General features: G+C 61.5%; 44 protein-coding genes and 1 tRNA gene (2 of these 45 only partly in view). 27 read left to right on the top strand and 18 right to left on the bottom strand.

Annotated elements, in window-relative coordinates:
• Window positions 1-437, bottom strand: the 5' end (the start) of a protein-coding gene (gene zwf, locus FJ543_RS20805) for a glucose-6-phosphate dehydrogenase (protein ID WP_015316300.1). 1,036 nt of this gene lie to the left of the window's left edge; only the first 437 of its 1,473 coding nucleotides appear in the window; the start codon lies at window positions 435-437; its stop codon lies off the left edge, out of view.
• A 317-nt stretch (window positions 438-754) separates the two neighbouring features.
• Between zwf and FJ543_RS20800 the strand changes: the two genes are divergently transcribed.
• Window positions 755-1,501 carry an SDR family oxidoreductase gene (locus tag FJ543_RS20800; RefSeq protein ID WP_041163342.1) on the top strand — a complete coding sequence of 249 codons (747 nt, stop codon included), beginning with the start codon at window positions 755-757 and terminating at the stop codon, window positions 1,499-1,501.
• Window positions 1,502-1,520: 19 nt separating this feature from the next.
• On the opposite strand, the gene FJ543_RS20795 is transcribed toward FJ543_RS20800, so the two are convergent.
• The 3 genes from FJ543_RS20795 to FJ543_RS20785 all read right to left on the bottom strand — a co-directional run bounded on the left by FJ543_RS20795 (window position 1,521) and on the right by FJ543_RS20785 (window position 5,601).
• Window positions 1,521-2,402 (bottom strand): SH3 domain-containing protein, encoded by an 882-nt coding sequence (locus FJ543_RS20795; RefSeq protein WP_015316302.1) that lies wholly within the window; start codon window positions 2,400-2,402, stop codon window positions 1,521-1,523.
• A gap of 371 nt (window positions 2,403-2,773) precedes the next feature.
• Complete coding sequence (locus tag FJ543_RS20790) at window positions 2,774-4,060, bottom strand: FAD-binding oxidoreductase (RefSeq protein WP_140876760.1); 1,287 nt, start codon at window positions 4,058-4,060, stop codon at window positions 2,774-2,776.
• A gap of 104 nt (window positions 4,061-4,164) precedes the next feature.
• Complete coding sequence (locus FJ543_RS20785; RefSeq protein WP_015316305.1) at window positions 4,165-5,601, bottom strand: glutamine synthetase family protein; 1,437 nt, start codon at window positions 5,599-5,601, stop codon at window positions 4,165-4,167.
• A gap of 148 nt (window positions 5,602-5,749) precedes the next feature.
• Between FJ543_RS20785 and FJ543_RS20780 the strand changes: the two genes are divergently transcribed.
• A complete protein-coding gene (locus FJ543_RS20780; RefSeq protein ID WP_140614657.1) occupies window positions 5,750-6,466 on the top strand; it encodes an HAD family hydrolase in 717 nt (238 codons plus the stop codon).
• Window positions 6,467-6,537: 71 nt separating this feature from the next.
• Here the strand turns inward: FJ543_RS20780 and FJ543_RS20775 are convergent, their stop codons facing one another.
• From FJ543_RS20775 to aceA, 3 genes are all read right to left on the bottom strand, one after another.
• Entirely contained in the window at window positions 6,538-6,981 is a 444-nt protein-coding gene (locus tag FJ543_RS20775; RefSeq protein WP_181171010.1) for a response regulator, read from the bottom strand.
• A 239-nt stretch (window positions 6,982-7,220) separates the two neighbouring features.
• On the bottom strand, window positions 7,221-7,463 hold the full coding sequence (locus FJ543_RS20770; RefSeq protein ID WP_006202762.1) for a hypothetical protein: 243 nt from the start codon (window positions 7,461-7,463) through the stop codon (window positions 7,221-7,223).
• A 55-nt stretch (window positions 7,464-7,518) separates the two neighbouring features.
• Complete coding sequence (aceA, locus tag FJ543_RS20765; protein WP_140614655.1) at window positions 7,519-8,808, bottom strand: isocitrate lyase; 1,290 nt, start codon at window positions 8,806-8,808, stop codon at window positions 7,519-7,521.
• A gap of 225 nt (window positions 8,809-9,033) precedes the next feature.
• On the opposite strand from aceA, the gene FJ543_RS20760 reads away from it, so the two are divergent.
• From FJ543_RS20760 to FJ543_RS20730, 7 genes are all read left to right on the top strand, one after another.
• On the top strand, window positions 9,034-10,482 hold the full coding sequence (locus FJ543_RS20760) for a helix-turn-helix domain-containing protein (RefSeq protein WP_140614654.1): 1,449 nt from the start codon (window positions 9,034-9,036) through the stop codon (window positions 10,480-10,482).
• A gap of 147 nt (window positions 10,483-10,629) precedes the next feature.
• Entirely contained in the window at window positions 10,630-11,529 is a 900-nt protein-coding gene (locus tag FJ543_RS20755) for a DUF2167 domain-containing protein (protein WP_140876758.1), read from the top strand.
• Window positions 11,530-11,705: 176 nt separating this feature from the next.
• Window positions 11,706-12,659, top strand: a complete 954-nt coding sequence (locus FJ543_RS20750; protein ID WP_140614652.1) for a DMT family transporter — start codon at window positions 11,706-11,708, stop codon at window positions 12,657-12,659.
• Window positions 12,660-12,987: 328 nt separating this feature from the next.
• The gene (locus tag FJ543_RS20745; RefSeq protein WP_140614651.1) at window positions 12,988-14,085 is read left to right on the top strand and encodes a polyamine ABC transporter substrate-binding protein; all 1,098 of its coding nucleotides are present in this window, start codon (window positions 12,988-12,990) and stop codon (window positions 14,083-14,085) included.
• A 76-nt stretch (window positions 14,086-14,161) separates the two neighbouring features.
• Window positions 14,162-15,304: an ABC transporter ATP-binding protein gene (locus FJ543_RS20740; protein ID WP_140876756.1), complete on the top strand. Its 1,143-nt coding sequence runs from the start codon at window positions 14,162-14,164 to the stop codon at window positions 15,302-15,304.
• Window positions 15,305-15,313: 9 nt separating this feature from the next.
• Complete coding sequence (locus FJ543_RS20735; protein WP_140614649.1) at window positions 15,314-16,282, top strand: ABC transporter permease subunit; 969 nt, start codon at window positions 15,314-15,316, stop codon at window positions 16,280-16,282.
• Window positions 16,279-17,097 carry an ABC transporter permease subunit gene (locus FJ543_RS20730; protein ID WP_015316315.1) on the top strand — a complete coding sequence of 273 codons (819 nt, stop codon included), beginning with the start codon at window positions 16,279-16,281 and terminating at the stop codon, window positions 17,095-17,097. Before FJ543_RS20735 ends, FJ543_RS20730 begins: the two co-directional genes overlap by 4 nt.
• A 26-nt stretch (window positions 17,098-17,123) precedes the next feature.
• On the opposite strand, the gene FJ543_RS20725 is transcribed toward FJ543_RS20730, so the two are convergent.
• On the bottom strand, window positions 17,124-18,977 hold the full coding sequence (locus tag FJ543_RS20725; protein WP_140614648.1) for an AsmA family protein: 1,854 nt from the start codon (window positions 18,975-18,977) through the stop codon (window positions 17,124-17,126).
• Between the two features lie 204 nt (window positions 18,978-19,181).
• On the opposite strand from FJ543_RS20725, the gene FJ543_RS20720 reads away from it, so the two are divergent.
• Entirely contained in the window at window positions 19,182-21,140 is a 1,959-nt protein-coding gene (locus FJ543_RS20720) for an acetoacetate--CoA ligase (RefSeq protein WP_140614647.1), read from the top strand.
• A gap of 246 nt (window positions 21,141-21,386) precedes the next feature.
• Here the strand turns inward: FJ543_RS20720 and FJ543_RS20715 are convergent, their stop codons facing one another.
• Window positions 21,387-25,283 (bottom strand): PAS domain S-box protein, encoded by a 3,897-nt coding sequence (locus FJ543_RS20715; RefSeq protein ID WP_140876754.1) that lies wholly within the window; start codon window positions 25,281-25,283, stop codon window positions 21,387-21,389.
• A gap of 248 nt (window positions 25,284-25,531) precedes the next feature.
• Between FJ543_RS20715 and FJ543_RS20710 the strand changes: the two genes are divergently transcribed.
• The gene (locus tag FJ543_RS20710) at window positions 25,532-25,990 is read left to right on the top strand and encodes a phasin (protein ID WP_015316319.1); all 459 of its coding nucleotides are present in this window, start codon (window positions 25,532-25,534) and stop codon (window positions 25,988-25,990) included.
• 351 nt (window positions 25,991-26,341) lie between these two features.
• Window positions 26,342-26,418 (top strand) — tRNA-His (locus FJ543_RS20705).
• 217 nt (window positions 26,419-26,635) lie between these two features.
• Here FJ543_RS20705 and FJ543_RS20700 read toward each other — a convergent pair.
• The 3 genes from FJ543_RS20700 to FJ543_RS20690 all read right to left on the bottom strand — a co-directional run bounded on the left by FJ543_RS20700 (window position 26,636) and on the right by FJ543_RS20690 (window position 30,899).
• The gene (locus FJ543_RS20700; protein ID WP_140876752.1) at window positions 26,636-27,655 is read right to left on the bottom strand and encodes an NAD-dependent epimerase; all 1,020 of its coding nucleotides are present in this window, start codon (window positions 27,653-27,655) and stop codon (window positions 26,636-26,638) included.
• A 105-nt stretch (window positions 27,656-27,760) separates the two neighbouring features.
• Window positions 27,761-29,152, bottom strand: coding sequence for an HlyD family type I secretion periplasmic adaptor subunit (locus tag FJ543_RS20695; RefSeq protein WP_015316380.1), 1,392 nt, complete (start codon window positions 29,150-29,152; stop codon window positions 27,761-27,763).
• The gene (locus tag FJ543_RS20690; RefSeq protein ID WP_140876750.1) at window positions 29,145-30,899 is read right to left on the bottom strand and encodes a type I secretion system permease/ATPase; all 1,755 of its coding nucleotides are present in this window, start codon (window positions 30,897-30,899) and stop codon (window positions 29,145-29,147) included. Before FJ543_RS20690 ends, FJ543_RS20695 begins: the two co-directional genes overlap by 8 nt.
• A 405-nt stretch (window positions 30,900-31,304) precedes the next feature.
• Between FJ543_RS20690 and FJ543_RS20685 the strand changes: the two genes are divergently transcribed.
• From FJ543_RS20685 to FJ543_RS20655, 7 genes are all read left to right on the top strand, one after another.
• Complete coding sequence (locus FJ543_RS20685) at window positions 31,305-33,014, top strand: calcium-binding protein (RefSeq protein ID WP_140876748.1); 1,710 nt, start codon at window positions 31,305-31,307, stop codon at window positions 33,012-33,014.
• Window positions 33,015-33,657: 643 nt separating this feature from the next.
• Window positions 33,658-34,908 carry a glycosyltransferase gene (locus tag FJ543_RS20680; RefSeq protein ID WP_015316383.1) on the top strand — a complete coding sequence of 417 codons (1,251 nt, stop codon included), beginning with the start codon at window positions 33,658-33,660 and terminating at the stop codon, window positions 34,906-34,908.
• The gene (locus tag FJ543_RS20675; protein WP_140876746.1) at window positions 34,905-36,167 is read left to right on the top strand and encodes an O-antigen ligase family protein; all 1,263 of its coding nucleotides are present in this window, start codon (window positions 34,905-34,907) and stop codon (window positions 36,165-36,167) included. Before FJ543_RS20680 ends, FJ543_RS20675 begins: the two co-directional genes overlap by 4 nt.
• Window positions 36,167-38,158 carry an asparagine synthase (glutamine-hydrolyzing) gene (gene asnB, locus FJ543_RS20670; RefSeq protein ID WP_140876745.1) on the top strand — a complete coding sequence of 664 codons (1,992 nt, stop codon included), beginning with the start codon at window positions 36,167-36,169 and terminating at the stop codon, window positions 38,156-38,158. Before FJ543_RS20675 ends, asnB (FJ543_RS20670) begins: the two co-directional genes overlap by 1 nt.
• Before the next feature lies 1 nt (window position 38,159).
• Complete coding sequence (locus FJ543_RS20665; protein WP_140876743.1) at window positions 38,160-40,394, top strand: exopolysaccharide transport family protein; 2,235 nt, start codon at window positions 38,160-38,162, stop codon at window positions 40,392-40,394.
• Window positions 40,395-40,491: 97 nt separating this feature from the next.
• Window positions 40,492-41,736 (top strand): lipopolysaccharide biosynthesis protein, encoded by a 1,245-nt coding sequence (locus FJ543_RS20660; protein WP_246678842.1) that lies wholly within the window; start codon window positions 40,492-40,494, stop codon window positions 41,734-41,736.
• Window position 41,737: 1 nt separating this feature from the next.
• Window positions 41,738-42,799, top strand: a complete 1,062-nt coding sequence (locus tag FJ543_RS20655) for a glycosyltransferase family 2 protein (protein WP_015316388.1) — start codon at window positions 41,738-41,740, stop codon at window positions 42,797-42,799.
• A 132-nt stretch (window positions 42,800-42,931) separates the two neighbouring features.
• Here FJ543_RS20655 and FJ543_RS20650 read toward each other — a convergent pair whose 3' ends face one another.
• A complete protein-coding gene (locus FJ543_RS20650) occupies window positions 42,932-43,633 on the bottom strand; it encodes a helix-turn-helix transcriptional regulator (RefSeq protein ID WP_224586269.1) in 702 nt (233 codons plus the stop codon).
• A gap of 184 nt (window positions 43,634-43,817) precedes the next feature.
• Between FJ543_RS20650 and FJ543_RS20645 the strand changes: the two genes are divergently transcribed.
• On the top strand, window positions 43,818-45,557 hold the full coding sequence (locus tag FJ543_RS20645; protein ID WP_140660807.1) for a PAS domain S-box protein: 1,740 nt from the start codon (window positions 43,818-43,820) through the stop codon (window positions 45,555-45,557).
• Window position 45,558: 1 nt separating this feature from the next.
• Here FJ543_RS20645 and FJ543_RS20640 read toward each other — a convergent pair whose 3' ends face one another.
• Window positions 45,559-46,230, bottom strand: coding sequence for a response regulator transcription factor (locus tag FJ543_RS20640; RefSeq protein ID WP_015316391.1), 672 nt, complete (start codon window positions 46,228-46,230; stop codon window positions 45,559-45,561).
• Between the two features lie 421 nt (window positions 46,231-46,651).
• Here FJ543_RS20640 and FJ543_RS20635 point away from each other — a divergent pair, with 421 nt between their 5' ends.
• The 7 genes from FJ543_RS20635 (at window position 46,652) to FJ543_RS20605 (ending at window position 53,542) form a co-directional block, all read left to right on the top strand.
• Entirely contained in the window at window positions 46,652-47,374 is a 723-nt protein-coding gene (locus FJ543_RS20635; RefSeq protein ID WP_015316392.1) for an NDP-sugar synthase, read from the top strand.
• Window positions 47,375-47,407: 33 nt separating this feature from the next.
• Entirely contained in the window at window positions 47,408-48,544 is a 1,137-nt protein-coding gene (locus FJ543_RS20630) for a DegT/DnrJ/EryC1/StrS aminotransferase family protein (protein WP_015316393.1), read from the top strand.
• Window positions 48,541-49,215, top strand: coding sequence for a sugar transferase (locus FJ543_RS20625; RefSeq protein ID WP_140614635.1), 675 nt, complete (start codon window positions 48,541-48,543; stop codon window positions 49,213-49,215). The genes FJ543_RS20630 and FJ543_RS20625 overlap by 4 nt, the downstream gene beginning before the upstream one ends.
• Before the next feature lie 64 nt (window positions 49,216-49,279).
• Window positions 49,280-50,284, top strand: coding sequence for an SDR family NAD(P)-dependent oxidoreductase (locus tag FJ543_RS20620; protein WP_140614634.1), 1,005 nt, complete (start codon window positions 49,280-49,282; stop codon window positions 50,282-50,284).
• Entirely contained in the window at window positions 50,281-51,543 is a 1,263-nt protein-coding gene (locus FJ543_RS20615; protein WP_140876739.1) for a hypothetical protein, read from the top strand. Before FJ543_RS20620 ends, FJ543_RS20615 begins: the two co-directional genes overlap by 4 nt.
• A complete protein-coding gene (locus tag FJ543_RS20610) occupies window positions 51,530-52,789 on the top strand; it encodes a polysaccharide biosynthesis/export family protein (RefSeq protein ID WP_140876737.1) in 1,260 nt (419 codons plus the stop codon). Before FJ543_RS20615 ends, FJ543_RS20610 begins: the two co-directional genes overlap by 14 nt.
• A gap of 60 nt (window positions 52,790-52,849) precedes the next feature.
• Entirely contained in the window at window positions 52,850-53,542 is a 693-nt protein-coding gene (locus tag FJ543_RS20605) for a class I SAM-dependent methyltransferase (protein ID WP_140876735.1), read from the top strand.
• Between the two features lie 54 nt (window positions 53,543-53,596).
• On the opposite strand, the gene FJ543_RS20600 is transcribed toward FJ543_RS20605, so the two are convergent.
• The 4 genes from FJ543_RS20600 to nadE form a co-directional block, all read right to left on the bottom strand.
• Complete coding sequence (locus FJ543_RS20600) at window positions 53,597-53,863, bottom strand: acyl carrier protein (RefSeq protein WP_023771446.1); 267 nt, start codon at window positions 53,861-53,863, stop codon at window positions 53,597-53,599.
• A gap of 61 nt (window positions 53,864-53,924) precedes the next feature.
• Window positions 53,925-55,478: an AMP-binding protein gene (locus FJ543_RS20595; protein WP_015316400.1), complete on the bottom strand. Its 1,554-nt coding sequence runs from the start codon at window positions 55,476-55,478 to the stop codon at window positions 53,925-53,927.
• Window positions 55,475-57,496 (bottom strand): asparagine synthase (glutamine-hydrolyzing), encoded by a 2,022-nt coding sequence (asnB, locus tag FJ543_RS20590; protein ID WP_140876733.1) that lies wholly within the window; start codon window positions 57,494-57,496, stop codon window positions 55,475-55,477. Before asnB (FJ543_RS20590) ends, FJ543_RS20595 begins: the two co-directional genes overlap by 4 nt.
• A gap of 3 nt (window positions 57,497-57,499) precedes the next feature.
• A protein-coding gene (gene nadE, locus FJ543_RS20585) for an NAD(+) synthase (RefSeq protein WP_140614629.1) crosses the window boundary here: on the bottom strand, window positions 57,500-57,671 show its end. It continues 812 nt past the right edge of the window; only the last 172 of its 984 coding nucleotides appear in the window; its start codon lies beyond the right edge, outside the window; the stop codon is at window positions 57,500-57,502.

The raw sequence follows: 57,671 nt of genomic DNA, 5'->3' as shown, positions 1-57,671 counted from the left end.
ACGATGCGCGAATTCGGCGTGATCAGATTGTGCTCTTTGAGCTTGTGCGAGATGTCACCGAACAGCGCCGGCGCCACGGCCAGGTAAAAGGCGCGGATGTGGTCACTTTCGCCGATCGCCTTTTTCAGCTTGTCGAAGCCGGCGCCGCTCGTTGCATCGGCCGGGACGTAGGAAAGCCGGGCGAGGAAGGTCTTCAACTCCTTGGCATCGATATCGGCCGGCTTGACATGGTCCGAAATCGCCTGCTTGGCGAAAGCCTGGAACTCCTCGTCGCTCATTTTCGAGCGCGACGTGCCGATGATGCGCGTCGGCTCGGAGAATTGATGGTCGCGCTGGCGATAGTAGAGCGACGGCAGCAGCTTGCGTTCCGACAGGTCGCCGGTACCACCGAAAATGATGAAGTCGAAAGGGTCGACGGGGATGATCTGGCTGGTCATGGTCTGTCCGCTTTGACGCCGGTCGCAAGTACGCGGCTGATATATTCTAATCGATTTAAATTTTCCAGTGCCATGGTGTCACATCAAGGACCAACCGCTGGATTTTGCGTCGGTCCACGTGTGCGCTTGACACTGGCGCCGCCGGGAGGCTTGTCGGTGAACGAAGACTCCGGAGGCTTTCGCAGTTGCAGCATAGAACGTGAATGTGACGAAAGCTAAGGGAGAAATCGGCGCGCCTTGCGGCATCGATTGCATCGGTCGCCAGCCCTTGTGCAAGCTGTGCAGTGATATCGAGGAAGTCCATGAGCGGGAAAAGCATGCGTCTGGAAAACAAGGTCGCCATCATCACCGGTGCGGCATCGGGCTTCGGCGAAGGCATGGCCAAGCGCTTCGCGGAAGAGGGCGCCAGGGTCGTTGTCGCCGATCTCAACGCCAAGGGTGCCAAACGCGTCGCCGATGAGATCGGCGAGGCGGCAATCTGGACGCAGACCGACGTTTCGTTGCGCTCCGAGTTCGACGAGATGGTCTATGCCGCCAAAAGCGCCTTCGGCCGTGTCGACATCATGGTCAACAATGCCGGGTTCACCCATCGCAATGGCGACATGCTCAAAGTCGACGAGGAAACCTTCGACCTGATCACATCAGTCAACATGAAGGCGATCTATCACGCCGCCCTTGCGGTTGTGCCGATCATGGAGCGGCAAGGCGGCGGTGTCATCTTGACCACGGCGTCTACCGCAGGATTGCGGCCGCGGCCCGGCCTCACCTGGTACAATGCCTCGAAGGGTTGGGCGATCACCGCCACCAAGTCGATGGCGGTGGAACTCGCGCCCAGGAACATTCGCGTCAACTGCCTTTGCCCGGTCGCCGGCGAGACCGGGATGCTTGAAAAATTCATGGGCGCCGACACGCCCGAGATCCGCGAGGCATTCCGCGCTTCGATCCCGCTCGGGAGGCTGTCGACCCCGCTCGATATCGCCAACGCGGCTCTATGGCTGGCCTCGGACGAGGCCGCTTTCATCACCGGGGTCGCGCTGGAGGTCGATGGCGGGCGCTGCATCTGAACGCGGCGATCGTCGGATATTACGTGCCGGGCTTGACGTAGCTCTTGTACACCCAGCCGTGCTTGCCGTTGTAGACGATCTCGCACCACTGCTTGCAGCCCATCAGTTGCACCGAGGTCCGGGCAGGGATCGTACCGATGGGGGTGGCCCCCTTCTTCGGAGCACTGCGCATGGTCACAGCCCTGAGAATACGGCCGTTGCCTGTCGCCGCCACCTTGCGCGGCTTCGCTTTGGCTGCGTTGTCCTCGCCTTGTGCATTCGCGGGTTTTTGGTCCGGTGCTTGCGGCTGCGTCTCCGGAATGGCGGCGGTCTGCGCGCCATCGGGATTGCTGCTATTGGCAGGCGGGCTCGGCGCGGCGACCTTGGCAAGCTCGTCGGTGGCATCGGTATCGGTAGACGATTGCGCGAACGCCGCCGCTGTTTTGTCAGGCGCCGGCTCGGGCTGCTTGGCTACCTGGCTGGGAGCCGCCGTTTGATCGGGATCAGTTGCCGCGGCAGCCTTCGGCTGCGCCCCTGTCCAGCGGGGATCATTGGCGGCAAGCGCTGGTATGTCCACCGCCGCCGCTGCCTTGGTCGGTGACACCTGGCTGGACTTGCGCTCCGCCTGCGGCGTCACGGCCGCCACCGTCACCGTCGTCCCCGAGGAGGGAACTTTCGTCGTCTTCACCGGAATGGTCGGAATGCTCTGCTCGGGACTGGCGGCTGCTTGCCTCTCGCCGGTCGGCAACGCCAGCCAGAGCGCCACTGCGGCAACGCCAAGCAGTGCCGCGGTGCCTATTGCCGCGATAACCAGGTGCGAGTTCGAACGGACTCCCTGCCAGAATGACGGGCGCATGTCATAGCCGAACTGCATGGCGAAGCGCCGACGTTCCGGAGCACCGAAACTGAAGGGCTCTCTCACTCTTGCCACCTCCATAAGCGGGCCGGTGTTCTTTCGATCAAATATCGCAAGTCACGCGTTCGATCAGCATCGGTCCCAAAACGCGGGCGGGCCCGCAACAATCCCCGAACAATCGCCCAGATGCGGACCTTTCGCCCGCGATTGTGGCGTCAGTACGCCATTACCAAGGATTCTGCGCTTTTGCCCGCAATTCCGCAATGTGTCGCCCGGGCAACAAATATTACATGGATATCAATATTACATGAGTTCGTGATCGCAGGGATAGCGGCGATCCGATCGCAGCCTAAGCACGTCGTGTCGAAAAGTCTCCACAACGCACTTGGATCTTGTTGTGCATGTCGTTCCTCCCAAAGGTCACTTTGCGCGACGCATTAGATCCTGTCCCGCAGCGCAAACCAGTTGAGCGCAAGGAAAAGCAGCGGCGCCCGCAACCGGCGGCCGCCAGGAAATGGCGGGATTTTCAGCTCCTCGATCAGCTTCAGCCGATCGCGGTTGCCGGTGATGGTTTCGGCATAGAGTTTGCCGAAGAAGTTCGACAGCATGACGCCGTGACCGGAATAGCCGCCGGCTGAGATCACATTCGGCATCACTTCGCGCACGAACGGCTTCCTCGGCACGGTGATGCCGACATAGCCGCCCCAGCCATGGGTGATCTCGACATCGCTGAGCGCCGGATAGAGCTCCGCGATCTGGCGGCGAATGTGGATGTGGATATCTTTGGGATCGTTGACGCCATAAACCTCGCGTCCGCCGAACAGCAGCCGTCCATCCCTGGATTTGCGGAAATAGCGCACGACGAAGCGGGAATCGTCGACCGATTCGCCCCCCGGCAACACGTTCGAATCCGACCCCAGCGGCACGGTCGCGCCGATGAAGGATCCGATCGGCATGATGTGCGCGGCACTCACCGGCTCGAGCGTGCCGCCATAGGCGTTGACCGCGATCAGGCATTTTTGCGCCGAGATCGTCCCTCTCGGCGTGGAGACCCTGACCTTGCCGCCTGCCGAGACGATGCCGGTCGATGGCGTCCCTTCGAACAAGTGGGCGCCAGCTTGTGCCGCCGCCCGCGCCGTGCCCATCACCAGCTTCATCGGATGGATATGGCCGGTGCCGATATCGCGCGTGCCGCCGAAATAAGCGCTCGAGCCCAGCCGATCCGCCGTCTCCTTCGCATCCATGAAGGAGATGTGCGGGTATGAGAAGCGGCCGGCCATGATTTCGGCATGCGCCTTGTAGTCGTCCACATAGCGCGGCTTGTGCGCGACCGAGAGCTGGCCCGGCATGTAGTCGATATCGATCTGGTTGAGGGCCGCGAAGTCGAGCAGATGCGCTTTCGCCTCTTCGGCGAGATCGAACAGGGCCCTGGCGCGGGACAGACCGTATTCGGCCTCCAGGTCCTCGGCCCAGGCACGCTGCCCGGTGCCGAGCTGGCCGCCATTGCGCCCGGAAGCGCCGTCGCCAAAACGATATGCTTCGATCAGGACAACGCTGGTACCGGCCTTGGCCAAATGCGTCGCTGCCGACAGGCCGGTAAACCCGCCGCCGATAATAACGACGTCGCAGGTCCGGTCACCGTCGAGCGTTGGATATTCGGGCCGCGGCCCAGCCGTGTCCTCATACCAGGACCGGCCGGGGGAAATGGGGGATTGGTAGTTCATGATGAGCGAAGACTCGAGGGAGTTCGGGTAGTGAGTAGTGAGTAGTGAGTAGTGAGTAGTGAGTAGTGAGTAGTCGCTACCAACTACTCACTACTCACCCACCATCACACATTCAGCAGCAGATATTCCCGCTCCCACGGACTGATCACTTCCATGAACGTTTCGAATTCCGCCCGCTTGATCGCCGCATAGGTGGCGGCGAAGGACTTGCCCAGCAATGCGCAGAGTTCCTCGTCGCCTTCGAACAGGTCGACGGCTTCGAGCAGGCTGCGCGGCAGGTCGATCTCGTGCGCGTTGGCGGTGGTCAGTACGGGAGGCTCGGCCTTGATCTTCCTGGTGATGCCGATCAGCCCGCAGGCAAGCGAAGCCGCCAGCGCCAGATAGGGATTGGCATCGGAGGACGGGATGCGGTTTTCAACGCGCCGCGCCGCTGGATCGGAACGCGGCACGCGGAAAGCCGTGGTGCGGTTGTCGTAGCCCCATTTGTTGTTGACCGGGGCAGAGGCCGCCTGCGTCAGCCGCCGGTAGGAATTGACGTAGGGCGCGAACATAACCAGCGCATTCGGCACGTGCTTCTGCATGCCGCCGATGAAATGGAAGAAATCCTCGGTCTCCGAACCATCCTCGGCCGAAAAGATGTTCCTGCCCGTCTTCTTGTCGACGATCGACTGATGGATATGCATGGCGGAGCCCGGCTGGCCCTGAATCGGCTTGGCCATGAAGGTCGCGTAGATCTCATGCTTGAGCGCGGCTTCACGAATGGTGCGCTTGAACATGAACACCTGGTCGGCGAGCTCGATCGGGTCGCCGTGGCGCAGATTGATCTCGAGCTGACCGGCGCCCTCTTCGTGGATGAGCGTGTCGATCTCCAGGCCCTGGCTTTCGGAGAAATGGTAGATGTCGTCGATCAGTTCGTCGAACTCGTTGACGCCGGCGATCGAATAGCCGGCGCCGCCGCCGATCGCGCGCCCCGAGCGGCCGACAGGCGGGGTCAGGGGATAGTCCGGGTCCGGATTCTTGCGCACGAGGTAGAACTCGATTTCGGGTGCCACGACCGGCTTCAGCCCAAGCTTGTCATAGGCCGCCAGCACGCGCTTCAGCACATTGCGCGGCGTGAACTCGACCGAGCGGCCGTCCTGGTGGACGAGGTCGCAGATGACGGCGGCCGTCGGGTCTTCCTCCCAGGGCACCACGGTCAATGTCGACAGGTCCGGCATCAGCTTGAGGTCGCCGTCGTCTTCCGGATAGTGAAAGCCGTTGCCGTCCTCCGGATAGCCGCCGGAAATCGTCGTCATGAAGACCGCCGAAGGCAGCGCCAGTGAGGTGTTGGAAGTGAATTTCTTCGACGGCATCATCTTGCCGCGCGCCACGCCGGCCTGATCAGGCGTGATGCATTCGATATCCTCGATGCCGCGCCATTCCAGCCAATCGCTGACTTCCTTCCAGTTCTTCACACCTCGCAGGTTTTTCACGAAGGCAGGCGTGCGCGCCCGTCCTCCGCGGCTCGACGGACGGACTTCCTTTTTTGCAGGCGGCATCATTCACCAGATTGGGTTGCGGATTTTCAAGTATAGCCGTGCCGTGCGACCGAAGGGAAGGGGAGCCGCCCCGGGCATTTGCCGTTGCGGGTTGAAAACCGGTTGCCGGTCGGCATAGGTTTGGCGTCTTCCCGCACTCGAGAAGCCGGCGATGAGATCCAGCAACGAACTGACCACGATCGGCTTCGACGCCGACGACACGCTTTGGCAGAACGAACGGTTCTTCCGCATGACGGAAAAGCGCTTTGCCGCCATGCTGGCCGATCATGGCGAGGGGGAGCAGATCTCGGCTCGACTGTTGGAAGCCGAGAGGCGCAATCTCGCGATCTACGGTTTCGGCATCAAGGGATTTACGCTCTCGATGATCGAGACGGCGATAGAGGTCACCGACGGGCGCGTGCCGGCTTCCGTCATATCGGAGATTCTCGACGCCGGCCGCGAGATGCTGGGCCATCCGATCGAGCCCTTGCCGCATGCACGCGAGACGGTCGAGAAGCTCGCCGGCACCTTCCGCCTCGTGCTGATCACCAAGGGCGATCTGTTCGATCAGGAGCGCAAGCTGGCCGGCTCCGGGCTGGGCGAGTTGTTCGACGCCGTCGAGATCGTCAGCGACAAGACCGCCGCGACCTATGCGCGCCTATTCGACCGCCATGGCGATGGCCCGGCAAGGAGCATGATGGTCGGCAATTCGTTGAAGTCGGACGTGGTGCCCGCCATCGAGGCCGGCGGCTGGGGTGTCCATGTGCCGCACGAATTGACTTGGGTGCTCGAACATGTCGAGGCGCCGGTCGCCGAGCCGCGGTTCCGCCAGATATCGGATCTCAGCCAATTGCCCGCGCTTGTCGAAAGCATCAGGAACAGAGTTTGATCGTAGACCTCCGGCTGCTTTTTTCGCGCAATTCTGGATGGAAAAAAACGGTTTCGCCTTTTGGAATCGTTTTAGCGGCCGGTCAGGCGATCGATGACCGGTTGCAGCCGTTCGGGCGTGATCGGCTTGGCCACCACCGCGTCGACAACATGCGCCAGGCCCAGGCTCTCCGGCGTGCCATTCTTGGTTGAAAGCAGGATCACGGGAGGAAGTGCCTTGCCCGCGGCTCGCCGCAACGTGTCGATACTGGACATCAGCGTGTCGCAGTCTTTGTTGTCGGGGCCACCATCGAGGACAACCGCCCCGGGGATAAGCGAACGTAAGGTCTTCACCGCCATTTCAGGCGATTCCGAGATTGGTTTGAGCCCGGAACGCTCGACGATTTTAGACACCACGACGCGATTGATCGGCGACTTCCCGACAACAAGCACCCGCGAAGGATCTCGGATCGTCTCAATGTTTGAACCCCGGGTCACCCGATTCAGATTTTTTGTACTCTCCCCCTCGTCACTCACTAGGCACCCAAGTCGGCCAAGAATCTTGCCCCTATTTCAATGCAGAGTTGAATCTGCGGACAATTGGCGTGAGATCGCACCCTATGTCAAGTTGAAATAAAAGACTTCTGAAACCGTCTCCCACACAGTGGATTCAAGCAACAGTACTGTACTGCCCTGTCCATAGCTTGGTTGCGTGAAAATAAAATTCACCTACGCATACGCGGCGCGGGCAAATGGCCGGTTGTAGCGCTTCCGGGTCAGCCATGGCTTTGTTGTGTAACGATCACCGGGATCAGCAGGTCGCCCCAATTGCCGTCGCCGCCATGGTGCCTCGCGGAGCGCACGAGCTCCACCGAGACGCCCGCCTCGACCGCCTTCATCACCGATTGGTTGAGCCTGTGCAGGTCGTTGGCCAGCATGCGGATTGTCGCCTGCTGGTCGACGCTCATCGTGGTCGATTGCTCTTCGGCCCGTTCCTTGACGCGGCTTATCGATGCCATTGGTCTTCTCCTGTGTCTGAGGCCCTGTTGGGCGTTTCCTCGGTATTTCTGGTCGCTATTCCGCGGCCGGCTTGAACTGCGCGTGCTCGGTCGATTCATGCATGGCCGTGGTCGACGACCGGCCGCCGGTGATCGCCATAGAGACCGCGTCGAAATAGCCGGTGCCGACCTCGCGCTGGTGCTTGGTCGCGGTATAGCCATTGGCTTCCGCCGCGAATTCCGCTTCCTGCAACTCGGAATAGGCCGCCATCTGCCGCGCCTTGTAGCCGCGGGCGAGTTCGAACATGCCGTAGTTGAGCTGGTGGAAGCCGGCCAGCGTGATGAATTGGAACTTGTAGCCCATGGCGCCCAGTTCCCTCTGGAACTTGGCGATCGTCGCGTCGTCGAGATTCTTCTTCCAGTTGAACGACGGCGAGCAATTGTAGGCGAGCAGCTTGCCTGGATGGTGCCTGCGCACCCCCTCGGCGAATTTCTTGGCCTGCGCCAGGTCGGGCTTCGAGGTCTCGCACCAGATCAGGTCGGCGTGCGGCGCATAGGCAACGGCCCGCGCGATGCAAGGCTCGATGCCGTTCCGGACCTGGTAGAAGCCTTCCACCGTGCGGCCGGCATCATAGTCGACGAAGGGCTGGTCGCGTTCATCGATATCGGAGGTCAGCAGCTTTGCAGCTTCCGCGTCCGTGCGTGCCACGACCAAGGTGGGCGTGGCCATCACGTCGGCCGCGAGCCGCGCCGCGTTGAGGTTGCGGATATGCGCCGCGGTCGGGATCAGCACCTTGCCGCCGAGATGGCCGCACTTCTTCTCCGACGCCAACTGGTCCTCGTAATGGACGCCAGCGGCACCGGCCTCGATGAACGCCTTCATGATCTCGAAGGCGTTGAGCGGACCGCCGAAGCCGGCTTCCGCGTCGGCAACGATCGGTGCGAACCAGGTCTCGACAGAAAGCCCCTTGCCTTCGGAGGTTTCGATCTGGTCGGCGCGCTGCAGCGTGCGGTTGATGCGCCTGACCAGTTCGGGCGCCGCATTGGCCGGATAGAGCGATTGGTCCGGATACATCGCCGAGGCGGTGTTTGCGTCGGCGGCGACCTGCCAGCCCGACAGGTAGATCGCCTTCAGCCCGGCGCGCACCTGCTGCATCGCCTGGTTGCCGGACATGGCGCCGAGCGCGTTGACGAAGTCCTCCTCGTGGATGAGCTTCCACAGCCGGTTGGCGCCTATTTCGGCAAGGCTCTGACGAATCTGCACCGAACCGCGCAGCCGCTTCACGTCCTCCGGCGAATAAGGACGTTCAATGCCGTCGAAGCGACCTTCAGGCGCCGAGGGGACGAGGTTGTAAAAATCAGTCATTGGTCACTCCGAAGATTTCTGCACAGCCAATTCTCGGGGCCGCTTCTATGTGACTGAATTTACATCTTGGCGCCGCATGAGCTAGAAAAATCAACAGAACCGGGTGGATATAAGGGCAAACCTGTGTTGTGTTTGACAGCAAGGCACTGTAAATTTGTCAATCCTGTAAAGCGAAGAGAGGCGGGATGCGGCGGGCGGCGTGTAAACTCCTGTCAAGAATTGGCGATGGCTGACCAGAAGATTTTCGCTGGGCCGCGCATCCGCCGCATCCGCGGCGCCAAGGGCCTGACCCAGACGGCGATGGCCGAGGGGCTCGGCATCTCGCCGTCCTACCTCAACCTGATCGAGCGCAACCAGCGGCCGCTGACGGTGCAATTGATCCTGAAGCTCGCCTCCGTCTACAAGGTCGATCCGCATGAGCTTCAGGGCGAGGCAAGGGGATCGGTCGCTGCCCTCAAGGAGGTGTTCACCGACCCGCTGCTGGTCGGCGAATTGCCGGGAGACCAGGAATTGATCGAGTTTGCCGAGGCGGCGCCCAACGCCTCCGCCGCGGTGATAAAACTGTTCCGCGCCTATCGCGAGCAAGCCGAGCGGCTGTCCGATCTCAACGAGCTTCTGGCCCGCGAGGGCCGGGCGACCGCCCTCTCCGGCGCCCGCCTGCCGATCGACGAGGTGCGCGAGATTTTCGAGCGGCGACCGAACCATTTCGCCTCGCTCGAGGAAGAGGCCGAGGCGTTCACGTCGGTGCTCGATCCCGGCGACGACCTGTTTGGCGCCTTGAAGGCATGGCTGAAGCGCGAATACGGCATCGTGGTCAAGGTTCTGCCGGTCGCCACCATGCCGAACTGGCGCCGCCGCTACGACCGCCACTCGCAGCGCCTGTTCCTGTCCGAGCGTCTGTCGCCGTTCGACCAGTTGCGTGAAGTCGCGATGGAGGCCTGCCTGATCCGCATGACTGTTGCGGTCGCCGGTGAGATCCAGGCACTGGGGCTGACCACGGACGAGGCGCGCCGCCTTGCCCGCTTCGAACTCGGCCGCTACGCCGCCCATGCGCTGATGATGCCCTATCAGCCCTTTCACGCGGCGGCCGTTCGCTCACGCTACGACATTGATGTCCTGCGCTCGCGCTTCGGCGTTTCCTTCGAGCAGGCGGCAAACCGGCTGACCATGCTGCAGCGGCCAGGTGCTTCCGGCGTGCCCTTCTTCATGCTGGAGATCGACAATGCGGGAAACCGCTTCCGCAAGGCCGGCAGCCGGGGCTTTCCGCAAAGCCGCTTCGGCGGTGGCTGTGCCAAGCTTCCCGTGCATGTCGCCTTCACTCAGCCGGGCCAGATATTCGTCGAGGCGGTGGAAATGCCCGATGGCGCCGAGTTCCTGTGCATCGCCCGCACGCTGGAGGGGCCGCAAGGCGCGTTCTCCGAACGACCGCGCCGCACGGCACTGCTGCTCGGCTGCGACATCGGCTTTCGCGACGAGATCGTCTATGGCACGGTGCTGCCTGGCGCGGCGACCGGCGCGAAGATGGGGGCGGGCACCGTCGCGGCGACGCCTGTCGGCCCCGCCTGCCGGCTTTGCGAGCGCGCCGGCTGCCTGGCGCGCGCCGAGCCGCCGGTGACGCGACCGCTCGGCCTCGACGAGATGGTCACCGGCTTGAGTGCCTTCGACTTCCAGTGATGTCGTGGTGACTTGCCGCGCGAAGAAGAAGACCGCTTCCTACTCGGGAAGACAATAAGCCTTCACGCTAAATATAGCGGATGCAATATTGATTAAGCATTGCTGTTAAGATATCAACGACAATCTGTGCAGCGATCGGGGGGATTGATGAGCCGGATAGCTCTTTGGCTTGGTTTGGGCCTTGCCCTTTCGGTCTGGCCCGCTCAGGCGGAAAGATCCTCGGATTTTTTTAAATCTTACCAAGGGTACAATGACGACGGCAAGGCTTTCCTGGACAAAATCGAGCCGAAGATCGGCACGGTGGACCTTGCCGAAGGTGTACACCTGACCCTTGGCGATAAGTTCTATTTTCTTAACAAGAAAGACACTGCCTCTGTTTTGACAGAAGCCTGGGGCAATCCTGCCAGTTCCGCTGCCGATTCGGTCGGCATGATCTTTCCGGCCAAATATGATCCCATTGCCGATGGCAATTGGGGCATAGAGTTGCGATGGGAGAAGATAGGCTATGTCGATGATGGCGAGGCCGCATCCATCGACTACGGCGAGTTGCTGCGCACCATGCAGGCGGACACATTGTCAGGCAACGATCAAAGGGCAAAGGATGGCTTTCCTCCCATTACCTTGATCGGCTGGGCCTCGCCGCCAGTCTACGACTCGGTCAACAAGCGTTTGCACTGGGCAAAGGAACTGCAATTCGGAGACGATACCGTCCACACGCTCAACTACGACGTCCGTTTTCTGGGTAAGGAGGGCGTTTTTGTGATGAGTTATATCGCTACGGTGGAGCAATTGCCGGAGATAAGGCAAAGCCTGGACGAAGTCCTTGGCCTCGCCGCCTTCAATACCGGCAAGAAATACACTGATTTCATACCCGGCTCCGATACAGTTGCGGCAGTTGGCATTGGTGGCCTCATAGCGGGAAAATTGGCGGCGAAGGCGGGCCTTCTGGCCGTGGCCCTCATTGCGCTGAAGAAATTCGGTTTGATCTTGCTGGTTCCCTTGGCCGGAGTCTGGCGCTTCGTTCGCGGCAACAAGCGCACGTCGTAGGCGTCGCCCAAGCGCTGCTGACTGTTGTCGGGCGCGCCGGCAGGGTGCCGGCAGTGCGCCAAACGGAACACTGCACTGGATCACGCCTCGCCAATGCCTTTGCGGTACGCGAACAGGGTACGTTCTTGTCGTCTCCTGCGCATCGTGCCGTCCTCAAAATCTCGACAGTCGCGCCCATGACCGACACCACATCAAGGCAGATCGCCACGTCCGCGGCCATCCCGCCGCGCGAGGAGCGCATCGGCTTCCTTCTGGTGTTCCTGTCGGCACTGATGTGGAGTTTCGGCGGCACCATCGCCCGGTTCATCACGGTCGGCGACAGCTGGACCGTGATATTCTGGCGCTCCGCGTGGGCTGCCGTATTCCTGCTTTGCTTCATGGTCTGGCGTGACGGCTGGCGCGGCATGCTGAAATCATTCCGCGACATGGGCCTGCCAGGCATTGCGGTGGGGTTCTGCTTCGCCATTGCGTCGACCTCGTTCGTGGTGGCGCTTGCCTATACGACCGTCGCCAATATTCTTTTGATGCAAGCCGGCGTGCCGCTTCTGGCGGCCCTGTTTGCCTGGGCGCTGTTCCGCGAAAAGGTAACCGTCGCGACCTGGATGGCGATCGTCGCCGTCCTCGCCGGCGTCGCCATCATGGTGTCTGAATCTGTTGACGGCGCCGTCTCGCCCATAGGCGATGGACTGGCGCTGCTGATCGCGTTCATGTTCTCGATCGCCACCGTCATCACCCGGCGCTTCTCCAGCGTGCGCATGACGCCGGCGACCTGTCTCGGCACGATCCTGGCGGCGGGCTTCGCTGCCTCGCAGGCCTCGACCTTCGCGGTGTCGGCCGGCGACATGGGCTTTCTCTTCGTCTTCGGCGTGGTCAATCTCGGCCTTGGTCTTGCTTTCTTCGCCACTGGCGCGCGCTTGATCCCGGCGGCTATCGCGGCACTGCTCGGCACGTTCGAGCCGATCCTGGGGCCGATATGGGTCTGGCTCATCCATTCCGAGGTGCCGTCCGGGCGCACCATCGTCGGCGGCGCGGTGGTGGTCACGGCGCTGCTTGTCCATATCGGGCTCGAATTCAAGCGTCAGGCGCGGCCGCAGCGGCCTGGGGTCACCGGGGTGCCTTCGCCTAATTGATGCGGGTGCCGAAGCTTTGCCCATTGACAATGTCGCTGCCACCCGGGCAGGCTGGGAACACGGCAACAACAAGACAGGCGTATCTTGCCAAGTCTCCCCGGCGGCCCGATCGAGACCGGACCACATTCTAGTATCTCTGACCGCACGGCGGCGAAAGCTTCTGACGGCATCGCAATTCCTTCCCGCCCCGACCGTGCGGGCGGCCGTCGGCGGCGTGCCGAATGGCGGCCGTCGACCTCTGGAAAGCTCAACAGTCTAAAGCAAATGCCCGGCCGCGCGAGCATGTCGCGACGCGCCGGCAATGGAACACTCACCAAAGGAGAATAGCATGATCCGCAAAGCGCTCTGGCTTTCGGCAACCTCGGTATTTCTGGCGCTTTTGACGCCCGCCGGTCACGCCGCGGACCGCGTCGTCAACGTCTTCAACTGGTCGGATTACATCGACAGTTCGATCATCGATGATTTCACCAAGAAAACCGGCATCAAGGTCGTTTACGATACGTTCGATTCCAACGAGATCCTCGAAACCAAGCTGCTCGCCGGCGGCAGCGGCTACGACGTCGTCGTGCCGAGCGGCAATTTCCTGGCCCGCCAGATCCAGGCCGGTGTGTTCCAGAAGCTTGACAAGTCGAAGCTGCCGAACCTCTCCAACATGTGGGACACGGTTACGGAGCGCACCGCCAAATACGATCCCGGCAACGAATACTCGGTCAATTACATGTGGGGCACGGTCGGCATCGGCTACAACACCAAGAAAGTGAAGGCAGCGCTCGGCACCGACAAGATCGACAGCTGGGATACCTTCTTCAACCCCGATAGCCTGGCCAAATTGAAGGATTGCGGCGTCTATGTGCTGGATTCTCCATCCGACATCCTGCCGGCGGCGCTGAAGTACCTCGGTCTCGACCCCAACAGCACGTCGCCCGACGATATCGCCAAGGCCGAGGAAGCTCTTCTCAAGGTCCGTCCCTATATCAGGAAGTTCCACTCGTCCGAATACATCAACGCACTTGCCAATGGCGATATCTGCCTGGCGGTCGGCTGGTCGGGTGACGTGTTCCAGGCTCGCAACCGCGCGGTCGAGGCCAAGCAAGGCGTGGAAATCGGCTATTCCGTGCCGAAGGAAGGCGCCCAGATGTGGTTCGATCAGATGGCGATCCCCGCCGACGCGCCGCACGTCGCCGAGGCGCTTGAATTCATCAACTACATGATGACGCCGGAAGTGATCGCCAAGTCGTCGAACTATGTCCTTTATGCCAACGGCAACAAGGCATCGCAGCAATTCGTGGACAAGGCGCTGCTCGACGATCCCTCGGTCTATCCGGACGCCGCGACCTTGCAGAAGCTCTATACCACCCAGCCTTACGATCCCAAGACCCAGCGCATCGTCACGCGCAGCTGGACCAAGATCGTCACCGGCCAGTAGGCAATCCGGCGCGACCCCGGCAGCCAACTGCCGGGGTCGATTTCTTTTGGGGAATAAAAAAGCACGGAGTGGGGATATGAAATCGCTTGGCAGCATCCGCAGGGACTTCGCGCCATGGAACGACCCGAACGCCAAGCCATATATCCAGTTCGACAATGTCACCAAGAAGTTTGGTGACTTTACCGCCGTCAACAATCTGTCGCTGACCATTTTCGAGCGTGAATTCTTCGCTCTGCTTGGCGCATCGGGTTGCGGAAAGTCGACGCTGCTCAGGATGCTTGCCGGCTTCGAGGAGCCGACGGCCGGGCGCATCCTGCTCGACGGCCAGGATCTGCGCGGCATTCCGCCCTATCGCCGGCCGGTCAACATGATGTTCCAGTCCTATGCCTTGTTCCCGCATATGACCGTCGAGAAGAACATCGCCTTCGGTCTCAAACAGGAAGGCATGCCGAAGCCGGATATCGAAAAGCGCGTCGCCGACATGCTGAAGCTGGTCAAGCTCGAGCAGTTCGCCAAGCGCAAGCCGCACCAGCTTTCCGGCGGCCAGCGCCAGCGCGTCGCGCTTGCCCGCTCGGTAGCCAAGCGACCGAAGGTGCTGCTGCTCGACGAGCCGCTCGGCGCGCTCGACAAGAAACTGCGCGAGGAAACCCAGTTCGAACTGATGGATCTGCAGCAGGAGCTTGGTCTCACCTTCGTCGTCGTCACCCATGATCAGGAAGAGGCGATGACGATGGCCGATCGCATCGCCATCATGGATAAGGGCGAGGTGATGCAGGTGGCGACGCCGCCGGAAGTCTATGAAGCCCCGACGTCGCGCTTCGTCGCCCATTTCGTCGGCAACGTGAACATGTTCGAGGGCAAGGTTGCCGAACAGGCAGCCAACACGACCCACATTACAGGTCCAAGCGGGGCTCAGATCGTCGTCGAGAACGGTGGCGCGGCTGCAAAGGCCAATGCGGATATCGTCTTCGCCGTCAGGCCGGAGAAGATCAGGGTCTCGTCTAAGAAGCCGGCCGATGCCGTCAACGCGCTGGAAGGTGAGGTTTACGACATCGCCTATCTCGGCGACATGACTGTCTATCACGTCAGGCTGGACGACGGGCAGATCGTGCGGGCAAGCGCCTTGAACGCGGCCCGTGTGACCGAGGATCCACTGACCTGGAACGACCGTGCCTGGGTGTCTTTCCGGCCCGACGCCGGCGTCGTGCTGGCACGGTAGGGGACGGCCATGTCCAACACCGCCGTTACCGATGCCGCCGCGCCACCGACCGCCGCCAATCCGTTCCTGACGCGGCTCGGTGCCGGCTTCGTCAGCCGGCTCGTCATCATCGTTCCCTATCTCTGGCTGCTGTTCTTCTTTCTTGTCCCCTTTGTCATCGTCTTCAAGATCTCGTTGTCGCAGACGGCTATCGCCATGCCGCCCTATACGCCGGTGCTCGATTTCAGGGACGGCGTTTCCGGTTTCTTCGCCGGCTTTCGCGACCTCAACTTCGACAATTATGTCTGGCTGACGCAGGACGCACTCTATTTCAAGGCCTATCTCACCAGCGTCGTCATCGCTGCCATCTCGACGGTGCTGACCCTGCTGGTTGGCTATCCCATCGCCTATGGCATGGCGCGCGCTCCGGCGACAATCCGCCCGACATTGCTGATGCTGGTCATCCTGCCGTTCTGGACGTCGTTCCTGATCCGCGTCTATGCCTGGATCGGCATCCTCAAGCCCGAGGGCCTGCTCAACCAGCTGCTGTTGTCGCTGCACATCATCAACCAGCCGCTGGTGATCCTCAACACTTACACGGCCATCTTCATCGGCATCGTCTATTCCTACCTGCCGTTCATGGTGCTGCCGCTTTATTCGTCGCTGGAAAAAATGGACTATTCGCTGATCGAGGCAGCCAAGGACCTCGGCTGCCCGCCGACGTCAGCCTTCTGGAAGATCACTTTTCCGCTGTCGCTGCCCGGCGTCATAGCCGGCTGCCTGCTGGTGTTCATCCCTGCCGTCGGCGAGTTCGTCATCCCCGATTTGCTCGGCGGCTCGCAGACGCTGATGATCGGCAAGACGCTGTGGAACGAGTTTTTCGCCAATCGTGACTGGCCGGTGTCGTCGGCCGTTGCCGTCATCCTGCTGCTGCTGCTGATCGTACCGATCGTGTTGTTCCAGCATGCCCAGGCCCGCGCGCAGGAGCAGGACAAATGAACACCACCTGGAGCCGCTTCAACATCACCTCGATCACGCTCGGTTTTGCCTTTCTCTATTTGCCGATCGTGCTGCTCGTCGTCTTTTCCTTCAACGAGTCAAAGCTCGTCACCGTCTGGGGCGGCTTTTCCACCAAATGGTACGTATCGCTGTTCCACAATCAGGGCCTGATGGACGCCGCATGGGTGACCATCCGCGTCGGTCTGATTTCAGCGACCGTGGCCACCGTTCTCGGCACAATGGGGGCCCTGGCGCTGACCCGCTACACACGCTTCCGGGGCAGGGTCCTGTTCTCCGGCATGATCTTCGCACCATTGGTCATGCCTGACGTCATTACCGGCCTGTCGCTGCTCCTGCTGTTTGTCGCAATCGGCATGGATCGCGGCATGACGACCGTGATCCTCGCGCATATCACCTTCACGATGTGCTTTGTCGCTGTTGTCGTGCAGTCGCGGCTTGTCAGCTTCGATCGCTCACTGGAAGAAGCCGCCATGGATCTCGGCGCGCCGCCTGTGAAGACCTTTTTCCAGATCACCCTGCCAGTCATTCTGCCGGCGATCGTGTCCGGCTGGATGCTGGCCTTCACGCTGTCACTGGACGACCTGGTCATCGCCAGCTTTGCTTCGGGCCCTGGCGCCACCACGCTGCCGATGAAGATCTACAGCCAGGTCCGCCTCGGTGTGACGCCGGAGATCAATGCCGCCTGCACCCTTCTGATCGCGATCGTCACGGTTGGCGTCATCATCGCTTCCGTCGCCAATAAGCGGCGCGAGGTGCAGCGGCAGCTTGACGAGCGGGCCGCGCAACGCGGTTAGAAGCGTTTCAACTGAGGGGCCAGGCCTTATTCGCCCGAAACGCCGCGGCTGATGGGTGAAATGAACGGCGTGCTCCAGGTTCCGCCGACGAAAAACGACGACTGGTTGGGCCCCTGCTGGCCGCTCTTCTGCGTTGCTGGCTGATCCGGCTGGATGACACCGCCCGACAGCGCCAGTCCGCGTCCTGCGTAGGATGCGATGCCGGAAAGCCAGATCTTGTATTTCGCCGAATTGGCCTCGGCCTTGTCCAGTCTGGCCACGCCTCGCGAAATGGTTGCCTTCACTTCGGCGCCATCGATGGGCAGCGTCCCGTCCGAGACATCGTCGAGCGCGAAGAAGCCGCCTTGTTCGGTATGCTTGAGAAAGGCCGGCAGGTTGAACTTGCTGAGCGCGCCAGGGCCAAAGGTCGCCGAGACAGAGCCGTCGGCGTTCTCAAAAACCGAATCCCAGGTCCTTCCTGGTCCCTTGAGGATGACCGAGACGGTGCCCGTGCCGACCGGCACCAGCCGGGTCATCCCGGCCGCGGTGCCGAACGCCCCGCCATCGACATCGGAGGCCAGCAGCCGGATCTCGACCTGGGTGCCCTCGGGCTTGCGGTCGAAACGAAGGCTGGTCTGGATGTTGCCGCCGAAGGCGGAGGCGTCGGAGATGTCGAAGACGGAAAGGCCATCCTTGACCTGCGCGGTGGCCGCGACATCGGCAAGCTGGATGCTCCCTGCGGTCGCATGCGCCGCCGACAGCCTGAGATCGAGGTTGACCCGGTCGGCGAAACTCGTGTCGATCTGACCTGGTTCGCCGCTGCTCGCCGGTCCCAGCGACGTGAAGGCGGATAGAAACGACCTGAGGTCGAGCGTGTCGAAGGCAAGTGTGCCCGAGATCACCGGCTGTGCCTCGCCAAGCGACACGTCCAGCGCACCCATGCCCGGATTGTTGTCCAGCGCCAGCGCCGTGTTCTCGAACTTGACGCGTCCGGCCGATGCCGTGACCTTGCTGGAAATGCTGACCGAGCCGATCGCGGCGCTCGGCGCGATGCCGGCCTGCGACCATTCCAGTACGCGGCGCAGCGAAGGAGCCGCGAATTTTACCTGGCCGTCGAAATAGGCGTTTTCGGACATGCTGGCCGTGCCGTCGAAGGAAAAGGTGGCCGGCGCCGCCTTGAAGGACAGGGTCAGCGGCGCCATGCCCCCGGCAAACAGCACCAGCGGCCTCGGCGAGGCAGCATCCACGGTCACGCTTTCGCCACGCCAGATCCCGGTCGCGGACAGTGTTGCATTGCTGTTCATCGCCGCCCAGTTGGCCTGGCCGCTAAGACTGCTCAGGATCTCTTCATCCTTGCCGTTGACGGACGCCACCATGCGGCCGTCCCTGAACTCCACAGTGCCGAACGTGTCGGCCGGCAGCTTGTCGAGGTCGGGCTTGGCGGGGTCGGCGTTGACCAGGCCACGGGCCGCATCGATGGAGCGCGCGATGCGCCCGCCGGTCGGCGCCGTGGGCAGGAACAGACCGTCCGCCGTGCGCTGGACCCGGATCGTCGGCCGCACCAGCCGTGCCGTGGAAAACACCACATCGCCCTGCAATGCCGCCATGGCCGAGAGGTCGACCTCGACCCGTTCGGCTTCGACGACCGGCGGCGCATCGCCGTCGGTCCATTTTGACAGCGTCACATCGGTCAGGATCGCGCGGAAATTCGGCCAGACCTCGATTCGTGGCGACCCCTCGATGGCAACCCGAAAGCCACTCCAGGCGCTCAATTCCCACGCGATGCGGTCACGCACGATCCGCGTCGAGGCGATCAGCGGCAGGGCCGCGACCACCAGAGCGATGACGATCGCGGCAGCGCCGATCGCCCATACTCCGCGGCGGATCAAGGATGATGGCATATAGCCCCGTATGCTTCCATTCCGACAAAAACGAGCGTCCGACGGGTATAACCCCTGTCGTCACTACGACTTAGGGCCGACGCATTTCAAGTCTTTATGGCCCGGCGATGGCATTTGCGCACACCTGACCGCATCGGCCCAACAAAATCTTGCTCTGCCGCGCAGCGATATGCATAAGCGATGGCGACCGTGGGAGGATCGATCATGGCTGGCGAACTACCGCTCTGGACCCCGACGCAAGACCAGATTGATGCCTCGCCATTGACCGCTTTCATGAAGGCCGCGGCAGCGAGTACCGGCAGTCCATTCTCGTCCTATGCCGACCTCCACCTCTGGTCGGTCGAGAACCGGGAGGCGTTCTGGGGTCTCGTCTGGGATTTCTGCGGTCTTGAAGGCGACAAGGGTGAACGACTGCTGCTCGACGGCGAGAAGATGCCCGGCGCCTCTTTCTTTCCGGACGCATCTTTGAATTTCGCCGAAAACCTTCTGAAAAAGACCGGCGCTGGCGAGGCCATCGTCTTTCGCGGCGAGGACAAGGTCGAGAGGCGGCTGTCGTGGAATGAACTGCATGGCCTGGTCTCGCGCCTGCAGCAGCTTTTCCTGGCGCTCAAGGTGAAGAAGGGTGACCGTATAGCGGCGATGATGCCCAACATGCCCGAAGCCGTCGCCGCCATGCTGGCGGCGGCCTCCATCGGGGCGGTGTGGTCATCCTGTTCTCCCGATTTCGGCGAGCAGGGCGTGCTCGATAGGTTCGGCCAGATCGAGCCCGTCATCTTCATCGCGCCGGACGGCTATTGGTATAATGGCAAGGCGATCGAGGTCGCCGACAAGGTCAAGGCGGTCGCGGCCAGGCTCGGCGGCGTCCGCAAAGTCCTGCTCGTCGACTATCTTGGCACCTCCGCCGACGTGGCTGATACCATCGACAAGGCAGTGGCGATGGAAGAGGCCCTGTCGCCCTTTGCCGTCAGGCCCGTCACCTTCGAGCGGCTGCCGTTTTCGCATCCGCTCTACATCCTGTTTTCGTCCGGTACCACCGGCGTTCCCAAATGCATCGTCCATTCGGCCGGCGGCACGCTCATTCAGCATGTCAAGGAACACCGGTTGCATGCCGGCCTCGGCGATGGCGACCGCTTCTTCTATTTCACCACCTGCGGCTGGATGATGTGGAACTGGCTGGTTTCGGGCCTCGCTTCCGGCGCCACGTTGCTGCTCTACGACGGTTCTCCCTTCTATCCCGACGGCAATGTGCTGTTCGATTTCGCCGACGCTGAGAAGATGACCTTTTTCGGCACCTCGGCCAAGTTCATCGATTCAGTGCGCAAGGCCGGCCTCAAGCCGATCCGCAGCCATGATCTGTCGACGATACGCGCCATATCCTCCACCGGATCGCCGCTTTCGCCCGAGGATTTCCGCTTCGTCTATGATGGCATCAAGAAGGACGTGCACCTTGCCTCGGTGTCCGGCGGCACCGATATCGTCTCGTGCTTCGTGCTCGGCGTGCCGACCCAGCCGGTCTGGACCGGCGAGATCCAGGGGCCGGGCCTCGGCCTCGCAGTCGATGTCTGGGACGATGATGGCAAGCCGGTCCGGCAGGAGAAGGGGGAGCTGGTGTGCACCAGGGCTTTCCCGTCCATGCCGATCGGCTTCTGGAACGATCCCGACGGCAGGAAATACCAGGCGGCCTATTTCGAGCGTTTCGACAATGTCTGGTGCCATGGCGATTTCGCCGAATGGACCGATCATGGCGGCATGGTCATCCATGGCCGCTCCGACGCGACGCTCAACCCCGGCGGTGTGCGCATCGGCACGGCCGAGATCTACAATCAGGTCGAGCAGATGCCGGAAATCCTGGAGGCGCTGTGCATCGGCCAGGATTTCGACAATGATGTGCGCGTCGTGCTGTTCGTGCGGCTTGCCGCCGGCGTCAAGCTCGACGACGATCTCGAAAAGCGCATCCGGGCCAAGATCCGCAGCGGCGCCAGCCCACGCCATGTTCCGGCCAGGATCGTCGCCGTCTCCGACATCCCCCGCACCAAGTCGGGCAAGATCACCGAGCTTGCGGTGCGCGACGTGGTCCACGGCCGCGCCATCAAGAACAAGGAAGCGCTGGCCAACCCGGAAGCGCTGGAGCTGTTCCGCGACTTGCCGCAGCTCGCGCAGTGAACGCGACCGGCATGGTTAACGAAATATGTCGCACGAATTTACCTAGATTTCACGAGTGGTACACATTCGTAAATTTTTTGGCGACCCGGTAAGGACTTGTTAAGGCCCGGCGTCGATAGTCGCACGTAACTTGAGGGAGAAATCCCGTTCCTCAGCCCCGAGGATCTGAATTCAGCTCAAGCCCCCGTTGTGACAGCAATCCAATTTCCTAAGGCGTCCTTACCGGGCGCCTTTTTTCTTGGCTTGCTACTCCGCGAGCACCCGGGTCGAGGGGAACGCAACCTCCACCAGCGTGCCTTCGCCGGGCGTCGAATTGATGGTGAAGCGGGCGCGGTTGGCTTCCACCATCGCCTTGGTCAGCGGCAGGCCAAGGCCGGTGCCGTCGCCGCGCCCACGCTTCAGCGCGTTGATCTGCTTGAACGGCTTCAGCGCCTGCTCGATCTCGGCCTGGCTCATGCCGATGCCGGTGTCGCGCACCCGCATGACGACGTCGCCCGAGGTCTCGTAGGCGGTCGAGACGATCACCTGGCCGCCGGCCTGGGTATAGCGCACGGCGTTGGACAGGATGTTGAGCGCGATCTGGCGCACGCTGCGCAGGTCGGCCACCACTTCCGGCAGCCGCGAGGCGAAGCTGGAACGGATGATGACGCGTTCGCGGTTGGCCTGGGGCTGCATCATCGCCACGGTTTCGGCCAGCGTATCGTTGAGCGACACCGCCTCATAAGCCATTTCCTGCTGGCCGGCCTCGATCTTCGAGATATCCAGGAGGTCGTTGACCAGGTCGAGCACGTGGTTGCCCGAGCGGTTGATGTCGCGCAGATAATCGCGGTAGCGGTCATTGGCCACCGGCCCGAACTTCTCGTCGACCATCAGTTCGGAAAAGCCGATGATGGCGTTGAGCGGCGTGCGGATCTCATGGCTGATGCGGGCGAGGAAATCTGTCTTCTGCGAGGAGGCGCGTTCGGCCACCGCGCGCGCCTGGGTGAGATCCTCTTCGGCTCGCTTCCACTGCGTGATGTCGCGCACCACGGCACAGAAGCCGCTGTCGTTGGGCAACCGGCCGATGGTCATGAACAGCGGGATGAAGCGTCCCTGTGCTTCGCGGCCGATCACCTCGCGGCCGTCATTCAAGACGCTCGCCACACCAGGCTCCGACAGGCCGGTGAGATAGTCGCGCGCCGCGCGCTGGCTCTCGATGGCAAACAGCGAGGCGAAGGGCTTGCCGGTCACCTCGTCGCTGTCGAAACCGAACAGCGCCTCGGCCGGGCGGCTGATCGAACGGATGGTGCCGTCGCTGCCGATCAGCACGACCCCGTCGGTAGCTGTGTCGATGATGGTGCGCATCTCTGCGATGCGTGCCTTGAGCTCGGAAATGTCGGGCTGCGTCGGCTCCTCGCCGATCGCATGCGCTGCCGCGGGCGCATCATCCTCGCCGGAACGGCGAACGACCAGCATCAGGGCCTTGCCGTCGCGCCAGGGCACGGAGCGCAGGATGGCGTCGATCGGGAATTCCTGCCCGTCGCGCGTCTTCAGCCGCAGCGCCCGGTCGCTGCCGTCGGAGGCGCCGTCATCGGCATAGGGATCGGCAAACAAAGCGCCGAGGCCGCCCGCATCCTCGAGGTCCTCCAGCGTCGCGTACCTGGTCAGGTCGAGGAATTCCTCGTTGGCATAGTGCAACTGGTCGCCTGAATGGATGATCAGCGGCACCGGCAGCTTGCCGAGCAGCGATGTATCGGGCGTCTTGTTTTCTGTGCCGACGGAAAAAGCCGACGGCATGAACCCTTCGGTCTTGAGCGGCGGTACCTGCAGCCGTGGCGGCTGGATGAGCGTCTCGGCCGCGTGATGCGTGCCGCCGGTTCCGCCGGTGGCCGCAATCGCTTGATCGCCGGATGCAGTTGCTGCGTCGCCGGCCCAATCCTCGTCATCCTCGGCGTCGCGAAAATCGTCTGACGTCATGCTGTCGTCATCGGCCGGTGCCTGGGCAGGTTCTGCCTGCGCCGCAGCCTCGCCATCCTCGGCCGTCGCCGCCTCTTTGTCGCTATCGTGGGCGGCATAGTCGAGCAGGGAGCCCGAGGCCTCCGGCGGCGGGGATCCGGAGGCCGGCGCCTGTTGTTCGGCCTGGTCCGGTTGCGCACCGTCGAGCCGCGCCAGATCCCTCTGATCCTCGGCATCGCTTGGGGAAAATTCGCCCGCATCCGGCTCGTCTTCCGCATCGGGCGCTGCCATCTCATGCGCCGGGCCGCTCGCCGGTTCCTGGCTCGAGCCTGCTGGTCCGGCATTCGGGTCGGCGATATCCGCCCGCGGCTTCGCATCGGCCTCCGGCTTGGCCGCGTCGTGCGGCCCGGGCAAAGACCCTATTCCGGCACCTTGTTCCGCCTGCCTTGCCGGCTCGGCTGCCGCCGGCGGCTCTGCCGTGGAACTGTCTTTTTTCAGCCGCTCGCCGATCTCGCGGAATGCGCTGCGTTCCAGCGAGGACAGCCCCTTGTCGTTGGCCGGCTGCCGGTGTTCGGCCAACCGGATGACCTTGTCGGCAAAGCGCCGCTCCGGTTTCGGGACGATGGTCAGCGCCGGCACTTCGCCCTTGAACGGATCCGATGCCTTTGGTTCTTCGGCCTTTGGATCTTCCGGCATTGTCTCCACGGTTTTCGGCTTGGGTGCCGCCGGCATCTCGCCATTGGGCACCAGGGCCATGCCGATCGCTTCCGGATCGACGACCGCATCCCCGCTTCGCGCGACGCCGAAGCCGCGAAAGCCTTCGAAGGCGCGGCCGCGCCCATAGACAGGCAATGCCGCCAGGTCGACAGGGATCTTTAGGTCGGTACCGACGACCGGCCACAGCACCGAGCGGCCGGACCAGGTGTCGCGCCGCTCCAGCAGGCCGGAGATCTCGCCGGATGCATCAAGGCCGAAGGCCGCCGCCACATCTCGGAAGCGCCGGCCGATCACGTCGGCGGCCGGATGGCCGACGATATCGGCGAATTCCGGCGACAGGGCGCTGAACTTACCCTCGGCGTCGGTCCGCCAGACAAAACGCAGCGGTGCGGCCGAGCGGTCTATCGTCCGGGTGACCACGGTCGCGGTCGGGGCTACGGGCGAGGTGGCCTCGTCTTGCTTTACGCTGTGCGCCGCAGCTTCGGTGCCGACCGCCTCTGCCACGCGTTTCGGTTCCGGCGCGGCTGGCGCGTCGTCTTCTCCGGCATTGAAATACCAATGATCGTGCTGCCCCGGCGTGCCGGCCGCCGGCTGATCATTGTCGGCGGCAGCGGGTGTCGGCCCGGCCGGCTCCTCGATTTCCCGCGCTGTCGGCTCCGGCATCTCGCCAGCCATGGGTTCGGAAGGGACGTGTTCGTGCTCGGTCGCGGCAGCGACGGGCAACTGCTCGCTCGCCTCTGTCGCGGCGGTTCCCACCATCCGAACGCCAACCTCCTCGGCAGGGCTTTCCGTGATCGCGGGCGAACCGTCTGCCGGAGCCGCGCTGTCCTCGAGTTGGTCCTCGTCTATCACCACCAGCAGATGCCGCTCCGGCGTCAGCCGGGCGAGACCGGCGGGGTAGGAGGTCCTGCCGCCCGGAACGAGGCGCTTGACGATGCGCTCGCCCTCGGCCGCGACGTCTGCCACCAGGGCCGCCAGTGTCGCGGGCTGGATGCCGAGCGCCGAAAATCCCTCCGAGGCGGCCTCGACATTGCCCTTGGCATCGATGAAGGCGATGAAATGGCCGTCTTCGGTAAAGCCGCTGATTGCCCGGCCGGCGATCTCGGCGGCACTGCGCGAGCCGGTCTGCGCGGCCGGCACCGCCAGCATGATGGCATTCTCGCCGTCGGGTAGCGTCACGGCACTGGCAAGAAAGCCGACGGCGCGACTGGTCATGCCGGTCGCCAGGCGCACGGTAATCGATCGATCGACGCCGATCTGGGGAAAACCGCTGGTCGCCATGATCTGGCGGCGTGCGACCAGCGGCAGCCGCGCCGAGGCCCCAATGATCGCTTCGATGTCGGGATAGCCGAACATGGCGGCGCCCGGCCCGTTGGCCCAGATCACCTGCTCGAGGTCCACCGACAGGATCGCGATTGCGTCGCCGGCGGCAAACCGCTGGCGGACCGCGTCAAGCACGGCGACGTCGAGGAAGGAATATTCGGACGGCATGCGCTTGGCGAACCCTCACGGAGCGGCGAATTTGCAGTTAACGCTTTGTTAATAAAAGCCGCAGCCACGAAGGTCCACAAGCCAGAACGTGCAAAGGCTGAATTTTGGCCGTTTGGTTAACGGCCGAAAACATTTTTTTGTGCACTGCAACAAAGATATTGCAATGCACAAGATTTGCCTTTATATTGCCATCATACATGAACGAGACGGCTTTCTGTCAAAGCCGCTGCCGCTGAAAAGGATGGAAAATGTCCAGGACCAAGACCGCCGAGACGATCGAAAACGTTGAATTCCCGAGCTTCGACGCTTCCAAGGCCACCGACCAGATGCGCGCTTTCGCCGAAAAGGGCGTTGAGCAGTCGAAGGAGGCCTACGCCAAGCTCAAGACCGGTGCCGAGGAAACCCAGAAGGCCCTGGAGTCGACCTACGAAACCGCCAAGGCTGTTTCCAGCGACCTGTCGCTCAAGACCATCACCGCGCTGCGCGCCAACGCCGAGGCCGGCTTCTCGCATCTCGAAGCCCTGATCGGCGCGAAGTCGCTGTCGGAAGTCATCGAGTTGCAGACCGCGTTCCTGCGTAAGCGCGTCGAACTGACCGTCGAGCAGGCCAAGGACTTCCAGGCCGTTGCCTCCAAGGCGGCCGAGGACGTCTCGAAGCCGATCAAGACCGCCTTCGAGAAGGCGATCAAGGAAATCAAGGCCGCCTAACAAGTGCGCATCGTCCGCGGATGCAACAAAAGGTCGCATTTTGTCGGACAAATAGATGTGAGACAGTTGCGACCGAGCGAATACCCGGCGAGTGGAACCTCCTCCCTCTGCTCTTCGGGGTGACCAGCCAGCACCTCCTCCCGCTGGCTCGTAACAGGAAAAGGCCGGCACCTCCTCCCGCCGGCCTTTTTCTTTGTCCGGCGAAAGGGGCGCCGCTGTAGGGAAGTGGCCTTTGCTTTGCAAAAGCCTTGAATTAGAATTCATAAGCCCGTAAGGACGCATCGCCGAACGAAAGAGCGGATCGCGGAGAGTGAACCTTCCACCCCGATCCTGCTACCAACGTTAAGACGTGCCGTTGTAGCTCAGATGGTTAGAGCGCCGGATTGTGGATCCGGAGGTCGCTGGTTCGATCCCAGCCAACGGTACCACTAGCACTCTCCCCATAACCGGTCGAAACTATTGGAGAAGGTTTTTCCAATAGCGGGTCCTTTCCTGATTGCATCGCCTTCGATGCTGCGCCCCTTGCTCTCGCGCACCGCAACTTTCGCGGTGTTCCGGCGCATCAGTAAGTGATGGCTCGACCCGCAAAACCACGCCCCGCTCTTAAACCGTCGGCTGCGGCCCGGGCCTCGCGAACCCGACCCGTCAGCTGTAGAAATCCTGGTACCACTCGACGAACCGCCCCACCCCCTCGGTGACGGAGGTGCGGGGGCGATAGCCGACCGCCGCCTGCAGCGCCGAAGTGTCGGCGAAGGTGTCGGGCACGTCGCCGGCCTGCAGCGGCAGCAGCTCGATCACCGCCTTGCGGCCGAGCGCGTTTTCCAGCGCCTCGACATAGGCGGTCAGCTTCACCGGGTTGTTGTTGCCGATGTTGAAGATGCGCCAGGGCGCGCCGCTGGTCGCCGGGTCCGGACGGCCGGAATCCCAGGCCGGGTTGGCTGCGGCGGGGCTGTCGCTGGCACGGATCACGCCCTCGGCGATGTCCTCGACATAGGTGAAGTCGCGCGTGTGGTTGCCGTTGTTGAACAGCTTGATCGGCTCACCGGCCAGGATGCTCCTGGTGAACAGGAACAGCGCCATGTCAGGGCGTCCCCAGGGGCCGTACACGGTGAAGAAGCGCAGCCCCGTGGTCGGCAGGCCGAACAGGTGGCTGTAGCTGTGCGCCATCAGTTCGTTGGCACGCTTGGTGGCGGCGTAGAACTGCAGCGGATGGTCGGCCGGCCGATGCTCGGAAAACGGCATGTCGGTGTTGGCACCGTAGACGCTCGAGGTGCTGGCATAGGTCAGGTGCCCGACACGGCTGCCGCGGCAGGCCTCGAGCATGTTGGTGTAGGCGATGATGTTGCTCTCGACATAGGCGCGCGGATTTTCCAGGCTGTAGCGCACGCCGGCCTGGGCGGCGAGATGGATCACCCGGTCGAAGGCATGGTCGGCAAAGCAGCCGTCGACCACGCCCCTGTCGGCGAGATCGCCATGGATGAAATGATAGCCGGCATTGGTCTTGCGGCTCGCCTCGTCCAGGAGCCGCAGCCGCGCCTGCTTGATTTGCGGGTCGTAGTAATCGTTGATACTGTCAATGCCGACAACCTCGTCACCGCGCTCCAGGAGCCGCCTGGCGACATGATAGCCTATGAAGCCGGCAGCGCCGGTGACCAGTACCTTCATCAGAAGGCATTATAGGTTGCGCCGCGAAACCGGCATCCTGCGGACGCATGATATGTCCAGCCCATGGCTCTCGGACTGGACCCGGCGTGCGAATTCCAGGTCTGCTTAGCGGAAAGCCCTGGAAATCTGGTCCGTGAGAGGTTTCAGCATATACGACCAGACATTGCGTTCATCCGTGCGGATGTGAACTTCCGCTGGCATGCCCGGTCTGAGTTGCCTGGCTTCCTTCAAGCACTCCGACTGACTGTCGACCTTGATACGGGCCGAAAAGTACGAAAGCTGGCGTTGCGGATCTTTGATCAGGTCCGCCGAGATGTACTTGACGGAGCCGTTGCAAACAGGGGTAGTCCCGGCATCGAAAGCTGGAAACCGGATCGAAACGCTCTGTCCCGGGTTGACGTCGTCTATGCGGGAAGGAGGGATCAACGCGTCCACGACAAGGTTGTCGGCCTCGGGAACGATCGTCATCAGCAGTTCGCCCGGGGCGACCACGCCGCCGACAGTGTGAACGGACGACTGCTGAACTGTGCCGGATTGCGGAGCGCGGATCTCGGTTTTGGTCAGTTCGTCTTGCGCCACGATCTTGCGTTCGTTGAGTTCGGTGCGCTTGGCTTCAGTCTCGCGCAGTTCACCGGTCACATCGCTTCGCCGTTGCTCGTCGAGCTGCAGGATTTGCAACTCGATCTCGCTGATCTTGGCCTGTGCCTCTGCTACCGCGGCTGCCAGTCGTCCCGACTCGCCCTTGGCACGCGTCGCATCCAGCCTGACGTTGCTAATCCTCTCTTTGGACACCAGTTTCTTCGAATAGAGGGCATCGACATCCGTAAGGTCAGTGCTCAGCAGCGCCGCTGATTCATCGGCTGCAACCTGCTGGGCCTTCAGGCCATCGATCTGACGCTCGAGTTGCTTTGTTTGGCTCGACAAGAGCGCCTTCTGCCCGGCCAATGCCGAGGCACGGGTTTCGAACAGCGCGCGCTCGCCGCTGACAAGGGCGGCCAGCTCCGGCTTTGGCATCCCGGCCTCAAGGCCGGCTGGAAGCTGCATTTCACGCAAACCGCCGCGTTCGGCCTCCAGTCGCGCAAGCCGCACCGTGGTGCGATCAAGATCTTCGCTGATGATCTGCAGATTGGCCCGTGGCAGCGTGCCGTCCAGCCGGACCAATATGTCACCGGCCCGAACATGGTCGCCGTCTTGCGCAAAGATGCCGCCGATCGTGCCGCCGGTCTGGTGCTGGACCTTCTTGATGTTGCTTTCGACCACCACCGTGGCGGGCGCGATCACGGCACCAGCTATCTTGGTCAAGCCAAGCCATGCTCCGCCGCCGACCACCAGCAGGCCAGTCACAACGAGCCCCAGCGTCATGCTTGGCCAAAGGGTCCCTGGCGCAAGGATGCTGTCTGGCACCTTGGGCAAGTCGGTTTCGGCGGGCTGATCTCGAGTTCCGAACCGGGCAAGTGTCGGCATGAACGCAAGCACGCGGGGCAAGATGTCACGCATGTCCGGTCACTCCCGAGTGGATGGGCGCGATCGAAGATGGACGTTGCGCGGCAGGCGAGGGCGGCCGCCGCATGCCGGCAAGCACTTCCTCGCGCGAGCCGAAGGTGCGCAGCCTGCCATCCGCCAGGACCATGACCTGATCGATGTTGGTGAGGGCAGATGGCCTGTGTGCAACAACGATCACAATACCTCCACGCTGGCGGACGGCCATGATGGCTCCGGCCAGGGCGGCGTCACCTTCAACGTCGAGATTTGAGTTTGGCTCGTCCAGCACGACCAGGAACGGGTTGCCGTAGAGCGCCCGGGCAAGGCCGATAAGCTGCCTTTGCCCTGCCGACAGCGCTCTTCCTCCCTCGCCGATGCGCGTCTGGAAGCCTGCCGGCAGATGCATGATCATCGAGTGGACGCCCGCGGCTTTCGCCGCGGCGAGCACGCCCTGGGGGTCGCTCTTGCCGCCAAATCTCGAAATATTGTCCGCCACCGTCCCGTCGAACAGTTCAACATCCTGCGGCAGATAGCCAATGTGGGCGCCGAGCCGTTGCGCGTCCCACTGGTCGAGAGAGGCCCCGTCCAGCCGCACCGTGCCGTGCAGAGGGCTCCAAACTCCCACCAGCGCGCGCACCAATGTTGTCTTTCCCGAGCCGCTTGGGCCGATAACGGCCATTCCCGCGCCGCTCGAAAGCTGGAAGCTTACATCGATGAGCGTCGGCCTGGGTGTACCCGGAGGCGCTACCGCCAAACTATCGACCGCCAGGCGAGCCTCTGGCGGCGGCAACTTCATGGATTCGATTGGACTCTCGAACGCACGGAGCGCCGCTTTCAACTGGGAATAGCTCTGCCGGGTGGACAGGAAACCCCGCCAGTTCGCAATCGCCGCATCGACCGGGGCTAGCGCGCGACCCAGCAATATCGACGACGCGATGATCACGCCAGGGGATGCTTCGCCTCCGATGACGAGATACGCGCCGAGCCCTAGCACCGAAGATTGCAGCACCATCCTAAGCGCCTTCGACAGCGAGCTGATTCCACCCACGATGTCGGAGAGCCGCTCCTGATAGGAGAGATAGGCGTGAGTGACTTCGCCCCAGCGCCCCGCCAGCCGTTCGGAGAGGCCCATCGCGTGGACCACCTCGGCATTCCGACGGCCGGAATCAGCAAGCGTGCGCTGTGTCAGGATCGCTTCAGACGCCAGCGCCGCAGGGCGGCGGCTGATGATCTCAGCCACGATGGTCAGCACGACGACGGCGACGGAGCCGAGGGTCGCAAGCACGCCGAGCGACGGATGCAACATGTAGATAATGAGCAGATAAAACGGGATCCACGGCGCGTCGAAAAGAACCGTCGGCCCCGTTCCCGAAAGGAATCCGCGCAATTGATCGAGGTCCCGCAACGGAAGCACCCGGTCCGCTTCTCGACCGGCCCTGAGCGGGAGAAGCAACGAAATTGCGAATGTTCTCTGCTGCAAACTGCAGTAGAATCGACTGGCGATTCGGACCAGTAGACGAAGCCGCACGAAATCGAGCAGACCGTAGGCCGCATAGAGGCCCAGCATTCCGATGGTGAACCCGACCAAGGTCGGGACGCTTTGCGACGGCAGGACGCGATCATAGACCTGCAGCATGTAAACGGATCCGGTCAACGCAAGGATGTTTATCATTGCGGAAAAGAGTCCGATGCCAGCTATTCCAGGCAGGCAGTCTAGTATTGCGGAGCGTAGCGGAGAGGCGCTTTGTGGCTCTTTATTCATAGCTTATTGCTATGACACCACGTTGTCGCGTGTCTTTCTTTGTTCATCCGATGGGTAACCTTTTCTGATTCCACCATATCACATGCGCCCCCCCCGGACATGATGGCTAGCTAACATATGGCGAACTTTATGCAAAATGAAGCGAAATCGTGGCCGGGAGTCGGGGTGGGGAGAGGGGTGCCTGTGAAAACAGTGGAGAACTGTGCATGCGGTCGTCAGTGGAAAACCCGCAGATTTCGCTGCAAGCCACTGACTTTACAGTAAATTGCACTGACCCATTGGTGTGGCCATCCCCACAGCGATCAAAAACTTCGTTCAAAGATGTTGGTATGTGATTTTCATCTAATGTAGCTTTCGGTCTAACCCCATCCAGGGCGGGGTGTTGCCAAACAAGAAGGAAAACGCATGGCGACTCTCCATTATGCATCAGGCGGTTCGGCTGCCGAAGTTGCGGGCGCCGGATTTAACCTGGCGGACGTTCAGTATCTTTCGCAGGTCAATGAGCTGCCCAGCGGAATGAAGGGGCTTGTCTATCTAAGCGCTCATGACGGGGTAACCTCGTCGTTCATCGAAAAAGTCACGCCCTTCCTCAACAATCCAAAAGTGTTTGGATTTTTCCTGATGGACGAGCCGGATCCTACCGGCAGATGGGGCACCTACGCGAGTGCGGCAAATCTGAAGGCTGAATCCGACTGGATCCATTCCCATTTCCCGGGCGCCAAGACCTTCATCACCATGATGAATATGGGGTCGTCCACCAACCCGGACTTTTCCAACACCTATAATCCCGCCAACACCGGGATCGACTACTATGGACTGGACCCATACCCGGTTCGCACGGGGATAAGCAGCGTCGACTACAACATGATCGACAGAGCCGTGGCCGCGGCCGTGAAATCAGGCATTCCGGCTGACAAGATCGTTCCTGTATATCAGACATTTGGCGGCGGCGGTTGGCAGACGGACACCGGCGGCAAGCACGTCATGCCGACGTCGACCCAAATGCAAACGATGATCGATCACTGGGCAAAGCTGGTTCCGTCCCCAGCCTTCGACTATGCGTATGCCTGGGGTTCTCAGAATGGCGACACCGCCCTGGAGAACTCCCCTGAGTTGCAGGCCGTTTTTCGCCAGCACAACCTCGCCAGCCCTAGTTCTTCGACACCGCCTCCGAGTTCCGAGCCGACAACGCCTACGCCCACCACGCCGACTGTCCCCGATCCCACGCAGTCGACCCATCACATCTTCCATGGCGGCCCTGGCGCGGACGTATTTCATTCGACCAGCGGGGACGACGTTTACTATGTCAACAATGCACATGATAAGGTAATGGAGGCATCAGGCGGCGGCTTCGACAAGGTGGTCGCCTCGGTCAGCTACGCATTGTCTGCTGGTTCGCATGTCGAGCAACTCTCGACCGACAAGACGGGCGGCACACATACGATCAACTTGACGGGCAACGAGTTCGGCCAGGCGATCAATGGCAATTACGGCGCCAACAAGATCGATGGTCGAGGCGGCGCCGATACAATGAAAGGCTATGGCGGCAACGACACCTATTTTGTCGACAATGTGCATGACAAGGTGGTGGAGCAGCCAGGCAACGGCAAGGACGCGGTGTTCGCCTCGGTGAGCTATGCTCTCTCGGCGGGCTCATCCGTCGAGAAACTTGCGACCACGCAGGCTTCGGGAACGGGGCAAATCAACCTGACCGGCAACGAGTTTGCCCAGACGATCCAAGGAAATGCCGGCGCCAACAAGATCAATGGCGGGGGTGGTTCCGATACGCTGACGGGCTTTGGCGGCAAGGACGTCTTCGTGTTCAACACCGCGCTTGGCTCTGGAAATGTCGACAAGATAACCGACTTCAAGGTTTCCCAGGACAAGATCCAACTTGATCACAGCGTATTCACCGGACTCCAGCAGGGCGCCCTTTCGGCCGCGAACTTCCACATCGGCAAAGGTGCGCATGATGGAAGCGACCACGTCATCTATAACAGTTCGACCGGCGCGCTCTCTTTCGACAGTGACGGCATCGGCGGCCATGCTCAGACGCAGTTTGCGACCGTTGCTCCGCATCTCTTAATTGGCGCGAGCTCCTTTTTCGTGGTTTGACGCGCGCAGTTGTGCTTCCGGCAGGAGCTGAGCGCTCCTGCCGGTCGGCTTCTCCGTTCGCCGTCGAGTTGAGCGCGCACGCCGCTTTTTGGGCTAAAAACGGCTGCCGTCCGAGGCATTGCGGGAACATTCTGCCTTGATCGTGGTTTGGTGCCATCGCGCAGGGGATGGATGACGTGCCAAGCTACGAAGTCGAGGAGATTTTCGCCGGCCAAGTCGTGGTGACCCACAAGGTAGTCGCACCAACTCCGTTTCGAGCAGCCAAGCTCGCGACAAACCGGGAAATCACGCTTCGTGCTTCCGAGGTCCGCTGGATCCGGGTATTCGAACAGGACGGCCGTCGCCGAGCCTATGAATATACGTTCTCGGATCGACCTCAACCCACCCCAACGAGCAATCTTGATAGTCCGATCACCCGTTCGCGATGAATGCGCATTCGCCCGGCTGATCCCATAGCGCACGGCGTCTCGATCCAAATAGTCCAGCCCGCAGTCCGATCCTTGCGCCGTTAGCGCGCAAGCACGGTCCTAGTTGCGTCATTCGAACGGACGAGGACAACGGCCAGCCCTGCCCGTAGCCTGAATTACTGGTGTAAATCGCAACGAAATCGGGCCATGGGAAACGATCCAAGTTCGAGCCGCTTATGGGAGCCGAAGGCCCGCTGGATTTCGGGAGCGGCACGATGAACCCACACTTGGTTTGCATCGGCGGCGAGGATCACGCCCTGAGGATCTCGTTTCTGATGGAACTCCGCGAGCGGGGTTTTCGGGTCACCGCGGTCTCGACGGGCGATGAAGCTCTGTTTTTACGGCACGGCATTCCGCACCGCCGCTACGAGTTCAATCGGTTTGCCAATGGCAGCGGCAAAGCCGGGACGATCAGGACATTGCGAAGGTTGTTGCGGGAACTCCGCCCCGACATCGTCCAAAGCTTCGATACGAAACCCAATTTGCTAACCCCGCTGGCGGTGCGGGGAGAAGTCCCGGTCGTCCGCACGATCAACGGCTTGGGCTGGACCTTCTCATCGCTGGAGCCGCGAGCCTTGGCCATGCGGCCCGCCTTCTGCGGTCTGCAGTGGGTTGCTTCCTTCTGGACTGCTGCCACGGTTTTCCAAAATCGCGACGACCAAGCCTTTTTTGAGCGCTATCGGCTGATCCCACGCGGCAGCGGACGCCTTATTCAGGGGTCGGGCATCGACGTCAATGCATTCGCGGTGGCAAGACGTCTTGCCTCATCACCAGCGGCAATGCGGCGGGAATTCGGACTGGAATCGGCCGAGATCGTCATTTTTGTCGGCCGGCTCACCCGCCTTAAGGGCATTCCGACCCTTCTCGAGGCGATTCCGCACATTCTCTCCAAAAGACCTCATGCGCGTTTCGTGCTCGTTGGCCCACGGGAATCGGAAGGACCATTCGCCGTCGAAAAGTCCGAAATCCAACGATTTGCTTCTCATGTAACCGTGCTGGGCAAACGGCATGATGTCCCCAGTCTGCTTGGCATGGCTGATTTGTTCGCCTTCCCAACGCAATATCGCGAGGGCGTTCCGCGCGTCTTGCTGGAAGCCGGACTCGCTGGATTGCCGATAGTCGCATCGCGAATGCCCGGTTGCAGCGACGTCGTCGAAGATGGGTGGAACGGTTATCTGGTCACGCCGCGCGATGCTCGCGCCCTTGCGGACCGGATAGTCGACATACTGTCGGACCGCACCTTGGGAGCGGCCATGGGGCAGCGCTCCGCCTCGCTTGTCAGGGAGCGTTTTGCCCTGCCGGGCATCGTCGACCAGTACTGCGATGTCTATAAGAGCAATCTCAGGACCAAATCTCGCGGCTTGCTTGCTCCATCGCCTCTGGAGAGCGGCATTGCGAACCGCCGGTTGGACGGGGCGCGGCAATGATGCGCGACGCGTTGCTTGCCGGCGGTGTCATCCTGTCAGCCGCGTCGCAGCTCTCCGTCTCCGGCATGCCATTCGGCTATGGCGAACTGCTCCTGGCGCTTTGGATCATGCTGTCGGCCGGACGAATGTTGGTCGGCGGGCGCGTCGAAGCGACACCAGCCTTCGCGCAACTCGCGACTTTTTGGCTGCTCCTTTCTCTCGCATTGGGGATCGGCACGATCGTCGGCTACTTGACGACCCTGCTTTACCCGACAGGGTTGTTGCACGACACAATGGCCTACGTGCTGTTGGCCAGCATCACTTGCCTGGCGAGTGTTGAGCCGGACGCGGGGCGTCGTCTTCGACGCAGCGGTTGGTGGGCGATCGCGTTCGCCGACGCGATATTTGCCATCCAACTCGCCATCGCGTGGGGCTGGCTCCATCAGCCCGGCGTCGATCCCTGGTATTGGGACCGCTTCCGCGGCTGGTCTGAAAACCCGAACCAGCTCGCGCTCTATTGCGCGCTTCTTGGTCCGCTGGCGCTGCACCTTGCAACCACTACTCGCAACCGGTGGGGTCAGGTCCTTGCGCTCTCAAGCCTCGTGTTCATCTTTTTTGTCGGCCGCCTGACCAGGAGCGATGCCTATCTCTACACCACGATTGTAAGCGGCGTCGCCTTCCTCGGGTTGCGGTTGAAGGCATGGTTGGCATCCGATGGCAATCGAACCAGCCTGCCCAGGCAGATCGCACTTCTGCTGATGGTCGGCGCTGTCCCCCTGGTGATAGCGATGACCCCCTATCTTCTTAGCGAGGAAAGCTTTGCGGCGAATTTTGCCAAGAGCCTCACCAAGGACGGAGGCGGCGAGGCCACGGCTGAAACATTCGAACTTCGGGTTTATCTGTGGGATGAGGCGCTTCAGAAGGGGCTGCAATCGGCATCGCTCGGCCTCGGTCCTGGCCCCCACCTGGAGCGCCCGCCGACGGCCGACATGCAATTTCTGGAGCGGCCGTTCGAAGCGCACAATACGGTTCTCGACCTCTATCTGCAGGGCGGGCTGGTCGCGGTCATCGCCTTGCTGTGGATCGTTGGATTGGCGGCCATGTCCGCCTGGCGCGCTCGCTACGACGCGCTTTTGGTGCTCGTGGCGTCCGCAGCCGTGTTCAGCATACCGCACCTCATCATTCGTCATCCGATCGTGTGGTTTGCATTGACCTTCTGCCTCGTCGCGGGAACGCCAAGCGTTTTCCGGCGCGAGCTTGAGCCTTCAGAGGTGATGTGATGTGCGGGATAGCCGGGATACTTCTCGCGTCCAATGCTGCCGACCCCAAGTCGCTCGATCAGATCGGGCAAATGATGATGGCGCTTCGTCACCGCGGTCCGGATGGCGAAGGACTCTGGACGGATCGCGAAGCAGGCATTGCCTTAGGCCACAGGCGGCTGGCGATCGTCGATCTGTCGGAAACGGGGCAACAGCCCATGCTGTCCACAAGCGGTCGGTATGCGATCACCTTCAACGGCGAGATATATAATTTCCGTGACCTGCGTCTCGAGCTTGAAGGCGTCGGTCACCATTTCCGCGGCACCAGCGACACCGAAGTCATGTTGTGTGCGATCGAGAGCTGGGGCCTCGAGGCCGCACTCCAGCGTTTTGCTGGCATGTTCGCGTTCGCCTTGTGGGACCTGAAGACGAGGACCCTCCATCTCGCCCGGGATCGATTGGGCAAAAAGCCCCTCTACGTCGCTTCAGCCAGGCATGCGCTGGTCTTTGCTTCCGAACTGAAAGCAATCAGCCGCTTTTCGGGCTACTCTCCGGAGATCGATCTGGATGCCGCCACCGCAATGCTTTCCAAGGGGTGGGTCCCGGATCAGAGTTGCATCTGGCAAGGTGTCTTCAAGCTGCCACCCGGCTCGGTCCTGACCCTCACGGCCGCGACTGTGGCGGAGGGGCGCGGGGCCGCCTCCCTTTCGCAGGGCGCAAGTCGCTGGTGGTCGCTGGCCGAAGTCGCCAAGAACGGGCGAGAACACCAGATCGCCGGCAGTGACGACGATTTGACCAATGAACTGGATGATCTGCTCCGGCTTGCCGTTCGCGAGCGCATGATCGCCGACGTTCCGTTGGGCGGTTTCCTGTCGGGAGGCGTCGACAGCTCTACCGTTGCAGCCTTGATGCAGGCTCAATCTCCAAATCCCGTGCGCACTTTCACCATCGCCTTCGCGGAGAGCGGCTTTGACGAGGCCCCTTACGCCGCCGAGGTAGCGCGCCATCTGGGCACCGACCACACGGAACTACACCTTTCGGCCGCCGCCGCGCGTGACGTGATCCCCGAACTGCCAACGGTGTGGGATGAGCCATTCGCCGACGAATCGCAGATACCGACTCTGCTGGTGGCGCGGCTGGCCCGCCAGCACGTGACCGTGGCGCTGTCGGGGGACGGCGGAGACGAGTGCTTTGCAGGCTATGGCCGCCACTTCATGGCGGACCGGCTGAAACGGTACCAAGGTCTACCCGCAAGTGCACGACGAACGGTGGCGGCCGGCGCAGGGATGCTGTCCAGGGCGGCTCGTCACGATTTCATTGGCAACCTGCCACTTCCGTCGCATGTGCGGCATGCGCTGCGCAGCGATCGGCTCACTCGCTTCGCCTGGCTTCTCGCCGCGAAGGATGAAGACGAGCTGCACAGGCGGCTGACGGGATCATCGGCCGAAAACCTCACCCGGCACGAGACTCCTGCATCCATAGTCTCTGCACCGCGGCTCGACGGGCTGTTGTCTCGCCTTCTGTACGACGACATGTCCGGTTACCTCGCTGGTGACATTCTCGTCAAACTGGATCGAGCCAGCATGGCCAACAGCCTCGAGGCGCGTTGTCCCCTGCTGGACCACCGCGCCGTCGAATTCGCTTGGCGCCTTCCGGCTGCCATGAAGGTTCGCAACGGCAGAGGTAAGTGGATCCTTCGAAATGTGCTGCGTCGTTATCTTCCGCAACGGCTGATCGACCGGCCGAAGCAGGGCTTCGACGTGCCGATCGCGGCTTGGCTGCGGGGCCCGTTGCGCAGCTGGGCCACCGATATTCTGTCCGATGTTCGCAACCACGGCGAAGGCTTGCTGGACAGCACAAAGGTGGACGCCTGCTGGCGCGATCACGTTGCAGGACAGGACCGCTCCCGTGAACTGTGGTCGGTGCTGATGTTTCAAGCCTGGTGCAACGAGGCCAAGCGGCAGGCGTCGGCATCGAACTCATCCCGTGAACTCGATCTGGCAGGAGTATGAAATGGCGGGTTCCGCAGTCAGCCGAATTGAATTGCCACGAGCCACCCCGGTGGCTGCCCCGGCTCCTGAAAGCAGGGCCCGCGTACGGCCTCCCAGAAGCGCCCCGAATTCAGCAACCCCGTCTCGCCAACTGCTGGTGACATTGGCGAGCAGGAAATGGATCATTCTGCTCTTCGCGGTTGTCGGCGGCATCTTGGCGGCCTTGGCGGGAATAACCCGCCCTACCATGTACGAAGCCACCAGCCAGCTTATCATAGACGCTCCTGCCAGGGCGGCCCTTCCCGCCAGCCCGGGCTCAGCGCAGGACATGATCGATTCAAGCATTGACGACCACATCACGATGCTCTCGTCGGAGAGCCACCTTCGTCGAGTCGCCGCAGCGCTGCGTCAACCGAGCCCGGCCAACGCGACCGCACAACCGCAAGCCGGGAAGGGAAGCTCCAGCCAGGGGCCAACGCCCGCCGATCCGCCGACATCGCACTCTTTCGCTGGCGATCTGCTGAAGCGCCTTTGGCCGCGGGATGTTGTATCCACCAATGCGCCGCAAGCAGCAGAGGCCGCCGAGATGAAAGCGCTGCGCAAAGGGGTAAGGGTCGGACAAGAGCTCCGGTCCCGGGTCATTTCCGTCGGCTTCTCGGACGATGACCCGGCGCGCGCGGCGATGGTGGCCAATACATTCACCAAGATCTATGTCGACGACCTCGCGCAGAAAAGTCAGGCGTCGAACATGCAGGAACTTGACGCCGTCGTCGCCAGTTTGCCCAAACTGCAGAATGAACTGGTGGATGCGTCCAATCGGCTCGAGGAGTATCGGCTGAGCCATGGCGCGGTCGATCAAGGCTCGGCTGACAAGGTGGCCGGGGAGAGGGCGGATCTCAGCCAACAGATATCGATGTCCAAAGCGGATCTGGCGGCGCTGGAGTCCCGGCTCCAGCGTATCCAGGAGCTTCGAAAGCAGGGCGCGCCGGCCGCGACCCTGGCCGAGGCCGCCGGCACGCAGGAGTTGGCCGACCTTTCGGCTCGCGTGGCCAGGGCGCCAGCGGACAAGGATCTGGCCAATGCCTTTTCCGTCGCGATCGAAAAGGTAATCGCTGATATCGTCGCTGAAGCGGACATCTATCGTGCCCAGGTCGAGGTTCTGGGAAATCGAATGCATGTGCTCGATGCGGTCGCGGCCGACACGGCCAGCCGGCTCGCCGGTTTGCGGGCGCTCGAACCTCAAGTCAGCCTCCTGACGCAACGCTACAACGAACTTCTCGGCCGCCAGCAGGACCTGAAGCGGCGCATCGGAGCTCCGTCCGCCGGGGTCTCGGTCCTTTCCGTTGCATGGCCGCCGACAATTCCGCAGACATTGCCGCCGGTTTTTTTGGTTCCACCGGGAATGATTGCGTTCGGCCTCCTTGGCGCCGTTTTGGTCCTCATGCGAAATCGCTTCGATCGCACCTTGCGCGGTGAAGCGGAGGCGGAAGCCGTGCTCAGGATACCGTGCGTGGGGCTCGTGCCCGAACCGGGCAGGATGCACGCCAAACAGTTGCGTGACTTGGTTTTGGGCCAGCCCAAGTCGGCCTACAGCCGTGCGGTGACGTCGCTGCTGGTCGCGGCCGCGCCAAATCAGGCAAGGGGTCGTGCTCCGCACACGATCCTGCTCACGCCAAGCGTCCGGGCTGACGGAGCGACCGAGCTTGCGTGGGGCCTGGCCTTGGCGGCCACCCGACTGGGCAATCGTGTTCTTCTGGTGGATCTCCAGCGGGCGGGCTCCCAACTTACGCCCGAGTTTCTGCGCCAGTTCAACGGACCCAAGGCTCGTCATTCCTTCGCGGATTACATCAGCAGTCGTTGTACCTTGGATGACGCGGTCGCCAGCATTCCCGAAATTGGCATCGACCTGACGACCATGGCACCTGCAGAAGATCTTTTGGCTCTCCTGGCGCGTGTCGACACCGCCAAGTGCAGGGAAGATTTGCACTCGGCGTACAGCCTCGTCATCATAAACGGGCCATCGGGGCTGGCTGGGCCAGAAGCCATGTTCCTCAAGAGCTGGGCGGACGCGGTTCTCGTTACCGTTCGCTGGGCAAGAACCTCGCGGCATGTCGCGCGCGGGGTGGTGGAGCAGCTCCTGAGCGACGGAACGCTCTCGGTTCCGGTGGCGAGCGTCCTTACCCGGGTGAACCTCACCCGGTACGGCAGGTATCGGTTTGGCGACAGTGCCGATCTTTTGCGCGAGAGGATCTCATGAATTCGACCGGCACCGGCCGTAAGCAAGGCTCGCCATGATCCGACTTCCGCAAAGCCCCATCGGCAAGGTCCTTCGAGCGGCCGGTGGCGTGTCGGCCATGGCGATTGCCGGTCAGCTCATTCTTGTCGCGACCATTCCGGTGTTGGCCAGGCTCTATTCTCCTGCTGATTTCGGCTTGTTCACGATCTATCTTTCGACCGTGAACATACTGGGGGCGGTCGCGGCACTGCGCTTTGAGGCTTCGCTGTACGGCGTCAAGAGCGACGCGCAGGCATACGTCACGGTTAAGCTCATTCTTTTGGCCGTGTCGGCAACCGGCGTTCTTGCCTTGACGGCGGGGGTTATGTTGTCGAGCACCGTTCCGGTCCGCGCTGTTGACCTTGTGTGGCTGGTTCCGATCGGCATGGCAGGCGCAGGTCTTGTGGAGACCATGAATTGCTGGAGCCTGCGTGCCGGCCTGCTGCGCGACTTCGCGCTCGGCCGCTTGATCTTGCCCGCGACGATGGCGTTGTTGCAGCTGATGTTCGGCATCGTCCATCTCGGAGGAGAGGCGATGGTGCACGCTCACATTCTCAGCCAATTCATCTTCATTGGGTTCCTTGGCGTTCGGATTTTCCGCTGGGAGGACGTGTGCGGTATTGCCCGCGCGCCGTGGCAAACGGTCTTTGAAAAGGCCAGGCGCGAATACAAATTTCCACTGTTCGACATCCCGGCAACGGTCGCAAGTTTCGCCATCAACAACCTTCCGGCGATACTCGTCGGCTCGATGTTCGGGACCGCCTATGCTGGCTATCTGGGCGTCGCGTCGCGGCTCGTCACCGGCCCCGTCACCCTCATTGCCACGCCGCTCAGCAATGTCTTTGTCGCCGAAGCCAATAAGGGCGGCGGCCGCAGGCATCTGCTCGGCCTCGCACGAGGCCTGCTGATCCTTGCCGGCGGGCTCACTTCACTGCCCATTCTGGCTCTTGGCCTCGCCGCACCGCAGCTCGTCGTACCCCTATTGGGACGGCCATGGCTGCCCGCCGCCGAAATCATGACGGCGCTGGCTTTCATGGGCGCGGTGCAAGCTTTGTCGACGCCGCTTCAGGATGTGCCGGCTCTCCTGCGACGGCAGGAGGTGCGCCTGGTCGTCGATGCCGTAAGGACGGTGCTCGTGTTTGGTCCGCTTCTAGCCGGCGCCAGAGCTGGCTGGGAACCTCTCACTGTCATTTATCTCATGGCTGCCGGCGGCGCCGGGGGCTTCTTCATCAAGACGGCAGCCTCTCTCTATCTGTTGAAGCAAAGTGTTCAACCGGAAGAGACGTCGCCTCGCAGCCGGTGCATCGCCTTGGAGGAAAGATAACATGACGCAGATGGACAGTCGCGACGCCCTTCCTTCCGCAGCCCTGCCAACAGGGGTCGGACCTTCGCAAGATGAGGGGTCGGCGGAGTTGGTGACACTGCGGCCGTTCATTTCAGTGGCCATCCCGACCTTTCGCAGGCCAGATACCATTCGAAGGACAATCGACAGCATCCTCCAGCAGGATTTTGCGAATTGGGAACTGGTGGTTAGCGACGACGAGGGGCAAGGAGGGCTGTCCTGGAGGATCGTCGACGACTATGCGCGTGCCGACGGTCGCATCCGGATTGTCGAGAACGGCAGGGGGCGAGGCCAGGTCGAGAATACCAACAATGCCATGCTGGCTTGCACCGGCACCTGGATCAAGTTGCTGCATGACGACGACTGGCTCGCGCCCGGCGCGCTCAAGCGATTTGCCGAGGTGTCCAAGGAGCATCCCTCGGCCGCATTCATGACCTGTGCAGCCAATATCGTGGAAGACGGCAGGATCATGCTCCGCTCGACGCCATCGGAGCAAAACCGCGTTTCAGTCTATTCGAGCCAGCAATGCCTCAGGGATCTTTACCTTGTCCGGACGACGAGGAGCCTCGGCATCATTCCCTCGACACTGTTGATCAACAGCAAGGTTCTTCAGGCTGGATGCCGAATGCGTGCACACAAATCGATCCCCGCCGGCGTCGACCAACTGTTCTTCGTGGACCTGGCCGGTCACGGAGACATGGTTGCGATCAATGAGGGTCTGATTTTTTACGACGCGACCAACCATCCGAGCATCACCACATCGAAGAGCTACACGGAAGTGGACGAAGTTACGCTTGCGGTTAAGCAGCTTAATTGGCAGCTGCTCGAAAACAGAAGGAATCTTCCTGACCCCGAGAGCCTCTTGCGAGCATTGCGGGTTGCACGCGTACCCGCCAGATTTCATCACCAGTCCTTGCCCGTGACTATCCGCGACACGCTGCAAATTCTTCGCCCATCAGTGATGAAGATCGCAAGCCAGTACCTCGTGGAATACCTGTTCAGGATCCGCCCGGTCCTAGGGCCATGGTATACCCGAAGACAGTGATGGAGCTGACCCGTTCAAGGCCGTGCACGGGACGCGGCACGCGCCGAACCGATTTATGGGGCACGGACTCACGACGGCCGCCCCTGCGGTGGCCACAAGGCTGGACACGATCATCCCCGGATGTTCAGGGAACTAGGGCAACACCGAGACGCGTGCGAGAAGGGTGACCAATTCTGCCTGACGCCTGGTTTCAGTTTTGGCGAACAGTGATGCGAGCTGGGTTCGGATGGTCGTCCGGCTGAGCGCACAACTTTCAGCGATTTCCAACGGGGTGTAGCCCTTTGCCAATCGCACCGCCAGATGTGTCTCGGCTCCGGTCAAACCGAACATTCGCTGCAGGGTTTGAGGGTTGGGCGCCGATTTCGTCTCTCGGTCCAACAGGGCGACGACGATCGTGTTGTCGGCTGCGAAGAGGCCGCGCTCGTTGATGACAACGGGGCGATCTCCGCTGCTGCGGATCACAATCCATGCAAACGATCCGGGGTTGAGGTGGCACGGCACGTTCGCGATCAGGCTTCTGAGCGCTCCCGAAAGGCCGTCGGCGTTGTTCACCTGGCTGCCATAACCGCTGAGAATGACGCGCGCGGTGGCGTTCCACTTGAGGACTTTCCTGGTTTCGCTGAGCACGAGACATCCGTAGCCAAGGCGATCAAGCATACCCGGGAAAGAATGCAGCGGCGGTTGGTCACCTTCGGTGGCGGCAGCAGGCCTTTCAACCTGCCGGTCGGAGCTTTGGGCATGGCGCAAGGGAGACGGCCTGCTGCCAGGCCCCATGGCCGCCATCGCACGTTGCACTTGGAAAACAGTACTTCTCGGCCGTTCGACCAGGTTCATTGTCGTCACCACTTTCCGGTTTCGCTGTCAGATCGGCGCCAGCGCATGGGCTAAGTGTTGGAACTTTCTTCTGATGATTCTGATAGGCTGACATTTCGGCGCGCGAAAGCGAGCAGCAGCACTAGGTCCGATAACCAAAGGCTCTAAGCCGCATTGGCTAAGCCAAAAGTTGTAGGTAGTCAGGATGAGATTGCGGATAGGCGGTCCCGTACTGTCGGACAGGCTACGACAACATCTGGTTTCGTCGGCCGTCCTGCTGGCTACCCTTTTTATCGAGATGAAATCGTCGCTGACAGGTGGTGGCAGTGCGGCCTTTCTGGAATGTGTGCCGGCGATTGTCATCATCGCCTTCCTGGAGGACCGCTGGCCTGCGATGGCTGCCACGTTTGCCATGGTGGCTGTCGGCTTGGCAGTTCGCCTGGCGGCGAACGGTCAGTTGGTCGGAGATGATCTTTCCGGGGCCATTCTCCTCGCCTTGTCCGGCGGGATGATCGCCTTTCTTTTCCATCGTTCAAGGCAGGAGTTGAGGAGCGCGCTCGATGTCGCCGAGAACAGGCTTACCGCCATCGAGACGACCGAAGCGCGATATCGCTGGGCTTTCGAGCGGGCCGCCTTGGGATTTGCGACCGCAAATGACCGTGGTGAGCTGCTGCAGGTCAACATGTGCATGTGCAGTATGTCCGGCTACGCACAGGAAGAGCTCGTCGGCCAGCATATCGAAACGCTCGTTCATCCTGACGAACGCGATCTGTTCGCCAGGCTTGGACGTGGTCTAAGCGCGGAGGCGCCGTCGTTTGGCTTGGAAATGCGCTTGAGAAGGAAGGATGGCACTGTTTTCTGGGCTCGCGTGACCCTCTCTTGGTCTGGTCCGGAGAAACAACTGCCGATGGGCATATTTGTCGTCTTCGAGGATATCACTGAACGCAGGGCTGCAAGCGAAGCGCTCTTGAGCCAAAAGGAATGGCTGGACCTTGCGCTGCTCGCCGGAAGGCTTGGCACATGGCGCGTGGACTACAAGGAGAGAATTGTCTCCGGTTCAGATCAATTTTGGGAAATTCTTGGTTTGCCGCCAGCCGCTTCCCGTCCTCTGGACGAGCTGTCGGCGATCATTCATACGGCGGACTGGCCAAAACTCGGGGCCCATTCAGAATTCATCGCGGCAACCGCCAACTACGACGCAGAGGTTCGAGTTCGGCGGTCGGACGGACAGTTCCGCTGGATTGCCCTGCGCGGCCGTGAGGACATCCGCGATGGCTATCATCAGCGGTTCGGGATCGCGGCTGACCTTACCGAGCGGCGGCAGACAACACTGTTGCGGGCCGCGGTGAGAAGACAGGAGCGGCTTATACTTGAACAGCGGCACCGGCTCAGTAATCTGTTTGCCGTGATCACGGCTGTCGTGAAAATGATCCCTGCTTCAGACCAGGATATTTCCAAGTACAGAGGAGATCTTTTAGAGCGAATTCGGGCGCTCGAATCCACGCACCTGCTGTTGATCAACAATGCAGAGTTATCATCTACGATCCGCGATATTGTCGCACATGCGCTTCGCCCCTACGCCGAGGCACACAGAGCAACGATCACAGGGCCTCATGTCAGAATCGTCGGGGGGGCTGCCGAAAGTTTCGCGATGGTCGTCCACGAACTCACGACAAATTCGGTCAAGCACGGGGTGCTCGGGAACTCCCAAGGCCAGGTGGAGGTAAGGTGGGGCGTCGCACCCGAGGGCTCGGACGGCGACATCGTGTTCGACTGGATCGAACGAGGCGGCCGAAATGCCAAGCCTGTCCTGCGGAAAGGTTTTGGGTCGATTGTCCTTGGCGCCGATGGAACGCCCTTGGTCGGTCACTCTTCGAAACTGGAAATGTCGGCTGGTGGGTTGCGATATCAGCTACGCCTATCCCAGGGCGAGATTCAGCCTTAACTCAGATCGTTCCAAGCCATGTCCTCATCAAAACAGCCACCTCGGTGCGGTTTCGGACTCCCAGTTCACGCAAGATTGCGGCGGCATGGATCTTCGTCGTGGCCTCGGCGATGTCGAGATCGCGGGCGATCTCCTTGTTCGAATAACCTTCGGCCATAAGCTTGAGCACGTCCTTTTGCCTTGACGTGAGCCTTCCCAGAGAACCTGGGCTGGCCAAGGCCTGGTGCGAAGCCTCCACGGGAGATCTATGCGTCTGAGGCGCGGCTGCGCCAGAGCTTCGCGACAGGAGGGCTGGTACATAGATGCGGCCTGACAAGATCTCTTTGACGGCCAGCACCACCTCCTCATCCGGCTGCGACTTCACGATGTAGCCGTGGAGGCCAACTGAAAGGGCCAACAAAATTTCCGATCGTGAATCGTTTCCTGACACAATCGCAAACCTGCTTTTGGGATAGGCGGCGAGAACGTCGCCGAGCACTTCCTGGGTGAGCAGCCCGGGCATGTTCAGGTCCAAGATCGCAAGATCAATTGTTTCGTGTTCGGCCAGGAGCCCAACCACGGCATCAAAACAGGTCGCCTCGATTATTTCGGCTCCAGGGATTCCGGCTGTCAGCGCCATGCGCAAGCCACGTCGATAAAGGCCATGATCATCGGCTATGACGATCTTGTACATAGAAACCCCCACGCACAAACAACCCGCACTACCTGGCCGCGCCTTGCAGGAGCGCCGGTACGTCCAGAAAGGTGGACCCCGACGTCCTACAACCCCGTCCTGCTAATTACCGTACGCTAATGTAGCTCGGTTTTAGGAAAATGTTTACCTTCAATCGCAATTCAAGTGGGACCTTGGTCTGTTGCGCGTCTCGACCACGCCCGTCAGGTCCGCGGGATATGTTTCGTCCCCTACGGTTCCGGGATCAGAGAAATTCGCCCGTGCCATTCAAACGCACGACGACAGTATCCCGGTTGGCTCCCTAATCTCTCGCAGGTTCGGACAACTGAAACCCTGCTGCGCGAGGCGGTTCGCCGTCTTGGCTCCGGATGCGGTTTCAGCCGTCAAGGCCAACTCTGGCCATGTGCGTAGGGAGGATCGAATGAAAGCGGTAATTCAATGCGGTGGCATGGGAACGCGCCTTCGGCCATTTACATCGGTTTTGCCGAAGCCGCTGATGCCAATTGGCGCGCGGCCAGTCCTCGAGTTGCTGCTGAAATGGCTGCGGCGTAGCGGAATCGAAGACGTCTACGTCACCACCGGCTATCTCGGGCACCTGATCCGGAGCGTGTGCGGTGACGGCTCGCAGTGGAATCTGAGGATCCGCTACACGCAGGAAATGGAACCGCTCGGAACGATCGGCCCGCTTTCCTTGATCAGAGACGAATTGAATGAGCCGTTCATTGTCCTGAACGGCGATGTGCTGACCGACCTGAGCATCAGCCGGTTTACCGCGGCGCACCGCCTGCACAAGGACTCCGTCACGATAGCGACTTCGCTGCGGCTTACCAAGATGGATTTCGGTGTGATCGACGAGGTTGACAACACCGTCCAGGTGTTCCGCGAGAAGCCTGCGCTGTCGCATCTGGTAAGCATGGGCATCTACTGCATGAACCCGGACGTCCTCGACTTCATCCCATCCGGGATACCGTTTGGGTTCGACGACCTCATGCTGCAGATGCTCCAGGCCGGACGCGTCGTGCATGTCTACAAGCACGAAGGTCTTTGGCTCGACATCGGACGCGTCGAGGACTTCCAGAACGCGCAGACAGTTTCCTGGGAAGAGCAGTCGGCGTCCATCGAAGTGGCCGCCGCGGCAGCGTAACGGCCAGGCGCGAGGATCATCGAGGAGGTGACGATGCTCTTGGTAAGTTCCCCGGTCCTGGGAGTGCCAGAAAAAGCGGCTTTGGCGAAAGTGATCGACAGCGGTTGGCTGACGATGGGTGAACGGGTCCGGGCTTTCGAAGAGGCGTTTGCCTTGATGCACGAGGCAGAGGACTGCGTAGCGGTTAGTTCCTGCACCGCAGCCCTTCATCTTATCCTTCACGGATTGGGGATTGGTCCGGGCGACGAGGTGCTGGTTCCTTCGCTGACCTTCGTGGCTACCGCGAACGCAGTGCTCTATGTCGGCGCCACTCCTGTCTTTGTCGACATAGAATCGGCAGACGTCCCTCTGATGTCGCTCAAAGAAGCAGAAGCACGCTGCAGCCCTCGCACCAGGGCCGTGATCCTGGTTCATTTCGCCGGCTATCTTGCCGACAAGGACGCCTGGCAAGCATTCGCCAGCGCACGCGGGCTCTCGATCATCGAGGATGCGGCACATGCTCCCGGCCTAAAAGCGGTTGGCACCTTTGGTGCGGGCGCCGCCTTCAGCTTCTACGGCAACAAGAACATGACGACGGCGGAGGGTGGGGCCGTAATTGCCCGGGACCCCCAACTGCTGGACAGGATTCGCCAGGCTCGCGCGCACGGCATGACCACCGGAACACGCCAGCGACTGAACAGCCGCACCGCGCACTACGATGTGACCATGCTCGGCTTTAACTACCGAATGGATGAAATGCGGGCCGCGATCGGCTTGGTTCAGCTCCAGAACCTGCAGGAGTGGAACGAGATAAGGCGCATTCTTGTCGTGTTGTACCGGCGCCTTATCGCGTTGCGTTGTCCGGCGATCACAATACCGTTCGAAGAACCGCGAGCCTCGGCTTACCACATCATGCCGATCCTCTTGCCGCGCTACGTCAACAGGCAGCATGTCGTCGATGAGCTGCGGGCGCAGGACATACAAACCACGGTCCATTACCCGCCCGTTCATCAGATGACCCTCTACCGTGAGCTTTACCCGGGTACCCACCTGCCGCGCACCGAGGATTTCGCGGAACGAGAGTTGACCATTCCGCTGCATCCTCAGATTACCGCGCCCGCGGTTGAAGCCGTGGTGGACGTCCTGGCGACCGCGCTCAATAGCGGCATCCACGCGGGAACCGCCGCATGAACGCGTTTGATCTATCCATACACCCGCCCGTCGTGTCAGGCGTGAGCCATGGTTTTGGCAGACGCGCGATGGATGTCGTGGCCGCATCCTTGGCCGCGATCGTTTTCGCGCCGCTGATGTTGCTGATTGCATTTGCGCTATTTCTCGAGGGCGGACGCCCCGTGCTTTTCCGGCAGCCTCGCATCGGTGCAGGGGGGCGCATGTTTCATATCTATAAGTTCCGCAAATTCGAGGTTCTGTGTGATCCTCAGGGCCCTGCGTTGACCAGCATAGGCGACCGTCGGCTGACGAAGATCGGGCGCATTTTGGCCAGCACCAAACTGGATGAGTTGCCGCAACTCTGGAATGTGCTCAGAGGCGACATGGCCATCGTCGGGCCACGGCCGGAAAGCCTCGCCTTTGCTGACTGCTTCCATGGCGGCTTCGAGGCGGTCCTAAGATATAAACCCGGCTTGGTCGGCCCGACGCAAGTTCTTTTCCGTCACGAAGCCTCTCTCTACCCGGTCTCAGGAGACCTGTCGTCCTTCTACAGGGAGGCGCTGTTTCCGATCAAAGCCAAGTTCGATCTTTCCTATTATCCCCGACGAACCATCGCTTCGGATGTTGTGTGGATGATCCTCGGTTTTCTGGCGGTAATCGGCTGGGTGCCTGTCGGGCTACTCAGGCGTTGAAGGCTGCTTCTGTGTGCGCGCTCGGCAACCGGAGCGCTTCAGGTGAAAGAAGGAACACCTGGTTATGAGCTACAATGGCAAGAGAGTTCTGGTCACTGGCGCGGATGGGTTCATTGGATCGCACCTGACCGAGGCACTCGTCCGCAACGGTGCCGAGGTGACCGCATTGGCCCTCTATAATTCGTTCGACAGTCATGGATGGCTGGATGATCTGCCAGACGACATCCGAGGTCATCTGAAACTCGTTCGAGGCGATGTACGCGACGGTGCATTCCTGAACCGGATCGTGCGCGGCCAAGCCGTCGTGTTTCATCTCGCTGCGCTTATCGCGATCCCGTACTCATACGCGGCCGCCCAGTCCTATGTGGAAACCAATATCATGGGGACGCTGAATGTCCTTGAAGCGGCCCGCCAATGGGAGACGGAACGGATCATTCACACCTCGACCAGTGAGGTTTACGGCACGGCGCTCAGCATGCCGATCAGCGAGTCCCATCCTCTTCAGGGACAATCGCCATATTCGGCGTCCAAGATCGGCGCCGACATGATGGCGCAGTCCTATGCCAGATCGTTCGACCTGCCCGTCGTGATCCTCCGGCCGTTCAATACATTCGGGCCGCGACAAAGCGAACGAGCCATAATACCGACAATCATCCGGCAGGCGCTCGATCCAAAATGTGTTTCGATCATGGTGGGAGATACCAGCCCGGTCCGCGACCTGACCTTCGTCGAGGACACAGCGGCTGCCTTCCTGAGCGCGGGTTCAGCCACACTCGAATTCGGCCATGCCTACAATGCTGGAAGCCAGCGTGCCGTGACCATATCGGACGTGCTCGATCTCGTGCGCGAACTGAGCAACTGCAAGAAGCCCGTTCACCGCGACGAGAGTCGATTGCGGCCGCAAAACTCCGAGGTTCGCGCTCTGCTGGCCGATTCATCACGGCTCGAACGTGAAACCGGATGGACTGCGCAAACGAGTTTGCGCCACGGCTTGGCCAGAACCATCGATTGGTGGCGGGCGCGCCTCGGCGAAGGTCGGGTACGTCGCGAAATGAGCTACATGACATGAGGTTTTACCCACTCCCATTGACACTGCTCCTGATCGCCTTTGCTGTCCTGCTGCGGGCGGCCGACAGCCAGGGAAACAGCATGTCCACGACGTTCGTCGCGCCAATGCCGATGGATCTCCCAGATTATCTGCATCCCGCGACAGATCCGGCATTCGGCACGAATTTCATGCGCATCACCAATCCCGGCGCACTTGGGGGAGGTGTCGTGTGTGGGACGAAATATTGCAGCCATCGCTATTCGAGCGCTCAAGCCTGGAATGCGGACCAGAGCCTGCTCGTGCTGGCCAATGGCTGCAACGGGCTGTGCTTCCTCGACGGCAAGACATATGCTCCGCTATTCCACCGCGACAAAGGCGGTGAATGCGAATGGCATCCTCGAAACGCAGACGTGATGATCTGCGTTGAGGATCGGAAGATCTCGACATGGGCGCCAAGGACAAACCACGAAGACGTTGTCTTCGTCACGGCTCAATACCACGATCTGCAGTTCGGGCCGTCGAAGGGCAATCCAAGCCGTGACGGCAAACGTATAGCTGTCCGCGCTGTCCGCGCTGATGGAAAAGCGGTGGTGTTCGCCTTCGATCTTGCGGATCGGTTCAAATTCCCGGACATCGATCTCGCTCAGGTTCCCGGAACCACCAGCTCCTGCACCATCTCCCCGCTCGGCACGAACATCCTTTGCTTTCAAAACCTGGCAGACGGCACCGAGCAGAGGGCCATTTTCAGTGTCGATGGTACCTTGCGACAGAGGTGGACAGACCATCACCGCCCGGGCCACGGAGACCTTACGCTCGATGACGACGGCAGCGAGGTCTATGTTGGCATCAGCAAATCCGGCCCCGACAAGTATCACGTGATCAAGCGAAGACTGTCCGATGGGAAGGTGACCTCCCTGACCGGATACGGCGAAGCAGAGCATGCATCGTCGCGTGCTCTGAAGCGGCCCGGCTGGGTCTTCCTGACCTATGGCGGCAACCCTGAGGAGATATCGGCCAATCCAGGCTGGGCACCATATGCACGGGAGGTCATCGCGTTGCGCATCGACGGCAGCGGCGAAGTTCGGCGCATCGTGCAGACACGCAACGCGCCCTTCGACTACTGGAGCGAGACGCATGCGTCACCTTCGCCGGACGGCACACAGGTGATCTGGTCCAGCAATTGGGGCGTGGCCGGTGGACCGGTTTACGACTTCGTCACCCGCGTCGACTGGCCCGAAAACCAGGACAAGAAGGAGATTGTCGCGAATGGTCAACCTTAGCCGATTCTTCCTTGCGACACTTGCGATGCTTTGCGCCCTGCCGATGGCTGCGGCAGCCGATGCGACGATCTATCGAATTTCGCCCGGAGACACCATCGAGATCGCAATCACCTCGCTTCCCGAGCGGACGCAGCGTGCGGTGGTGCAGATGGACGGCACCATCGTCCTCGCCGAAGCAGGCACGGTGCCTGTCGCCGGCCTGACCCCGTCCCAACTTCAGACGCGCTTGCAGGCGATCCTGCCGACCAAGATCTACCACATACGCATGCCGGACGGCCGTGAGCAGGTGGCGGTCGTCAGGCCCGGCGACGTGACGGCGATCATCGCTGAATACCGTCCGATCTACGTGACTGGCGAAGTGCTCGCTCCTGGGCAGCAAGCCTTTCGTCCGCTCATGACGGTTCGGCAGGCGATAGCCGTCGCCGGCGGCTTCAGCCTCTTGCGTGCACGGGCGAACCAGGCTGGGCCGGACCCAACGGACTTGCAGCGCGATTATGAGACGATCTGGGGAGAATACATCAAGGACTATTTCCACAGTGCGCGCATACGTGCCGAACTTCAAAAGCAGCCCGATTTCGACATGAAGGCCCCCCAGGGCTTTCCGCTGTCTTCTTCCCTCGCAACCGAAATCGCGCAGGCCGAGGCAGAAGGGCTGAAGCTCTCGCTGGACAATTTCGGGCAGGAGCAGAGCTTTCTGGAGAAGGGCGCCAAGGATGCAGCGACCCAGGTCCAGGCGTTGCTCCAGCGCGAGCAGGACGAAGCCGATGGAGTCAAGGCCGATGAAGAGGATTTGGCGCAGGTGACCAAGCTCTTCAAGGCTGGCAACCTGACCAACAACCGGCTCGCCGATGTCCGGCGCGCGGTGCTTCTGTCCTCGAGCCGTGCGCTTGAAACTTCGGTCGAACTCATGAGGGCTCGGCGCCAACAGGATGATCTTGCAAGGCAGATTGAGCGCAATGACAACCAGAGGCGTGCCGGTTTGTTGAACGAGTTGCGGGATACACAGGCGCGCCTTGCCGACATCACCGCAAGGCTGCACGCGGTCAGCCAGAAATTGCAGCCGCAGGGAGCATCCGCCTTGCCGCAGCCGATCGGCGGCGAAACCGTGCGGGCCCAGGTGACGATCATCCGCTCCGTCGATGCGCAATGGCGCAAGCAGCCGGCCGACCAGGATACCGCGGTGGCGCCGGGTGATACGATCGAGGTCAGATTCAGCAGCGCGCTCGAAAGCGCGGCGGTGCAATAGACAATCCCTGCCGGTGTCGCCGGCAGCGGCAATATCTTCGATGTCGTTGCGAGAACGGTCGTGAGCGAAGAGATCAGCGTCGTCGGCGCTTACAACAAAGGCAGCATCACCTTCATGGGAATGGAGATCCTGGTTGCGCCCGGTGCGCTGGTGCCGCGGCCGGAAACAGAGCTGCTCGGCTCCATTGCCGTAGATGTTCTGCGCGCAATGGATCTGCCGGCGCCGCGTGTCGTCGACATGTGCTGTGGCGCCGGCAACCTGGCCTGCGCGATCGCTAGCCATATTCAATCCGTGCGAGTTTGGGCCTGCGATCTTACCGACGGCTGTATCGACGCGGCGCGGCGAAATGTCGTTCATCATGGCTTGACTGACCGGATTTCAGTGCATCAGGGTGATTTGTTCGAAGGCGTGTCCGGACTGGAGCTCAACGGCACGCTTGATGCCATCGTCTGCAATCCGCCCTACATTTCGGAGAAGCGGCTCGAGGGTGATCGCCGCCATCTGGTCGTGCTTGAGCCGCGAGAGGCATTCGCGGCCGGTCCTTATGGGCTCAGCATTCATATGCGGGTCGTCAAGGACGCGCTGCGCTACCTCCGACCAGGCGGCGTCCTGCTGTTCGAGGTGGGGCTTGGTCAGGACCGCCAGGTCATAAGTCTTCTGGAGCGCAGCAAGGGCTACGAGCAGATACGCACCTTCGCCAACCATGCCGGTGAAGTGCGGGTGGTCCTGGCAGGGGCCAGGCGGCAGGCATGACCGCGTTCGGCCGGTATCGGGCCGACCGTCCAGATCATTGCTTCTTGCGCCAGATCATTTCTTCTTGCGAACGATGAACCGCGCGATTCCTTGAATCGAATCGAGGTTTTCCGGCAGGAGTTCACTGTCTTCCACTGTGATGCCGAAAGTCTCTTCGATGAACCCGATCACCTCGAGCACTCCGGTCGAGTCGACGATCCCCTGATCGAGCAATGATGCGGTGAGGGATAGCGCCTTGACGTCCGCGATGTAGAAATTCGAGGCCAGGAAGCTGCGGATCTGGTTGATATGAATGTCGTCGCTTTCCGCGGCCGATATCATGGAATCCATCTAATCCATCCTCCGTTGCAAAGGCGACTTGCGATCGCGCTTCTGAAACAATCTACGACAGGGCCGCTTTCTTGAGTTTTCCGGTATCGGTCATCGGCAGGCTGGGCACGATGACGATGGTCTTTGGCACCATGAAATTCTCCAGCCGTTTCCGGCACTCCATCAGGAGCTGCCTTTCGCCGACAATTCTTCCCTGCTCGATGACGACGAATGCTTTGACCGCTTGCCCGAGGAGGTCGTCGGGGACACCGATGACCGCGGCTTCCTTCACCCCAGGGACGTCCATAAGCACGCTTTCCACCTCTTTGGGAGCGACCTTTTCGCCTCGTGATTTTATGATCTCGTCACCACGGCCGACGAAGTACAAATAGCCTTCAGCGTCCATCCGGCAGTAGTCGCCCGTGTAGAGGACCTGCTCGCCCGGCAGCGGCCCCGGCTTCAGCTTCCTTGCCGTGGCCTCTGGCTTGCCCCAATAGCCTTTCATCACCGTTGCGCCGCGGACTACAAGTTGGCCAACGACGCCCGGACCGACCCGCCTGCCACTCTCGTCGACGATCCACACTTCTGTGTTGGGAATGGCAATGCCTACGCTGAGGGGCTTTCGCCCGAGATCGTCGGGCGGCAGATAGCTGCAGCGTTTGCATTCGGTGAGGCCGTACATGGAATAGATGCGTGCGCCCGAAAACAGCTCCCTGAGCATGGCAATCTGCTTGAGCGGCAGGGCGGCCGCGGTATTGGTGACATAGCGGATGCTCGCGAAATCGTTGCTCTTCAGCGATCTGAGCTCCGCAAGCGCCGCGAAGATCGTGGGCACGCCCGGAAAGCCTGTGATCTGCTCGTCCTTGATCACCTGAAGGATCTGCGCCGGAAAAGCGAAGGAGCGTTCGAGGACGAGCCGTGCGCCGGTGCGAAAGGCCATGATCATTTGATAGAGCCCGTAGTCGAAGGCGAGGGGCAGGACGTTGAGGATCACCTCATCTTCACGCAGTTCCAGGTAGGAGGCGATCGATGTGCACGCGGCAGTCATGTTGCCGTGCGTCAACATGACCCCCTTGGGTTCGCCGGTGGATCCGGAGGTGTAGACGATGGCCGCGAGATCGATGTCGATCGATTTGCGCGGCGGCGCAACAGAAGGTCTGTCGACGATCGTGTCCCAGCGAACGGCGTGCGGCAATCGGTTGAACTCGGCCTCGTTGATCGTCCCAGAGACAATCACCGCCCGCAGCGAGTGACAGTCGCGCGACGGTTGGCAGAATATCGAGTGTAGATGGCTGTCCGTGATCAGCGCCGCTGGCAGGCAATCGTTGAGCAGGTAATGAAGCTTCTCGCTTTTCGTAAGCGGGTTGACGATGCAGACCACGGCGTTCGCCTTGAGCACCGCCCAGAAGCTGACGACGGTTTCGACCGTATTGTCGGCGAAGATCATGACGCGGTCGCCACGCTCGACGCCCGCCGCGGCCAGGAAATGCGCGATCCTGTCGGAGCGCTCATCGATCTCCGCATAGGTGACACGTTGCTTGCCGGCCACCAACGCGATCTTGCCGCCAAGCCGGACGGCGGAATGGATGAGGTAGTCCTGCAGGAGTGGTACGGCGCCGTGGATCATGCCAGGACCCTTTCCCGCTGTTCGTGATCAACGTCGATCCTGAGCTCGGCTTTGTCCGCTCCGCCCGGGCGGCTCGCGATGAACTGCTGATGCAGAAGCTGGGTCGACAGCACGCCGACCAGTGCCATGTTGTCGGAGTTGGAGAGATCGCCGCCGCCGGCCCTGGACCGGCACTTTCCAAGCAGGAAAGCCACCGATTTCGGATCGAAGACGTTTGCCGCGCGCAATGCCGTGTCCGACAGTGCTTCGCGAATGTAATCTGGTGCATCATGACCAACGAAACTAAGCGCATTTGGCGCCCTGTAGGGCTGCTTCGTGCGGGCAACGACTTGCGGTGGGACGATCGGCTGCGCCACTCGCTTGAGCACGTGCTTTTCGTCGAGGATGCGCAACTTGTAAGCATCCGGAAGCGAATTCGCGAGCGCCACGACATCGTCGTCGAGATAGGGGAAGCGTCCCTCGACCGAGTGTGCCATCAGCATCCTGTCGCCCTGCGAGGAGAGCAGGTAGCCCGACATCAGCGTTCGGATTTCGAGATACTGGTCCTGGGCAAGGAAGCTCCATCGCGAAAATTCGGCGGGAAGAGGGGCGAGCAGTTCGGAGACTGCATTGCGGTGCTGCGAGGCGCCGCGCATGTCGGGGCAGAATAGGCGCTTGATGGCGCTCGTGGTGCGCCAGCGCGTGTCATGTGCAAAGCCGGCCCTCTCGCAGGCATGAAGATCGCGCCCGAAGAACTGTCGCGCCATGGCCTGTTGGTGCACCGGTGAGCGCGACAGATAGGGGTAGAGACGCTCGAGCAGTCGCGCACGCCGGCTCGAAGCAGGTTGACGCCCCCAGAAGCGGCGAACCTTGCCTTCGCGGAAAAGGTCGTAGCCGGCGAACATCTCGTCGGCGCCTTCCCCTGTCAGCACAACCTTGATGCCGCGCTCGCGGACCAACTTGGACAGAAGGAAGAGCGGTGCCGGGGCCGTCCTCAGGATTGGCCGCTCGGCGTGGTAGACGACCTCGGGAAAAACCGCTGCAATGTCGCGGCGGGAAATCACCACCTCGTGGTGCTCGCTCGCGGTCGCGGCGGCGACCAGGCGCTGGAAATAGGTCTCGTCGTATTCGGCGTCGGCAAAACGCAAGGAGAATGTCTGGAAGCGCTCCCCCGCGAAACGTCTCCCAAGCGCCGCGACAAGCGAGCTGTCGAGCCCACCGGACAAATAGCAGCCCACCGGCACGTCGGCCTGCACCATCCGCAGCGCCGTCGCGGCTTCGAGCGCACCGCGGACCGCCTCGACGGCATCGTCGCACGAGCCGGTGAACCATTCAGGGTCGGAAGCGGAAATTCGCGGATAATGCGGCTCCCAGAAGGCCGTCTCCCGTGCCACGCCACCTTCATAGAGCCGGATATGTCCAGGCTGCAGTTCCTTGACGCCTTCGAAGACGCTCTGCGGCGGGATCACCGTCCAGAATGTGAACGTCTGATCGATTCCTGCCGGATCAAAGGCGCGAGGAATCGCTGTTTCCGCAGCGAAAATGGCTTTGACTTCGCTTGCAAAGAAGACGCGGCCGCCGTGCTCGCAACAATACAGCGGGCAGATGCCGTAGCGGTCACGCGACAGGATCAGGCGGCCGGCAGCAGAGTCCCATATCGCGACTGCCCATTGACCATTCATCCGTTCAAAGGCGGCCTGGCCCCAGGCCTGGTAAGCGTGGAGCACGACTTCCGTGTCGCTATGCGTGCGGAAGCGGTGACCAAGCGCGATCAACTTGTCGCGCAATTCGACGTAGTTGAAGATTTCACCGTTGAAGACGATCCATGTCAGGCCGCTCACGTCGGCGAGTGGCTGCTGGCCGTGCAGCAGGTCGACCACGGACAGGCGGGCATGCGCCAAACCCGCACGTCGGTCGCGGTACAGCCCCCGCTCGTCGGGTCCGCGGTGTGCGAGCGCGCCCACCATACGCAACAGCGCTTCCCGCGAAGGAGGTGGGGCAGTGGCGCTCAGCGCGACAATTCCGGCGATCCCGCACATCCGTCAGTCCACCGTCATTGGCACCGAAGGCAAAGGCTGGGCGTGCAGATAGCGCGCCGCTCGACGCTTGGCTTCGATATCCTTGAAGACCTTCTGGACCTCGTCTGGTGACAACCCGGCAACATCAGCGACATCATCGGCGCAGATGCCATGGTTCACGCCGTAGAGGCATAGG

The sequence above is a fragment of the Mesorhizobium sp. B2-5-7 genome (assembly GCF_006440875.1).
GTDB classification, from domain to species: Bacteria; Pseudomonadota; Alphaproteobacteria; order Rhizobiales; family Rhizobiaceae; genus Mesorhizobium; species Mesorhizobium australicum.
This window is presented reverse-complemented; position numbering and strand designations above follow the sequence as displayed.

Excerpts from the sequence above, each read along its gene's own strand:
- FJ543_RS20800 (WP_041163342.1), top strand. The coding sequence starts at position 755 with ATGCGTCTGGAAAACAAGGTCGCCATCATCACCGGTGCGGCATCGGGC.
- FJ543_RS20790 (WP_140876760.1), bottom strand. The coding sequence starts at position 4,060 with ATGAACTACCAATCCCCCATTTCCCCCGGCCGGTCCTGGTATGAGGAC.
- FJ543_RS20785 (WP_015316305.1), bottom strand. The coding sequence starts at position 5,601 with ATGATGCCGCCTGCAAAAAAGGAAGTCCGTCCGTCGAGCCGCGGAGGA.
- FJ543_RS20780 (WP_140614657.1), top strand. The coding sequence starts at position 5,750 with ATGAGATCCAGCAACGAACTGACCACGATCGGCTTCGACGCCGACGAC.
- FJ543_RS20770 (WP_006202762.1), bottom strand. The coding sequence starts at position 7,463 with ATGGCATCGATAAGCCGCGTCAAGGAACGGGCCGAAGAGCAATCGACC.
- aceA (WP_140614655.1), bottom strand. The coding sequence starts at position 8,808 with ATGACTGATTTTTACAACCTCGTCCCCTCGGCGCCTGAAGGTCGCTTC.
- FJ543_RS20760 (WP_140614654.1), top strand. The coding sequence starts at position 9,034 with ATGGCTGACCAGAAGATTTTCGCTGGGCCGCGCATCCGCCGCATCCGC.
- FJ543_RS20755 (WP_140876758.1), top strand. The coding sequence starts at position 10,630 with ATGAGCCGGATAGCTCTTTGGCTTGGTTTGGGCCTTGCCCTTTCGGTC.
- FJ543_RS20750 (WP_140614652.1), top strand. The coding sequence starts at position 11,706 with ATGACCGACACCACATCAAGGCAGATCGCCACGTCCGCGGCCATCCCG.
- FJ543_RS20745 (WP_140614651.1), top strand. The coding sequence starts at position 12,988 with ATGATCCGCAAAGCGCTCTGGCTTTCGGCAACCTCGGTATTTCTGGCG.
- FJ543_RS20740 (WP_140876756.1), top strand. The coding sequence starts at position 14,162 with ATGAAATCGCTTGGCAGCATCCGCAGGGACTTCGCGCCATGGAACGAC.
- FJ543_RS20735 (WP_140614649.1), top strand. The coding sequence starts at position 15,314 with ATGTCCAACACCGCCGTTACCGATGCCGCCGCGCCACCGACCGCCGCC.
- FJ543_RS20730 (WP_015316315.1), top strand. The coding sequence starts at position 16,279 with ATGAACACCACCTGGAGCCGCTTCAACATCACCTCGATCACGCTCGGT.
- FJ543_RS20725 (WP_140614648.1), bottom strand. The coding sequence starts at position 18,977 with ATGCCATCATCCTTGATCCGCCGCGGAGTATGGGCGATCGGCGCTGCC.
- FJ543_RS20720 (WP_140614647.1), top strand. The coding sequence starts at position 19,182 with ATGGCTGGCGAACTACCGCTCTGGACCCCGACGCAAGACCAGATTGAT.
- FJ543_RS20715 (WP_140876754.1), bottom strand. The coding sequence starts at position 25,283 with ATGCCGTCCGAATATTCCTTCCTCGACGTCGCCGTGCTTGACGCGGTC.
- FJ543_RS20710 (WP_015316319.1), top strand. The coding sequence starts at position 25,532 with ATGTCCAGGACCAAGACCGCCGAGACGATCGAAAACGTTGAATTCCCG.
- FJ543_RS20700 (WP_140876752.1), bottom strand. The coding sequence starts at position 27,655 with ATGAAGGTACTGGTCACCGGCGCTGCCGGCTTCATAGGCTATCATGTC.
- FJ543_RS20695 (WP_015316380.1), bottom strand. The coding sequence starts at position 29,152 with ATGCGTGACATCTTGCCCCGCGTGCTTGCGTTCATGCCGACACTTGCC.
- FJ543_RS20690 (WP_140876750.1), bottom strand. The coding sequence starts at position 30,899 with ATGAATAAAGAGCCACAAAGCGCCTCTCCGCTACGCTCCGCAATACTA.
- FJ543_RS20685 (WP_140876748.1), top strand. The coding sequence starts at position 31,305 with ATGGCGACTCTCCATTATGCATCAGGCGGTTCGGCTGCCGAAGTTGCG.
- FJ543_RS20680 (WP_015316383.1), top strand. The coding sequence starts at position 33,658 with ATGGGAGCCGAAGGCCCGCTGGATTTCGGGAGCGGCACGATGAACCCA.
- FJ543_RS20675 (WP_140876746.1), top strand. The coding sequence starts at position 34,905 with ATGATGCGCGACGCGTTGCTTGCCGGCGGTGTCATCCTGTCAGCCGCG.
- asnB (WP_140876745.1), top strand. The coding sequence starts at position 36,167 with ATGTGCGGGATAGCCGGGATACTTCTCGCGTCCAATGCTGCCGACCCC.
- FJ543_RS20665 (WP_140876743.1), top strand. The coding sequence starts at position 38,160 with ATGGCGGGTTCCGCAGTCAGCCGAATTGAATTGCCACGAGCCACCCCG.
- FJ543_RS20660 (WP_246678842.1), top strand. The coding sequence starts at position 40,492 with ATGGCGATTGCCGGTCAGCTCATTCTTGTCGCGACCATTCCGGTGTTG.
- FJ543_RS20655 (WP_015316388.1), top strand. The coding sequence starts at position 41,738 with ATGACGCAGATGGACAGTCGCGACGCCCTTCCTTCCGCAGCCCTGCCA.
- FJ543_RS20650 (WP_224586269.1), bottom strand. The coding sequence starts at position 43,633 with ATGAACCTGGTCGAACGGCCGAGAAGTACTGTTTTCCAAGTGCAACGT.
- FJ543_RS20645 (WP_140660807.1), top strand. The coding sequence starts at position 43,818 with ATGAGATTGCGGATAGGCGGTCCCGTACTGTCGGACAGGCTACGACAA.
- FJ543_RS20640 (WP_015316391.1), bottom strand. The coding sequence starts at position 46,230 with ATGTACAAGATCGTCATAGCCGATGATCATGGCCTTTATCGACGTGGC.
- FJ543_RS20635 (WP_015316392.1), top strand. The coding sequence starts at position 46,652 with ATGAAAGCGGTAATTCAATGCGGTGGCATGGGAACGCGCCTTCGGCCA.
- FJ543_RS20630 (WP_015316393.1), top strand. The coding sequence starts at position 47,408 with ATGCTCTTGGTAAGTTCCCCGGTCCTGGGAGTGCCAGAAAAAGCGGCT.
- FJ543_RS20625 (WP_140614635.1), top strand. The coding sequence starts at position 48,541 with ATGAACGCGTTTGATCTATCCATACACCCGCCCGTCGTGTCAGGCGTG.
- FJ543_RS20620 (WP_140614634.1), top strand. The coding sequence starts at position 49,280 with ATGAGCTACAATGGCAAGAGAGTTCTGGTCACTGGCGCGGATGGGTTC.
- FJ543_RS20615 (WP_140876739.1), top strand. The coding sequence starts at position 50,281 with ATGAGGTTTTACCCACTCCCATTGACACTGCTCCTGATCGCCTTTGCT.
- FJ543_RS20610 (WP_140876737.1), top strand. The coding sequence starts at position 51,530 with ATGGTCAACCTTAGCCGATTCTTCCTTGCGACACTTGCGATGCTTTGC.
- FJ543_RS20600 (WP_023771446.1), bottom strand. The coding sequence starts at position 53,863 with ATGATATCGGCCGCGGAAAGCGACGACATTCATATCAACCAGATCCGC.
- FJ543_RS20595 (WP_015316400.1), bottom strand. The coding sequence starts at position 55,478 with ATGATCCACGGCGCCGTACCACTCCTGCAGGACTACCTCATCCATTCC.
- asnB (WP_140876733.1), bottom strand. The coding sequence starts at position 57,496 with ATGTGCGGGATCGCCGGAATTGTCGCGCTGAGCGCCACTGCCCCACCT.